The sequence below is a fragment of the Campylobacter concisus genome, from assembly GCA_002092835.1.
In the GTDB taxonomy this organism is placed as follows: Bacteria; Campylobacterota; Campylobacteria; order Campylobacterales; family Campylobacteraceae; genus Campylobacter_A; species Campylobacter_A concisus_K.
Genome location: LVWL01000002.1, coordinates 1 through 42,279 on the forward strand (window position 1 = coordinate 1; position 42,279 = coordinate 42,279).

Genomic DNA, 42,279 nt, shown 5'->3' on the forward strand with positions numbered 1-42,279 from the left:
TTTTATAAAGTTCTACCATGCCTTTAAGAAAAGCCACTCCTACATCTTTGCCTAGTGATTTGCCATATCCTTTTAGCATATTTCTCATAGCTTCTACATCTTTTGGGTTAAACATATAAGTTTGTTTCATAAAAGCAAAGCTTCTCATGCTATTCCAGATGATACTTATGTTATAGCGACCTATTAGGAGACGAAGTTTTACAGAGTTAATAGCCTGTTTAAGTAGATTTCCTTTTGATTTCCTTAGGATTTCAACATTTGTTTTAGAATTTGTTACATGCTTTATAAATTTATCCACATTTTCAGTATTATTCATAGTAAATAGCTGTCTTACAATGTTTAATACACCAAGCTCATCAAGAAGCTCATCTGTTGCCTCTTTTTTATTTGGATCAAATATAAATGAACCAATAGAATTATAAATTTTTGATTGACCATCTTCACTAAAGTACTCTGCAAAAGGAAATAGCCCTTCTATGGCAGTTTTTACTATAAGTGCCGGAGCTTCCTTCTTCATATCTTTTTCTATGGTTTCATAAGGGATATCTTGCATTCTTAAAGTCTTTTTCAAGATAGCATCGTCTTTTTTCCAACAATCCTCTATCTCTTTTGCTTGTTTATCAAGTAGCTCTTCTATCTGCTTTTGCTCCTTTAACCCCAAGATAGAAGTGTCTATGACCTCATGTTTATTCTCATTATTTGCTTTTAAGAGTTCTTCCACACTTGCTACGTTACCTTTTTTTGAGTATTCCATATAGTCTCTTAACTCTTCAATGCAAATATATTCACCAACATTTGCATTTATACTATCTTTGTAAAAAAACAAAGCTTGCTCTTTTTCGCCAAGTCTTATTGTTGCGTTTTTATGGATAACCTTTATCTTTCTTTCTGCTATCTCTATATATTCCCCATCATTACTAACAGATTTCTTTACCAGGTCCCCTGGGTAGCTTTTAGTTATTATAAAGTAAGCCACGGCAATAGAGAGCACTTCTGTTAAAGAGTAGTGGTCTTTTGGCATACGATCGATTATTTCGCTTGTAAGTTCTTTAGCATCTTCTATATTCATTTCATCTTCGTATTTTTTCATATTAACCATATCATCTACACTAGGATAGTTTGGGTCAAAACTTCTTTCAGAAACATTTTTATTTATCTTTTCAAAAATATCTTTAAAAGTTAGAGTGACCTTATCCATATAAGCTTTTTCATTTTCTTTTATCTTCTCCATATCGTTTGGCTGCTTAGCATAAGCATTTATATGTAAAAAATTCACATTATAAAGCTCATCATTATTTGATTTATTTGGTGAAAGTCCAATAGAACTTTGATTGGCTCTACGATCACTAGCTTCTTTTTTCTCTATAATGTTATCTATATAGCTTTTTTCTATCCTTGCAAATGGAGATAAATTTAGCAAAAGAGTTGATTTGTCATTATTTTGATCTATATCTATACTATATTTGCTATAGTCTTTTACTGGATTTAGAGTCTTTATGTCACTAAATTTTTGTTTTACCAGGTTGCTACTTTTTGATCTATTTATATCATCTTTTATAGTTTGATCAAGACTTTTACTAATAACTTCCTCTCTTAATCCTGCACTTGATCTAAAAGGGGAGTTTGAAAGAACGATGTAGTTTTTATTTAAATTTGAGAAGTCTTTACTATTCATCTCATCATTTACTGAGGTATTATTTTTATCGGATTTATCTGCTATTAGATTAGCTAACTTTATAGAGTTAAAATTTGAAGCACAGATAAAATTTAAATTTGCATTTGTACTTTTTATCTCTTCTTTTAGTCTATTAAAGAGCGTATCATCACTTGAGCCAAATCCTAAGTTTTTATTTATGATATCGTAAGAGCAAACATCTTTAGTATATTCAAACACTGATACATCATCTAAATATCCATATACGCTATATCCTTCATCTGCATTGCAGTTTATCTCCTTTGCGACTGAATTAATCTGAAAAGGTACATAGTCTAAATTTAAATGTGTAAAGTCTATAAAAAATCCAGCCTTAGAATTCTTATCACTTTTGAACACCAATACATTGCAATTTGAGTTTATATTTAAGGTATTTATAATAGAAGCAAACCTAGATGTAAAAAATCTTAGTATAGGCAAAGATACTCCATAAAACGCTTTATTGTCATAATACTTATATGCTTCAGTGGAAAAATTAATAAGTTCCCAAGCAACAGTACCCCATCCTATTAATTTTTTTCCTACTGCTTTTGTACCTGACAAATCAACAAGGCTTAATATAGAAAGTATGAACTGCTTTATAATAAATTCTCCATCATCCTCATTTAGATTTTTTAAATTTTTATCTAGCTCATCAAAACACTCTTTGACGCTTCTTTCAAATTTAGTTTCGTTTAACTCCTCATTAGACATTAAAGGCTTGGCATCATTTATTAGATCGTCTTTTAAAGTACTTAAACACTCTCTTAAAACATCTTTGCTTTTGTTGTAATAAGATATTATAAATTCAAACATTTCAGCAAAATTTTCTACTGGTCTAGCTTGATATTCTCTTCCTGGACCATACTTTATTTTTTCTGTTTTAATTTTTATGGGATCGATCTTCTCCTTTAAATTTACAAAGAACTTATCAACTGCACTCTTTTTATGAACTACTTTTACTGGAATTCCTCTATATTTAAATTCCCTTGATTTATCTAGATTGTTATCTTTAAAACTCTCTTTATCTATATAAAAATCAGTAACGATAGATATTGTCCTATCTTCTTTAGAAAAAATTGCTTTCCAAGAACGAGGATTTAGAAATGTTGATAGTTCATTTCTTATTAAGGCTGCCATACTGCCAAAGTAGTTTGACTCAAGAGAATTTAAACTAGACGTATAAAGCGTCACGCTCTTTGCATCAGCCATGTACTCTTTTATCTTTTTTAAACTCTCTTCGCAAGAGTAGGTTATATTTATATCATTCATCGTTATGCCACCACTACTGTTTTAATTATATTTATATTATCGCTATATTCACTATCTAACCCACAAGCAAATTTTATACATACTGTTTTTGCCTTACTTGGCGTAATATAGATAAGATTGTTATCGTCACTCATATCATCTACAAATTGAAAAAATCCTATTCCGCTCTTAGGAAGCGTCATATCTTTATAGATAGGCTCAGTATATTTAGGGGTAATAAAAATAAAATTTTTATTCATAAGCGAGTATTTAAAGTTAAATGATGAGATACTAAATTTATCATCTCTAAATCGGGCCTTTAGATACTCTTTTAGCTTCTTATCTTTTATATCAGAGCCTTCGTCTAAATTTAGCTCCATTTCTTTAAACCCCTCTTGGTTTTTATATTCCACATCATTTAGCTTATATATACAAACGGCAAGATTATCTGTTTGATTAAGAGCTGATTTTATATGAAGCCTTATGTAGGCATTATTTAAATTTATATCTTTTATTACTTCGCTACTATCTTGCATACCAGGATTACTTAAACTATGCTCTAGTTTTAGTTTATTCTCTTTTTTTATGCACCTTAGCGAAGAGCCGGTGTTGCTTAGGCAGTTTGGCACTAGATCTTGCATTACAGCGTAGTGATCATTCATGCTTTTTAGACTAAGTGCTGATCTTGGTACATAAGCTACTATGACGCATGGAATCCTAGCCGAGCAGCCTACTATCGGCGAGTTTATAAAATCAACATCGAGTATCACGCCTTGATCGTCTGATCTTATGCTCCTGCCTGCCCTACTTTTTAAGATCACATGACCACCATGTGGGCAAATGATAGTGTCGTCTTCTATGACAGGGCATGAAGTTGCAGTGGATGAAATTTCTTTAGATTGATTATCTTTTTGTAAATTTTGCCTTTGATTTAAATTTGAAAGAGCCTCTTTAGTCTTTTTGCTCATTGGTTTTAGATCGATATTTAGACTCTTATTTAATAGTGAATAATTTAATATATTTGCTTGAGAATTTCTATAAGCAACATTTAGCCTTCCTATATCTTTATCTTCATCTCTTGGCTGATGAGTAAAATTTAGAGGTATATTCTCATCACTGTTATATTTTTCGTCTTTAAAATAAAGTGGATAATCCTCCTCTTCATTGGCTTTAGATAAAAGAGCAGAGTTTAGATATATTCTTTGATTCATATTTTTGCTATCTAGCTTAAATATCTCCTTTAATACCTCAACATCGACTATACTTTTATCTACTGCACTTACACTAAGGGTATCGTTGTTTTTATAAAAGATACTTCCTACGCTCTCATTCATAAGAGCTTTTATATCATCGGTTGCTACTTTATTATTGTAAGCTACATCATCATTATTTTGAGCGGATTTATTATTGGCTATTACTATGGCTTCATCGCTAGAGCTTATGTCCTTAGAGTCTATGCTAGCTAAAAAATTTTCATTTTCTTTTAGCTTTGCTAGATCCGCGTATTTTAGATTTATTATGCTCTTTAGCATATCTATTCTATCTTTTACAAAGATGCTAGCCTCTGCTATATCTACTCTATTATCTCGTAGTATCGTTATATTTTTATAGATATTTTTGTTATAAGAGAAGTATTTGCCAAGTTCATTTACATCTATCTTTTTTTCAAATACAAATAAATTCAAAGCACAAATAGCCACTAGCATATCTATATCGCCAGCTCTAGCATCACTTACTATCTTTGTCGCATCTAGTTTATCTATATCATCTATATCTAGTATCTTTACTAGATGTGCTTCTTTATTGCTATTTTTATCTATGTTGCTGCCTAAATTTTCTATTATATACCCGACCATATCTTGCTTAAAATTTTCATCACTAAATTTGCCATATTCATAAAAGAGATTTAAATAAGCATAAAAAATATATAAAGGCGTATCTAGCATAGAAGCATCACTTATATCATCTATATTTACATCCAAATTTAACTTCGATCTTATGCATTTTAGTTTAAATTTAAGCGACTGGATATATTCATTTAGATAATCAAGTGCTTCAGCTATATCTTTACCTTCTATTTTGGCTTCATTTTCTTTGTTTTCCAAGAGATAGCACAACATATATAAAACCAAAACACTCTCTTTTAAAAAGTGAGATCTAATTAATATATTCACCAAGTGTCTATTCTCGGTATTTTCATACTTTACTTCGCCAGTTGTATCTATGCCTAGCTTATAGCCTAGATCAGATATGACCGAAAAGGTAGGTTCTATCAAAACAGCTACATCTTTTGAAAAGCTATCTTCATCTCTATTTATACTTTGTTTAACGCTCTCTACGTGATGTATCTCTATGTCTATATCTTTTTCTTTGCTAGCTTTATTGATATTAGAGCTCACCTTTTTATCTGCAAGAGTCTTTTGAGCTTGTTCATTATTTTTAACCACATCTACGTATTCATCTACACTACTCTTATCATCTTTAAAGCCAAACATACCTTTTATCTTGTTAAAGACTGAGCCTACCATCTTTCCTATAAAGCCATCTTTGTCTATGACTCTTGCTATCCATCTTGCACCTTTTGCTATGACTTTGGCTACAAAGCTAAGAAGCCTTAAGCTCCAAGTAAAAGCTGAAGCTAATATACCACCATAAATTCCTGGAGCGTTATAAGTATAAAGTTCTTTTACTCCGCTATCTTTGAAAGTTACTGCATATATTTGAGCTAGATGACCTCCTAATGAGTGACCTGACAGGATGATGTCTTTGGCGGTGTTATCTAAGCCACTTAAGTTTTGACTATGAGAATTTATAGCTTCTTGCATAGAGGATTGAAGTGATTTTAAAGCAGATATTTGCATAAGTGCTCTTGATGTGATAGCCATAAAGGCATCATCTAAGAGATCGTTTATTTTCATCTCTGTTCCTCTAAAGCCTATGATATAGTTTGACTTAAGCGTATCATAAAATATAGTTGAGCTAAAACCCGATTTTTGATTAGGTATGTGCTTTACTAGCTCATAGCGATTAACAAAGAGTTTTGTGCGAGGAGAGAGGGATTCAGGGGTGTAGAAAATTTCTGCTTCTTGATAGCTACCGTCTTTACCTAATGGCGTATCTATAAAATTTGTAACATCATTGTCTAACTTAATAAATTTTTTACCAGTATATGGCTTTTTGATAATCTTATCAGCCATAAATCTAGCTTCAATACAAAGAGCATAAGCAGTGGGATTACCTGCTTTTTTTACCACATTTCCATCTTTATCTTGGATATCACCATTTAAAATATCACCTTTTCTTATGTTGTCTTTATATCTCCAAATAGGCTTTTTTATTTCATCTTCTCTATAAGAATTTACAATATTTTCAGGGACATTATCTTTACCAAATTTATCATAAAGCTCATCAAGTCCATTTCTTTCATTCTCAAATACATTATGAAGCATTGCATAACTTGCATCAGCTATATCAATATAGTCTTTAAAGCAATTTATTAGCTCTTTATTTGATTTTTTAGTTTGCACTTACTTGTCCTTGTTTGCTTTTATGAATTTGTTGTTTGTTAAGTAGAAAATATTATCTCCTGATTTTGTACCAAAAGACTCTTTAGTAAATGATACACCTCTACCTTCATCACCAAATAGTCCATATTTAGTTTCAATATGAGTATATGAAAGATATATTTTTATAATTCTCATCTCTTTTCCATCAAAATACATATATTTAGGATAAATTCTAGGTTCTTCTTTTAAAAAATCATCTCCTATAAATTCTTTTATCTTATTCGTATAGCTTTCAGGTACTTCTGCTTTTTTATCAGTATCTCTTTCATAATCTATCCAGCGAGTATAGTATCTTTTACCATTTGAGAGGGTTTGAGGGAATTTTTGATCCATGATTTCTAGGTCAGCTCTTTTAAAATTTCTTTTGTTATTTTTAAAGAAATCGTCCATATAATCGCTTCTTTCTTTTTCTCTTCTCTCTATCTCATCAACAAATTTTTGATTAAATATATATACTCCACCATATTGTTTAGCTAAGTTTTCTAGTTCAGAGTTGCTTATCTTTTTGTTTGCTTGATTAGCTGAGCAAGCTATTAAGAATATACTTGTTAGAAGTAGTAATATAAATGCGGTAAATTTCATAAATAAATTTTTAAAATAAATAATCAAAAATCTAAGAATTTTACATAATGAAGTCAAGGAGTTCATCTAAGGATTTTGTCCTTAGATGAAAGATTAAGATTTTTTGATCGCTCTAATAGGAATAACAAATATTGCTGCGATCACATAAAAAGCAATACAAAAAACAGCCGCCATCATAAATATCTCACCGATATCATAAAAGCTTGACTCAAGCCTAAATGTATCCACGTAATTTATCGCAAACCATAATGCTACGCCAAGAGCGATAGCAAAAACGAAAAAACCCCAAGAAAATAAGAAATTTAATATCTTAGTTCCCAATCTCTCTCCTTTTTAATTATTTTTCTAACTTAAAACCGCCACCAAAAGCTCTATAAACTTCGACTGCACTATCGACCTCATCAAGCTTTGCTGAGACGTCTTGTAATTTTGCCTGAAGCAAATTTCTCTCCGCATCAAGAAGCTCTAAATGCCCAATATAGCCAGCGTCATATTGCTCTTTGGCAAGCGAGTAAATTCTTTGTTGGGATTTTAGCAAATTTTTCACTTGTTCCAAAGAAATTTTTGCATTTTGCCTTGAAACAAGCGCATCTCTTACTTCACCAAGAGCCGATTTTACCGCTGCTTCATAATTAACAGCGGCAATTTGTTCATTTGTTTTAGCCACTGCTACATTATTTTTTGTCCTACCAAAATCAAAAATTTTCTGTGCTAAAGAGCCGCCTATGCTCCATGTATTGGCATTTCCAACAAATATATTTTCAAAATCAATACTTGAAAAGCCAAAAAGTCCAGTCAGTGAAATGCTTGGAAAATACTCAGCCCTTGCAACACCAACAAGAGCATTTGTAGCTTTTAAATCAGCCAGTGCCTTTGCCACGTCGCTTCTTCTTAGCAAAATTTCAGAGCTAATGCCAGCACTTATCTCGGGAGAAGCTGGTAAATTTTGCGAGCTAGCAACAGCTCCACCTAAAATTTCATTATTACTTTTACCAGTCAAGATAGCTAGTGAGGTGATAGCTTTTGACTTTGCATTTAATATAGAAGTAAGATTGGTCTTAGCGCTTTCTACTGCTGCCTTACTTTGCAAATAGGTCATCTCATTTATGCTTCCAAGATCAAGCTGTGTTTTGCGAAGTGCTAGCGTATCTTCATAGGTTTTTAAAGTCTCTCTTAGCACAGCTTCTTGCATATTTAATGAAACTAATGCAAAGTAGCTTTTTACAACATTTGAGCTGATACTTAGTCTCGCGCTATCGTAGTCAAATTTGGTTGCATTTAGGCTTTCTTCGGCCGCTGCTACATTATTTCTTACTCTACCCCAAAGATCGATCTCATAGTTTAATCCTAAATTTATATCTGATTTTCTATAACGAGTTTGTGGTTGTTTAGTATATGTTTCGCCGCTACTTTTTGCTTTTTCGTAGCCTACATTTAAATTTATACCAGGAAGCAAATCTGCCTCAGCTACGCCAAGGCTTGCTTTTGCTTTCTCTAAATTTAAATAAGCAACACGTAAATTTGTATTTTTCTCAAGTGCACTTTCTACTAGAGAATTTAAATTTTCATCGTGAAATTCCTTCCACCAAAGATCCCTTATATCGCTTGTCTCATAAGCGTAAGTAGATGTGAAATTTGTATCTACATTTGGCATATCTGGACGAAATGAGCAACCAGCTAAAAACGCCGCCGTTATAAGTATAAACGCCTTATTTTTCATCTTTTTTTGCTCCCTTTTTCCAGTATTTCTCATTTAAATTTTCAAGCAAATAGTAAAACATTGGCACAAAAAATATAGCTATCGTCGTAGAAGCGATCATACCACCAACCACGCCAGTTCCTAATGAGTGGCGAGATGCAGCGCCTGCGCCTGTGCTTATAACCATCGGGAAGACGCCTAGAGTAAATGCGATTGATGTCATTACAATTGGTCTAAAGCGAAGTTTGGCTGCATTTATCGCTGAGTCAAATATACTCTTACCACTATCACGCTCTTGCATTGCAAACTCTACGATCAAAATGGCATTTTTAGCCGCTAGACCAATAAGCAACAAGAGTCCGATCTCAAAGTAGATATCATTTGTTAGCCCTCTTATCCAAACAGCTAGCAACGAGCCAAATACCGCAAATGGCACGGCTGTGATGACTGCAAGCGGGATGAGCCATCTTTCGTACTGAGCTGCAAGGATCAAAAAGACAAAGATCATACCAAAGATAAAAGCAACCGTGCCCGTTCCTTGAGAATTTACCTCTTGATACGCCGTTCCCGCCCAGCTTATAGCGTAGTCTTCGCTACTTAGCGTGTCATTTACAACCTCTTGGATCGCTCTGATCGCATCGCCTGACGTGTAGCCAGGTTTTGGATCACCCATGATCTTAGCTGATGGAAAGAGGTTAAATCTATCAACGATATCAGGTCCAATCGTTCTTGTAAGTGTTGCTACTGAATTTAGTGGCACCATGCCGCCCTCATTTGAGCGGACGAAAATTTTTCTTAGATCCTCAGGGTTGTTTCTAAAGTTATCGCTCGCCCTTGCATATACACGGTACGACTTACCCGCAAGGTTGAAGTCGTTTACATAGTAAGAGCCAAAAGTAGCGCCTATCGTGCTAAAAATTTCACTCTCGCTTACACCAAATAATTTAGCTTTTTCTTTATCAACTGTTATCTTAAACTGACGATAATTTGTCTCAAGCGTGGTTCTGACATTTGTTAGTTCAGGCCTTGCATTGGCTATTGCTGATACTTTTCTAGCGTCTGCTTCTATCTCGTTGTAACTCTTGCCGCTTTTATTTTGTAGATACATCTCAAAGCCACCAGTCATTGATAGACCCATAATAGGCGGTAAATTTACAACAAATGTCATTGAGTTTTTTGAGCCCCAAAGCATACCATTAAACTGGCCAGCCAATGTATCAGCTCCGTTGTTAGCGCCTTTTCTCTCACTCCAATCTTTTAGCTTTATAAAGCTAACGGCAGAGTTTTCTCTAAGCGAGCTAGCTAGTATGTCATAACCTGCAAAAGCCATAGTGAACTCAACATTTGGATTGCTTAAAATGGCGTTGCTAATTGAGACTACTTCTTCTTTTGTCTTTAGCATATTTGTTGAAGGCGGAAGTGAGGTGATAACCATTAAAGCGCCCTTGTCTTCTGAGGGCACAAGTCCTTTTGGCACAGCATCGAATAGCTTATAAGTGGCAAATCCTAAAATACCAATTACAATAAAGCTAATAATAATATGCCTTAAAATTTTAGCCACTCCGGCCGTAAAGAGTCTGGTGCTAAAGTCAAAGAAGTCGTTAAATTTCTGAACTATCCAAAATGGCTTGCTCTCTTGTTTCTTAAGCATAACCGCACAAAGTGCTGGCGTAAGTGTAAGAGCAACAAAGCCTGAGATACAAACAGAAACAACTAGTGTTAGAGCAAACTGCTTTTGTATAACGCCAACAAAGCCCTCCATGAAAGAGACTGGCACGAAAACAGCACAAAGCACGAGTACGATAGAGATAACTGGAGTTTGCACCTCTTCCATCGCCTTAAACGTCGCGTCTTTTACGCTGATCTCTTTATCTTCATGTAAAATTCTCTCGACATTTTCTATGACGATAATAGCGTCATCTACGACGATACCGATGGCAAGAACTAAGGCAAAAAGTGTAATCAAATTTATACTAAAACCCATCACATAAAGTCCGCCAAATGTCCCTATGATAGAAACTGGCACAGCAAGCATCGGGATGATAGTAGCGCGAAAACTTTTTAAGAAAAAGTACATTACGATTAAGACGAGTACCATTGCTTCAATAAAAGTTTTTATAACCTCATCAATTGAAACATCTATAAATTCTGTTGGATTGTAAGCTATGGTGTGCTCTAGGCCAACAGGATAAGTTTTCTTTAGCTCGTTAAGCTTTTCTTTTACAGCATTTGCGGTAGCAAGAGCATTCGCATCGTTTTGTAAAAATAGCAAAAGAGGAATAGCCGGTTTGCCGTTTAACATCGCATCGTTAGCATAGCTAGCTGCTCCAAGCTCTATGGTAGCTACATCTTTTAGCTTCAAAACTGATCCATCGGAACTTTTAATTATTATATCGCCAAACTGAGCTGCATTTTTAAGACGTCCATCGGTACGAACAGAATAAACATAAGGATTGCCACCATCCGATGGCTGTTCGCCTATCTTGCCAGCAGCGTATTGTGAGTTTTGAATTTTTACTTGAGAAATGACGTCGCTTGGAGTTAGTTTAAAATGAGCTAGTCTATCTGGCTTTAGCCAAATTCTCATAGAATACTCTTTAGTACCTATCAATACTGTATCACCTATGCCACTAACCCTTTTTATCTCATCAGCAATATTTAAATTTACATAGTTATATAGCTCTATCAAATCCATATTTGGATTTGTAAAGCCAACAACTTGAAGGATCGAGCCGCTTCTTTCGCGCACTGTTACGCCCATATTTTGCACCTCTTGAGGCAACCTTGAAAGGGCAGCTTGCACGCGGTTATTTACATCGATCGTAGCTTGCTTTGATGATGAGCCGATCTTAAAATATACGCTTATATTCATAGTGCCTGCTGAGCTTGAGGTGCTTTGCATATAGAGCATATTCTCAACGCCATTTATCTGATCTTCAATGGCACTTGCTACTGAATCAGCGATAGTCTGCGCATCAGCACCGCTATATGTCGCACTTACAGAGACAGTAGGTGGAGTAAGACTTGGATACTCCTCTATTGGAAGTCCCTTGATACCCATAAAACCTGCTATAACTATAATGATAGATATAACAGTCGCAAATATCGGGCGGTTTATGAAAAATCTTGAAAACATCTATCTGCCTTTACTTGCTACTTGTAGCGTTTGCATCTTTGCCGTTTATAAATTCCGCACTTAGGTCTTTATCAGTTTCAACTGGTGCACCAACTCCGATTTTAAGGAAGTTATTAACGATTATCTTATCGCCATCTTCAAGACCTTCAGTGACTGCTACCATATTTTTTGTTTGATATCCTGTTTTTACATTTTTTTGGCTTACTTTGCCATCTTTTACTACTAAAACATAAGAGTTTGTAGCGCTTTGTTGAAGAGCAACTTGAGGGATGTTAAAGGCATTTTTTTGAACAAATCCGCTCATCTTTATATGACCGAACGCACCTGGTAAAATTTTACCCTCGCTGTTATCAAAGCTAGCCTTTGCTAAAACGCTGCCAGTTGCGGTATTTACGACATTATCTATAAAATTTACTTTACCATTAAAATTTTCGCCATTGACACTTAACACAGCGTCACTATTTAGCTGTTGCCATGAGCCGTTATCCAAATTTGTCTTTCTAGTTAGATTATCCACATCGGCAATATAAAATTCTGCTTCAATAGGATTTATTTTTGTAAGTCTTACGAGCTTTGTTTGGTTTGCTATGACAAGCGAGCCAATATCTACTTGATTATCACCCACTACGCCGTCAAATGGCGCTGTGATAGTCGTGTAGCCAAGATCTATTTTTGCATTTTTTAAATTTGCTTTTGCGCTTACTAAATTCGCATTTGCAATGTCATAGGCTGCAACTGCTGCGTCGTAGTCTTTTTGAGAGACTGCATTTTTCTTATAAAGGGCAGAAATTCTTTTAAACTCGGTCTCGGCATTTTTCAAATTTGCATTTGCAACGCCAACAGAGGCATCAAGCGAGTCAAAGCTAGCTTGATATTTTTCTGGATCTATCAAAAATAACTTATCACCTGCTTTTACTTTGCTTCCCGGCTTAAAAAACTGCTTTATGATAGTTCCGCCAACTTTTGGATAGATAATAACATCTTGACTACTTGCAACCGTTGCAGTGTAATCAAAACTAATAGGTATGTCTGTTTTTTGTGCGGTAAAAATATTCACATGAGATAGCGGCATCTGGCGACCTGCTGCCGCTTTATTCTCTTTATTTTCAAAACAACCACTTAGAAATAAAACTGCAACCGAAAGCACAAGAGCACTTTTAAAATTTGCCATAAAAACCTCTCTTAATTTTAAATTTTAATATCATATTTAGTTTTTTGTAATAATTGTTACAAAAATTTAAAGTTCTCGATTCTATTAGAAAACAAATAAAAAGTCAATTTTATTTTTTACTAACTCCATTCAAAAACAACTCAACACACAAGCCAACATGCTTTTTACGTTCTTTTTCACTAAGCTTTGGTTATTCATTTATCAAAAGCGAATCGTAGTAATAAGCTCCAATCACACTTTGTATAAAGTACTTTGCAGCAAATTTGGCTGAAAATTTTGAATCAAGCTTGGCTTTTACCTCATCTCTTTCAAAGAAATTTATAAGCACAAGATCGATCTTTTTTAAAATTTGATCCAAAAATGTCTTACCAAGTTTGCCGCCATTTTTAGAACCCTCACTCATCATTATCCTACCAAGAGAGATATGCCTTTTGCTGCAAACGATAGAAAATATTATGGTTGCAAATTTGGTTAAAAATTCCTCCAAGCTGTGGGAAATTTTAAGATCTATTTTCTCATCGATCTCTTTTATAAGGCTATCTATCTCTTGCTCAACGATCGCCTCAAAAAGCCCCTCTTTGTTCTCAAAAAATGTATAAATGCTAGAAAGCGATCCGCCACTTATCGCTACAATGTCGCTTAAGCTTGTCTTTTCGTATCCTTTTTCTAAAAATAGCTCAAGTGCTGTTTTTACGATAAGTTTGTATCTTTTTTTACCCTTTTCTGAGATCGCCATCTTGCTTCCTATTAAATTTTTGCCATTTTATCATCTTTTAGGATAGATAAAAGTACTTTGTCTTTGCACGCTGATAGCTGGCTCGTCAGTGGCGTAGGCTTTTATATTTATATGTTTTAAAAGATCTTTATCGCTTAAATTTTCATTTTTTGATTTTAACGTGACAATGACTCGTTGTTTTGCGCCAGCTTTTAATATAAATGGCTTATTTGGACGAGAAATTTCTATATTCTTATCATCTACTTCAAAGTAAAAGGCATGCTCTTTATTTTGTGTATTTTGCACCAAAAATACGTAAGAATTTTCGACTTCATTTTCGCCTAAAATTTTATAAAGCTCACTTGTTCTATTTATGTTTAAAAGCATACTTTCTTTTTTGCCACTCATTAATACCCCAGCTGTTAAGACAATGCCTAAAATGACAAGATAAGCAACCGTTCTAAAGCGTAAAATTTTGACCCTTTTTTGCTCTTTTATAGAGTTTATACTTCTCCACTCAATAAGCGAGCTTTCATCAAAATGCTTCATCACTTTAGCGCAAGCATCGCTACACTCTAGACAATTTATACATTCAAGCTGCATACCTTTTCTTATATCAATGTGCGTCGGACATATCCTCACGCATGCCTCGCAGCCAGTACACAGCGCGCCCTCTTCTTTTGGTTTTTTAAATTTTTCTTTTCCATTATAGATTACGCCGCCTCTTTTTTGGTTGTAAATAACTTGGATCGTATCGTTATCAAACATCACTGATTGCACCCTAGCGTAAGGACAAACATAAATGCAAAAATTTTCTTTTAAAATAATGACATCATAAACTAACCAAATAGCGATAACAAGCCAAAATGCAAGCAAAACTCCATGTTCGCTTGGCTCTTTTAAATAAGCAAAAAAATCAAGCGGTGGCACAAAATACCATAAAAAATTTGCCGAAATAACAAGAGCTAAAACACACCAAATTCCAACTGCTAAAGCACGCTTTAAAATTTGTCCTTTTGGCTCATTTTGCTTATTTTGGATATTTTTTCTGATCTTTAAAATTTTAGTTTGCAAAAGGTCACGAAATATCATTCTAAAAATAGTTTGCGGACAGCTCCAACCGCACCAAACGCGCCCTGCAAGTGTCGTTAGAAAAAATATGCTTAAGAATAAAATGATAAACAAAAATGGCAACAAATAAAGCTCTTGCATATCAAATTTTGTAAAAAAGAGATCAACTCTACTTTTATCAAAACTTAGCAAAAATAGCTGCGCGTCATTTATCCTGATAAATGGCAAAACAAAGACAAATAGCGTAATACAGGCGAAAAAAATGTAACGCCTCTTAGCGTAGCTAAGATGAAAATCCTTTGACATAATAGGCCTTTTTTGAAATTTTATGATTATAAAGCTTATGGCATTAAAAGAGTTTTAAAAAAAAATAGTTAAAAGCTTAAATTTATGAAAATTAAACTATACTCACGGCTTATTTTAATCTGAAAGGTGGTGAGGACGTTGCCTGGTATTAAGGTACATCCTAACGAGTCATTTGATGAGGGTTACAGAAAGTTTAAAAAACAAACTGACCGTAACTTAGTAGTAACTGAAGCAAGAGCTAGACGCTTCTTTGAGCCTAAAACTGAGATCCGCAAGAAACAAAAAATTGCAGCTCGCAAGAAAATGCTTAAACGTCTTTATATGCTTAGACGCTACGAGTCAAGACTCTAAAACCAAGACAAAGAGGGCTTTGCTCTCTTTGTTTAACTCTTCTTTTAGCCTTATTTTTTTATAATCAAAGCAAATTTTTTATTTTATTTTAAATGGAAATTCGATGCAAAAGCTAGCTATAAACGAAGCTGCAGAAATTTTAGGCATAACAAAAGAAGCAGTCTATAATAGAATCCGCCGTGGTTCGATAAATACAGTCATTGAAAATGGCACAAAATTTGTCATCCTTGATGAGAAACCAAGTAGCGAAAAAGCCACAAAATCCGCTCCAAAAAGTACAAAAACCAAATCCCAAAATGATGAGTTTGTAAATTATTTGCTAAATGAGTTAAGCGAGCTAAAGAGCTTAAATTTAAACTTACAGGCTGATAAAGATAGGCTTTTTAAAGAAAAAGAGCAGATGCTAATCGAGCGAAAAAATGAAATTTTGCAAATTTATAAAGATAGAGATGAGAAGCTCATGCAGTTTCTAAATGCTATGCAAAGGCCGCTTTTAGCACAAAAAAATGACGATATGCCAAATAATGAAGCGATAGAGGCTGAGATAGAAAATGAGTCAAAATGGATAAATTTAAGTGAATTTTTAAAGGAGCTAAATTTAAAGCCAAAAGCTACAAAAAAGATCAGTGAAAAGATAATAAAAAACATACACCACTCCAAATTTATAAAATTTAAACGAGGCGTGATACTTGTTAGAAGACATAAAAATTTAAAAGAGTTGATAGGAGAGATATGAAACACATTAAAAGGATAGCTACTTATGCTGCGGTGGGAGGTTTTGGTGCGATCGTTATGGCTGGCCTTGCAGGTTGCGGAAACGACAATGGCGGTAATGAAAATGCACTAAACGAAGTTGCGCAAAAAAACGGCGCCTTTGTCATCATCGAAGAGAGTGCACCTGGTATTTATAAAATTTTAGAAGAGTATCCAAGTACTGAAACTAGAGTTGTGCTAAAAGATATAAACGGCACTGAGCGTGTGCTAAGCAAAGACGAGATCGATAAGCTCCTAGCTCAAGCAAACGCAAATATCGACAATGGCACTTCAAATTTAACAAAAACGAGTGACGCACAGCTAAGTAGTGGCGGTCTAAGCCTTGGTGAGACGATACTTGCCTCTGCTGCTGGTGCGATACTTGGTAGCTGGATAGGTAGCAAGCTTTTTGGAAATCAAAATTTCCAAGCTACTCGTCAAAATTCTTACAAAAATCCAAGCGCATACACAAGAAGCGTTGATAGCTTTAATAAGCAAAAAGTGGCAAATTCTGCTGCAAGAAGCAGTGGTGGCAAGAGTGGATTTTTCGGTGGTGGCTCAAAATCAAGCTCTAGCTCATCAAGCTTTGGAGGCTGAAAAATGATAAATTTAAGAAAAATCACTCCGTTAAATAACGAATTTATGGAAAAAATCGGCTTTGCATGGCATACAGATAATGACAACAGCTCGTATATCGCAGATGAGATCATACAAGTGAGCGAAGAAGAGGCAAATGCCTACTACGAGGCGGCAAATGAGCTATATGATATGTATGTAAATGCCGCTCAGCACGTCATAGACAACAATCTTTTTCACGAGATAGGCATACCATTTAACCTTGTTGATATCATCAAAAATAGCTGGGAAAATGACGTTCATTGGCACCTCTACGGCAGATTTGACCTAGCGGGTGGGCTTGATGGCAAGCCTATAAAGCTCATCGAGTTTAACGCCGATACGCCAACGGCAGTCTTTGAGACAGCGATCATCCAGTGGGCGATGCTAAAGCTAAATCACATGGACGAAGCAGCCCAGTTTAACGACCTTTACGAGTCGCTAAAGCAAAATTTTAAACGCCTTATCACGCTTGGCGACGATAATGTAAATTTCGAGGATGTTTACGAGGGTTGGGGGATACTCTTTAGCTCTATCGCTGGTAGTATCGAGGATGAGCAAACCGTGAAACTACTGCAATACATCGCAAAAGAGGCTGGCTTTGAAACAGACTTTGCCTACGTTGACGAGGTCATTTTCAATGATGACGAGGGCATTTTTAAAGGCGATGAAAATTTCGAGTACTGGTTTAAGCTCGTGCCTTGGGAGAGCATAGCGATCGATGAGGGCGAGCTGGCACTCATACTCTCAAACATCGTCAAAAATCAAAAAGCTATCATCATAAATCCAGCCTACACGCTGCTTTTCCAAAGCAAGGGGATTTTAAAAATCCTTTGGGATCTATATCCTAATCACCCGCTCTTGCTTGAAACCTCAAACGAGCCGCTAAAAGGCAAAAAATATGTGAAAAAGCCGGTATTTGGCAGAGAAGGCGCAAACGTCTCGATACACGATGAAAACGGCGCACAAATAGCAAGTAATGACGGCGAATACGACTCAAACAAAGCCATCTATCAAGAATTTTACGAGTTTAATCAAGATGAGAGAGGCGAGAGCTACCAAGCTGGCGTATTTTACGCTTATGAAGCGTGCGCACTTGGATATAGAAAGGGTGGCAAAATTTTAGATAATTACTCTAAATTTGTAGGACATTTCATTAAGGATTAAAGATGAAAATCGTTTGTTTAGACGCAGCGACGCTGGGAGAGAACGTAGATCTTAGTGTTTTTAAGAAATTTGGTGAGTTTATCAGATACCAAAAAACCAAAAGCGATGAGGTCGTGCCACGTCTAAAGGGCGTTGATGTCGTCATAACAAACAAGGTTATCATCGACAAAGCCGTGATGGATGCGACAAATTTAAAGCTTATTTGCATAAGTGCAACTGGGATGAATAACGTAGATTTAGAGCACGCAAAAGCTAAAAATATAGTTGTAAAAAACGTCGCTGGCTACTCGACTGCAAGCGTCGTGCAGCACACATTTGCCTTGCTTTTTGAGCTAACAAACCGCATCAAATTTTATGATGAATACGTAAAAAGTGGCAAGTGGGTGAAAAGCGAAATTTTCACCTATCTTGGCGCGGATATCAGCGAGATCACTGGCAAAGAATTTGGCATCATCGGACTTGGCGAGATAGGTCGTGGCGTGGCGGCAGTGGCGCGTGCATTTGGCGCAAATGTGAGCTATTACTCGACAAGCGGAGCAAATAAAAATAGCGAATTTGCGCAAAAAAACTTAGAGGAGCTACTAAGAAGCAGCGACATCATCAGTATCCACGCACCGCTAAATGAAAAGACTAGAAATTTACTGGGTGCAAACGAGATAAATTTGCTAAAAGATGAGGTGATAGTGCTAAATTTAGGACGTGGCGGCATAGTAGATGAAGCTGCGATGGCAAGGGCGATAGATGAGAGAAATTTGCGCTTTGCTACGGACGTTTTGGAGAGCGAGCCAATGAGCGAAAATAGCCCATTTTTAAATGTAAAAAATAAAGAAAATCTACTCATCACGCCGCACGTAGCGTGGGGCAGCTTGGAGGCTAGAAAGACGCTCATCGCAAAGATCGTCACAAACATCGAAAATTTCATCAATGAGAGCAGATAATGGCTATGATATAAGCTATCACGCCATTAGCGAAAATGAAATTTCAAAGTGGTATTTTGAAGCACTTGAGCTTACAAGGGCTGGTAAATTTGACAAGGTTTTAGCACTTGCTAGCAAGGCTGGCGTAGAGGAATTTTACGTGCAAAAGTACAAAGATACACTAAGCGCTGCGTTACAGTATAAAGACGATGAAATTTTTAACAAAACTCACGGCTTTTGTATCGCCGTCACACAAGGATTTTTTAGAAAATATTTCTACACTCGCGGCACAGCGCTAAGCTCTTTGGCACAGCAAAATAAGAAATTTAAAAACTACATTAGCAACTGGCGAGAAATTTTACCAAGCGAGTTTTTGGATAAATTTAGTGGCGAAATTTATAATGAGATCACCGAAAACTACTGTTGTGGTGCTTATGTGAGTGCTAAAAACGTAGCTAAACTAAAGGCTGACTATGAAGCAGGTGGTGAGATAAAAGAGGCAATTGATGGCTTTTACGCTCAAAATTTACCTGCATTTTTAGATGCGCTAAACTACGCATGCGAGCTAGAAATAGGCCTGCTCGAGGCCACTGAGGTCGTGGAGCCAAATCCACTTGATCTAAACAAATCAAGCTCATATTCAAATCTCTTTAACTGCGATCCAAAGGGTGCTATTATCTACGCACAGATCGCAGTGCAGCAGATTGGCGAGGCGATAAATCAAGAAGAGACTGGCAAAAAGTCGATTTTTGAGAAGATCAAAGGGCTATTTAAATAAATTTGAAAGGATAAAAATGGCAACCGAACATAGCTTTGATATAAGTGCTGAGGTCGATATGATGGAGGTTAAAAACGCTCTTGAGACAGCGAAAAAAGAGATTGCTGCGAGGTATGACTTTAAAGGACTTGCGGCCGAGGTCGAGCTAAATGAAAAGGAGAAATTTATCACGCTTCTTAGCTCAAGCGACAACAAGATCGATGCATTAAAAGACATCGTGATCTCAAAGCTCATCAAGCGAAACATCCCACCAGTAGCGATCACAGAGACAAAAAGAGAGCCAGCAAGTGGTGGAAATTTAAAAGCTACGCTAAAACTAAACGACACGCTTGACGCTGAAAACTCAAAAAAGATAACCAAAGCGATCAAAGACTCAAAGATCAAGGTAAGCGCGCAGATCAGGGGCGAAGAGATCAGAGTGACAAGCAAAAGTATAGATGACCTGCAGGAGTGCATAAAGCTGGTTAGGGGGTTAAGTTTAGAACTTCCGATAAGCTTTAAAAATCTAAAGTAACGCACTTTTTCGCTTTATTATGCGTCGTTGATTTAAATTTTTACTCGGTCATTACCAACTCGGTAGCTCCCGTTGCAAAAATTTAAATCGCCTCGCCTAATTTTGCGAAACTGCCACTAGATTTTTCATTTAAAATTTAGCTATTCAACCTAAATTTGGCAGTTTTTTGCAAATTTGCAATTAAATTTATTTCACTAAGGACAAAAAAATGAGCTTTTTTAAGAAAATTCTCGGTAAGCAAATCGATCTTGGCAAGCAGATGCCGATCTATTTTGTAAGTAGCGACGAAGACTATATGCAGCGTGCATTTGAGCAAGCTCGTGAGAGCTTTAGATATTTTTGGCGTGAGGTTTACTGGGAACGCCACAGGATCGTACCAGCACTTGACTATGCGATGGTAAAAATTTGCTTCCTAGATGTCGTAAATGGCGAAGAAGTCGGTGAACACATGTGGATAGACGATGTAGAATTTGACGGCGAAACGATATATGGTACGCTCATAAATGAGCCTGATAGCGTGCAAAACGTGAAATTAGGCGACCAAATAAGCGCAAAGATAGACGAGATGAGTGACTGGCTCTTTTCGATAGATGGACGCGCATACGGCGGATTTAGCGTGCAGTCGATGCGCTCACGCATGCAAAAGAAAGAACTAAAAGAGCACGATAAAGAGTGGGGGCTTGATTTTGGCGATTTTAACGATATTTTGGTAGTTTACGAGCAAAAAGAACACCCTGAAAATTTGATAGAGCATCCAATGAGCAAAAATACATATGAGCAAGTAAGGCAATATATAAAAGAGCACCCAAATATGGTCACGGACGCTGATGAGTTTGGCTATACGCAGCTTCATAACGAGGCGATCACTGGAAATTTAAATCTTGTAAATCTTTTGCTAGAAAACGGCGCTGATAAAAATGCCCGCACAAAAAGTGGCAAAACGGCAGCTGATTTTGCCAAGATTTTGGGCTGGAGCGAAATCGAGAAGGTGCTTAGGTAGCAAGTTTTTATAAAATTTTAGGATTTAAATTGAGTTATCAAGATATTTTAGATGAAAGAAAAAGGCGGGCTAGTAAGACTTACCAAAAAAGTCATATTGAAATTCTTTTAAAATTTCATCCACTGATACTAACTGGTGTTAGTTTAACTAGTATGATTTGTTATTTTGTATATTTTAGTCTCTTTGTTGGATATTTTCCAGTTTTAAGTAATTCTGATATTTTTCATGTCGGAGCATTATTGTTTTTTGTTGTAGCTATTTTTACTATTTTTATTATATTGCCCATAATGCTTTATCCTGGACATATAAGATACTCCCTCAGATATAAAAATGGTAAATATTTTTCACTTTTTTTATTATCTTTATCATTTCCTCTAGCACTATTAACTACTTTTATTATAAGTATAGCTTTCTATATAGATGCAAAAGGCGTACTATTTACTTTTATGGTTTTTTTAGCATTATCATATTTGTTATCGTGTATTACAATATGGATCAAGGGAAAAATATTGGAAAGAGTATTTGCTCTTTGCATGATAATGTGGCTCGCTTATATTTTTATTTTAATATTTTTGTCTAATTTTCAAACTAATCTAATTTCTATTTTGGTGGTAAATCTATTTTTTATTTACATTACATATATCTTTTTTTGCTTAGGTATTTTGTGTTTTTGTGAAGGTATTTATAAGGATGGTACGCACAAGGAAATTTCACTTATTTTAATGTTTTTATGTCCAATAGTTATATTTTTTTATCTAGCGGATGACATCGCAAAGAAATTTGAAATCACTAACATGGAATATAAATATTTATCTATTGAAAAAAGTATAGCAGGTGCTTTGCCAGAAAAAATTTGCAAAAATGGCATATATTGTGATGATAGTAAAACTTATTATGATGAAAACGAAACAAACGGAGTTATAAAACTTTATAATGTAAAAGCCCTATCAACTCTTGGTAAATTTTATTATCTGCAGACAAAAGATGGAGTAAAATTTGAGCTTGATGCAAGCAAAATTATCTCAAGAGCCAAGGAGTAACTTCCTTAAGTTTTGGGACTAAAATTTGATCGATACGTGAAATTTGCGGATTCAAAAAATTAAAATTTATAGGCCAAATTTATCTGGCTAAGCCAAAATCTTCTTTAGCACAAGGCTAAATTTATTAAAAGTTAGTTATCCTAACACATCAATTTAAAACCAAACTTATTTAAGGCGATTAGTTATGATATTTAAAAATATTGTCGAGAATTTTGCCGTAAATTACGCTCATAATTCTATTCAAAGATCACTATATAATGAATTTAATATAGACATTTTAACCACAACCTACACCAAAACTCCAAAAAAAGGCAAAAAGTATATGCTCTATGCACATGTGCCATTTTGTCACACATTCTGCCCATATTGCTCGTTTCATAAGTACCACTATGAACAAGAACTTGCAAGAGTTTACTTTGAAAATTTACGTGAGGAGATGAGGCAGGTTAAAGAGGCTGGATTTGACTTTGATTCACTTTATGTTGGCGGTGGCACGACGCTTATAAATGAGCCTGAGCTTGAGAAAACACTTAAGCTTGCAAAAGAGCTTTTTAGTATAGATGAAATTTCAGCAGAAAGCGATCCAAATCACATCTCACCCGAGAGTTTAGCCAGATTTGATGGATTAATTGATCGACTAAGCGTGGGTGTACAAAGCTTTGATGATGAAACATTAAAAAGAGTTGGCAGATATGAAAAATTTGGCTCAGCCAAGGAGGTAAAAAGAAAACTTGAGCTCGCTCTTGGTAAGATCCCAGTCATTAGCCTGGATCTCATCTTTAACCTGCCAAATCAAACAAAAGAGCAGCTAATAAACGACATAAATACTGCAAAATCGATCTCTCCGCAACAAATTACCTTCTATCCACTTATGAAATCAGAGCTAACAAGAGAGAATATAGCTCGCTCGCTTGGCGTCTCAAACATCGATAACGAGCGCGAATTCTATGAGATAATCACTGAAGAATTTAGCAAAAGTAACTACAAACAAAGCAACGCCTGGGCGTTTTCAAATGAAAAAAGTGCTGACCTTCGCGACGAATATGTTGGCTCAAATTTGGAGTATCTTGGCGTTGGTAGCGGAGCATTTAGCTTTCTTAACGGTGAGCTTGTAATAAACGCGTTTAATCTACTTGAATACGGCAAAAGGATAAAAAATAGGCAAAGCCCAGTCATCGCAAAATGTGGTTTTAGCAAGAAAGAGAGACTTAAATACACATTTTTAACAAGGCTTTTTGATGGCGGAGTTGATATTAAAAGATACAACAATGAAAATAACACAAACATCAACAAAGCCTTATTTATGGAGCTTAGCTTACTTAAGCTTGTAAATGCAATATATGAAGAAAATGGCATTATCAAGCCGACATTTTTTGGCAAATATATCTGCATCGTGCTTATGCGTGATTTTTACGCTGGTATGGACAAAGTTCGTGCGATATTTAAGGATGACGCTAAGATAAAACAAAGCAAGGTGCTTCGTATAATGAGCGAAAACACTGAACAAAAGTATGAGCCAAATATCATTCAGCCACGAGCTGCGATGTAATGCTTGCAAATTTAATTAAAAAAAACATATATCAAATTTCTAAAATAGTGTTATTAACGCTCGTATTTAGCGGACTTGGTGTCTGGACCCTTTCATTTATAAATAATGAGCTTGTAAGTTTAAAAGAATTTGACGCCTTTATAGCGGTTAAATTTATAGTGGTTTTGCTCTTGTTTTTTATAAGCGCCATCGCCGCAAATATATCGCTTACAAATTTTGGGCATAAATTTATCTACGAGCTAAGATATCAAAGCGTAAAGCAAATTTTAGATACGCCAAATAGCGTGATAAACGAGATCGGCAAGGCAAAGATCATAGCTAGTCTAAATAATGACATAAAAACGATCACATTTGCCTTTATGAGCGCTACTGGTTTTATACAAAGTCTAGTTTTTATCGTCTGCGCTAGCATCTATCTTTGTGTAATCGCTCCAAAAATTTTTATCTTTTTATCCATTTGGATCGGTGCGACTCTTTTTATAAATACACTTTTTATGAAAAAAATTCATCTTTATTTTAAACATTCTAGAGTTCAAGATGACGCATTGCAAAAGCACTACGACGATATCGTAGAGGGGCATAGAGAGCTTAGTTTAAACAGGGCAAGGGCAAGTGTCTGCTTTGATGAGTTAAATTTTACAGGCGATAAAAAACGCCAAAATATGGTAAAGGCCGATATTTATCACGCATTAAGCGATAATTTCACAAACATTATGCTTCTTGGCTCAGTTGGTCTTTGTGTATTTTTGTGCGTGGCATTTGACTGGGCGAGCCTGCAAACTGCACTAAGCATTAGCCTAACGATACTATTTTTAAGAGGCTCATTTATGAGTATGGTTAGCTCCATACCAGCCGCACTTAGCGCAAAAGTGAGCCTAGAAAAGATCATGAGCTTAAATCTCAATAAATTTAAGGAAGGCTTTAAATTTGATGATAGCCTAAGTGACGAGTGGCGAAGCATTAGGCTAAAGGATATAAATTTCAACTACACTCACGGCAAATTTTGCCTAAAAGACGTAAATTTAGAGATCAAACGCGGTGAGATAACATTTATTATCGGTAAAAATGGCAGTGGCAAAAGTACGCTTATAAATTTACTTTGTGGCCTTATGCGCCCAAGTAGTGGTGAAATTTACCTTGATAGCACAAAGATAGATGAAGGAAATTTACAAAGCTATCAGGCAAAGATTAGCGCTATTTTTGCCGATTTTTATCTATTTTCGCAAACGCTTTCTCATAATGGCTTTGCCAGCCAAAGCGAAATAGACGAGCTTTTAGCCTTACTTGAGATCGACAAAAAAGTAAGTGTCATAGATAATAAGCTTAGCACCACGCAACTCTCAACCGGTCAGCGAAAGCGCCTAAGTCTTTTAATAGCTATTTTAGAGCACCGCTCTATCCTTATCCTAGATGAATGGGCGGCCGATCAAGATCCGCTCTTTAAACGAAAATTTTATAAAGAAATTTTGCCGTTTTTACAAAGTAAGGGCATCAGCATAATCGCTGTTAGCCACGATGATAGCTACTTTGATGTAGCAACTAGGATCATCTTGGTAAAAGATGGCTTTGTGCGTGAGCTAGACGAGAGCGAGCGAATAAGTGCCGCAAAAGATGCAGTTGAGAAGATAAAATAGGAGTAATTTTTACACAAAAGCACAATACTCACCCTACTCTTAAGCCGTTTCAAGCTCAAATAAATTTAAATTTAGTAGAATCTTAAAAATTAAAAAAGGCAAAGTATGTCACATTCAGAGCTTGAAAGTACCTATTTTGGTGCATTTATCATACTTTTACTAGCGACTTGTTCATTTTGTTTAATAACATTCTTATCTTCAAAAATAAGTAAAAAATTAGCCAACCGCAATACCCAGCGTCTAAAACTTGGCTTTTATGAGTGTGGTCCAACCACCGTAAAACAGCCAAACAAGATAAATATCCACTACTTTTTTTATGGAATTTTATTTATTTTGTTTGATGTTGAGGTCATTTTTATGTATCCGTGGGCGGTGGATTTTAGGCTACTTGGAATTTTTGGACTAATCGAAATGTTGCTTTTTGTGGCGATTTTACTTATCGGCTTTGCTTATGCTTGGCAAAAAGGAGTCTTTAAATGGCAAAGCATCAGATAAACTACGCTGCAAATGGCGGCTTGCCAGTAGTTTTAACAACCGTTGATAAGCTAGTTCAATGGGGCAGGAGCAACTCGCTTTGGGCTCTTAGCTACGGGCTTGCTTGCTGTGCGATCGAGATGATGGCAAGTGGCGCTAGCAGATATGACTTTGATAGATTTGGCACCATTTTTAGGGCAAGTCCAAGACACTCAGAGGTGATGATTATAGCTGGCACGCTAACTAAAAAACACGCTGAGTTTACAAGACGTCTTTACGACCAGATGCCTGAGCCAAAATGGGTCATCTCGATGGGTAGCTGCGCGAACACTGGCGGCATGTTTAATACCTACTCTACCGTTCAAGGCGTAGATAGGATAATACCTGTTGATATCTACATCCCAGGCTGTGCCCCACGTCCAGAGACGCTTCAATACGCACTTATGATGCTTCAAAAAAAGATAAGAAAGCAAAGTGCATTTAGGGCGCAAAAGCCAAGAAAGCTTGAGATATGAGAGAGTATAAGCCAAAGAATGATCTGCAAAAAAAGCAGTATTACAAAGAAAAATTTTATATAGAAAAGCAGACGCCAAAAGATGAGGCAAGAGGTTCTAAATTTGATGAAGAGCTAGCCATCTTAGAGCAAAACGGAGTAGAAATTTTATCTAGCTATGTGGAGTTTGATCAGCTTGTAATTTATGTAAATTCTAGTGAAAATTTTAAAGCTCTTAAGACACTAAAAAGCTTTGGTTACGAACAGCTTAGCGAGCTTGCAGCACTTGATTTCACAAGTCAAAAAGGCGGATATGAAGTTTTTTATCAATTGCTTAGTATCAGTAAAAATAGACGCGTCCGCGTAAAATGCTTTGTAAAAAAGGATGAAATGCTAAAAAGCGTTTGCGAGCTTTATAAAAGCGCGAACTGGGCTGAGCGCGAGATGTATGATTTAAGCGGCGTTCTCATTAAAGATCATCCAAATTTAAAACGTCTCATCATGCCTGATGACTGGCACTCACACCCGCTCTTAAGGAGCTATCCGCTAGTGGGCGACGAGGCTGCTAAATGGTACGAGGTGGATAAAATTTTTGGAAGCGAGTTTAGAGAGCAAATTGGCGAAGAGAACCGCGATCCAGCATATGTGGATGAGAAAGATACCTTTGGATTTTCAAGAGTATTTAGCGAAGAGTACGAGTATCAAGAAGATGGCGGCGTAAAATTTGTCAAAAAGGCTAAATTTAACCAAAGCCAGATAGTAAAGGAAAGACCTTGAGTCAGTCACCAAACCGCTTAAAACCATTTTTTGAAAATTTAGAATTTGAGCAAAATGATGGCAAGATGATACTAAATTTTGGCCCACAGCACCCAAGTGCACACGGACAGCTAAAGCTTGTGCTAGAGCTTGACGGCGAAAAGGTGGTGCGAGCGCTGCCAGAGGTTGGCTTTATGCACCGAGGCGTTGAAAAGATGGCTGAAAATATGACCTATCAGGAGTTTATCCCAGTAACTGACAGGGTGGACTACATAGCATCGAGCGCTAATAACTACGCATTTTGCGCCGCTGTGGAGAAGCTTTGCGCTATCGAAGTGCCTCGCCGTGCGCAGATCATTAGAGTTATGCTTTTGGAGCTAAATCGTATCAGCTCGCACCTTTTATTTTTAGCTACACACGCCCTTGACGTGGGGGCTATGAGCGTATTTTTATACGCATTTAGAGAGCGCGAATACGTCCTTGATCTCATAGAAAAATACTGCGGCGCAAGGCTAACTCATAGCTCGATAAGGATCGGTGGCGTGCCGCTTGATCTGCCTGATGGCTGGTGCGAGGAGCTGCTTAAATTTTGCGAGAAATTTCCAAGCGACATCACGCTTTATGAAGATCTGCTAAGTGAAAATAGAATTTGGCAAGCAAGACTTGTTGATGTGGGCGTAATTAGCAAAGAGCTAGCCCTTAGTAGCGGCTGCTCTGGCGTCATGCTAAGAGCAAGCGGGATCGCACGTGATATAAGAAAAGAAGAGTCTTATCTCATCTACGACGAGTTAGAATTTGACGTACCTTACGCCACTAAAGGCGACTGCTACGCAAGGTATCTGCTTTACATGAAAGAGATGCGTGAGTGCGTGAAAATTTTAAAGCAGTGCGTTAGCAAGTATCAGACAAGCAGCCCCGCTATCATCGCCGACGCGCCAGATTACGTGAGCGCTTCAAAAGAGCAGATAATGAGCCAAAACTACTCACTAATGCAACATTTTGTGCTAATAACTCAGGGACTAAAGCCTCCAAAAGGTGAAATTTATTTTGCTAGCGAGTCGCCAAAGGGCGAGCTTGGAATTTATATAAACTCGGACGGCAGTGCAAGCCCATACCGCCTAAAAATTCGCACGCCAAGCTTTTGGCACTGCGCTATTTACGAAGATTTATTAGTAGGTCAGTACGTTGCTGACGTCGCTACGATAATTGGTAGCACAAATATCATCTTAGGCGAGGTCGATAGATGAGAAGGGTCGATCTTAGGCACTTAAAGAGTGAGTTTTTGAGCGCTCTTGGACAGCAGATAAAGGCTGGCGAGCCTGGCGAAGTGATTATATTTTTATTTGAGATAGGCGATTTTAGTGGTGTGACAAAGGCTGTAAATTTAGCCTATAATCTAAACTGCGAAGTGATGAACTCGCTTAAATTTAACCAAGTTGATTGGGTATTAACCATAAAAAAGGGCAAGATATGAAATTTAATGATTTAATAGCAGGCAAAAGCTTAAGCATCGCAAATTTACTAAGCTTGAGCGACAAAAGTTTAGCAAAAAAGATAAAAGAGCACGAGTTTAAATACATCTCTTGCATCGAAGATAGCGAGCTTGGCGGCGAAAATTTAATCCGCTGCGAAATAGGCTCAATAAGCTATGTCTTAGCTCTTCTTTGCAAATACGCAAATTTGTCTTGCGATGAGTTTTTTAGCGAGCTTGATGATGGGCTGATAAGCGGCGAGTGCAATGTTGGTGAAGAGGAATTTGAAGAGCTAGGCGAGTGGATAAAGGATGTTAAAAACATCGTTATTGATGATTCATTTTTTACTCATCCAGATAAAGATGCGATCTTTTGGCTACTTGAAATTTTAGGCAAAAATGTTGTTTTGGCTGGTGGTTGCAGGAAAGAATTTAATGATTATCACAAAATAGACGAGCTAAAAGAGCTTGAAAATTTTGACGGAGCGGTCGTTTATCTAAACAAAAACGCAAGCGATGAGATCGTAGGCGGCGTGCAATTTGGCATCGTAGCAAAGGCAAAAGATGGCGATATACTAGAACTTAAAGCAAAAGATTTTAGCGTGAGGGCAAAATTTAAACTAGACCATTCGCTAAAAGGTACAGTTGCGATATTTGGCGCAAAAGAGTTTGATGGATACGCATTTAAACAAGTAGTAGTCAGTAAATGAAAATAAGCATAAATGATCAAATTTTAGAAGCAGATGAGGGCGAGAGCATCCTAAATATCGCAAGAGCAAATGGAATTTATATCCCAGCTCTTTGCTATCTTAGCGGCTGCTCACCAACTCTTGCTTGTAGGCTTTGCATGGTCGAGGCAAATGGCAAAGTAGTTTATAGCTGTAATGCCAAAGCAAAAGAGGATATGCAAATTTATACAAACACGCCAGAAATCGTTGCCGAGCGAAATGCGATCATGCAGACTTACTGCGTAAATCATCCGATTCAATGTGGCGTTTGTGACAAAAGTGGCGAATGCGAACTACAAAATTTAACCACGCATCTAAAAGTAAATGAACAAAAATTTGCCATCGCTGACACGCACAAACCACATAAAAAATGGGGGCTAATCAACTACGATCCAGCTCTTTGCATAGTCTGCGAAAGATGTGTCACTGTTTGCAAAGACAGGATCGGTGAGAGTGCGCTAAAGACCGTACCAAGGGGCGTTGAGGTACCAAAAGAGCTAAAAGAGAGTATGCCAAAAGATGCCTACGCAGTTTTTAGCAAGATGCAAAAAAGCTTAATAGGTCCAAGCGTGGGCGAGAGTCTTGACTGCTCATTTTGTGGCGAGTGTATCAGCGTTTGTCCTACTGGAGCACTTATTAGTTCGCATTTTCAATATAGCACAAATATCTGGGAGCTAAACCCTATCCCAGCAGCAAATCCACACCAAAGTGATTGCGAGCTAATTTACTATGACATAAAAGAAAAGAGCACTAGCGATAGAAGTAAGCAAATTTACCGCGTCAGCAATGATTTTACATTTGGCGAGATAAGTGGAGCAGCTAGGTTTGGCTATGACTTTCACAACGAGCTTGCCTGTAAGAATGAAGAGAAATTTAAAGAGATTGTTTTAAATATTAAAAATGGTGCGATCAAAAATATAAAATTTAATAGCTTCATCACGAACGAAGAGGCCCTTATTTTAGAGCGTTTAAGAGAGAAATTTGATCTAAATTTAATAAATAATGAGGCGCTAAATTATCAAAAATTTTTAAATAAATTTAGCGAAATTAGTGGGCTTAGCTCGTATAACGCAGACTATGAAGATATTAAAAATAGCGATTTTATCATCACTGCTGGTAGTTTCTTAAGGCATGAGAGTCCAGTGACAAGCTTTAAGTTAAATAATGCTTTAAAAATGAATAAGGCAGCTGGAATTTACTTTCATCACATAGCCGATGAGATCGTTAAAAAATATTCTAAAAATTTTATCTATGTAGCGCATGAAGCTGGGGAGCTGGAGCAAATTTTACTTTTTATACTTAAAAACTGGGGTGAAAATTTACCTAGCGCACTTACATCAAAACTTGAAAATTTTGATGAAAATTTTGGCTTAGATGTACCGGCTTTAAGTGAGGGCAAAAGCAAATTTACGCTCATTTTAGGAAGCGATTTTTATACGGACGAAAATGCGAATTTACTAGCCGCACTTACTGGAGTGATCTCAAGAGCTACGCCGTTTCGTGTGATGCTAATTCCACCACGCACAAACTCACTTGGCGTTGCTAAAATTTGCACTCTTGCAAGCGAGAAAAAGTCTGGTAAGACGCTTGGCTATAACGAAAATGGTGATTATAAATTTAGCATTTTTGAAGGCGACATCGATGCTAGCGCACTAAATCAGCAAGAAGGAACATTTACAAGCATAAATAACGCCCTAGTGCTAACAAATGTGGCGATACCGCACAAAGGTTATTTTCTAAACGATATCGCAAATGCACTTGGACTAATGGCTAAAGATACGATTGATTACACACCAAATTTACCAAAAGAAAAGGGTTATAAAGGCATTAAATTTGATGATTTAGAAAATTTTTACGCAAACGACGGCACAAGTCACAGAGGCTACAAGCTTGAAATTTCAAATTTTATACCAAATGATGATATAGAGCCACTTTTAAAAGATAGTAAGAGTATAAATTCAAAAGATGATGAGGCACTTATAAATCTTGCAAATCCTATAAATTTGCCATCATTTTTTGCAAACTATGCCACGCAAACAGCCAAAAGAGCGAAGCTTTATGCAAGTAGCGAATTTATGACTAAATTTGAAATTTCACAAAATGAAGCGATTATTTTAGAAAAAGATGGGCACAAGCTTGCCATTTGCGTGGAGCTTGATAGCGAACTTGGCGGAGTTGGTGCGTATTTAGGTGATTATGATGACAAACTTGATGTAAACGTTATATTTAATGGCAAAAGCTACGCCGCAGTTAAAATCACAAAGGCAAAAGATGAGTGAAACACTATTTTTTGTGCTAAGCACTATCATGAAAGCCGTGGTCATCTTAGCCGTCATGGCAAGCCTTGCAGGACTTGCGACTTATGCTGAGAGAAAGGTACTAGCCTACATGCAGCGCCGCGTTGGGCCTGATATGGTTGGACCTGCTGGGATTTTACAGATAGTAGCTGACATGATAAAACTCTTTACAAAAGAGGACATCGTGCCAGCAAATACGAATAAATTTATCTTTTTAATAGCTCCACTAATATCAGCCATCGCCGCATTTGCAGCGCTTGCACCTGTGCCGTTTTTGCCTGAGTTTGAAATTTTTGGACATACATTACGTCCGATTCTCTCAGATATAAATGTTGGTATTTTATACATCGCTGGTGTTGCTTCAGTTTGCGTCTTTTCTCCACTTGCAGCAGGTCTTGCAAGCTATAATAAATTTGCATTAATTAGCGCGGCTCGCGCGGTAGTCTCACTTCTTAGTTTCGAAATAGTAGCTGGCATGGCTCTTTTAAGCGTCGTAATGGTAACTAGCTCACTCTCACTTGTGGATATAAACAACTATCAAAAAGGAATTTTTGGCTGGCTTATATTTAAGCAGCCACTTGCCTTTTTGCTCTTTTTAATAGCAAGCTTTGTGGAGTGCAATAGAACGCCATTTTGCTTAATAGAAAACGAAACAGAAATAGTAGCAGGCTATGGCACCGAGTATAGCGGCATGAGATGGGCGATGTTTTTCATCGGCGAATACACAAATATGATCGCTGCTAGCATCATCATTACGATTTTATTTTTAGGTGGATTTAACGAATTTTTATTTATCCCAGGTGCTTTGATGATCATCTTAAAATCAAGCATTGTCTTTTTCTTTTTTATTTGGGTAAGGGCTTCATGGGCACATTTAAGAGTTGATCAGTTAAGTACATTTTGCTGGAAAATTTTGCTTCCGCTTGGAATTTTAAATATCGTAATCACTGGCTTTATGCTACTAATCTAAGGCGAAAAATGAGTGAGAAAAAATATATTTTAATAGATGAAAAGTTAAAGCCAAAGAGCGCGTTTGATAAATTTAAGCACTTCATCGTTGCCACATTTAAGCCTGATCTTTTGATCGGACTAAAAGTCACGATAAAGCAGATGCTCTTTAGCAAGTCGCATACTTTAAAATACCCTATGCAAAAGATGGAGCTAAATGCTAGATATAGGGGTATTCACAAGCTTTTAAAATTTGTTGAAAGTGAAAATGAACGTTGCATTGGGTGCGGGCTATGTGAGAAAATTTGCGTTAGCAACTGTATTTCGATGAAGACTTCACTTGGTGAAGATGGCCGCAAAAAGGTCGCAAGCTACTCAATAAATTTAAGTAGATGCGTGTATTGTGGATTTTGTGCTGATGTTTGCCCTGAGCTTGCGATAGTATGTGGCACGGAGTATGAGGTCGCAAGTGAACATAGAGCTATTTTTGGCACGAAAGATGAGTTTTTAACAAAAGATAAATTTTTAAAAGATCAAAGCGAATTTGAAGGCTATGGCGCACTTGCTAAAAATTCTGACAGCTTGGTCAAAAAGACGCCAAATGCATTTATAAGCGAGAGTGAAAATGAGACAAAAGTGGTGAGCGATATAAATTTACAAAGAGTAAAAAATGTATGAGAGCTTTGCATTTTATCTTTTAGTGCCTTGATTCTGGTGAGCTTTTCTTTTAGCGTATTTTGTAAAAACGCATTAAACGCGGTCTCAGCTTTAGCTGCTGGCATGGTCTTTATCTCGGCTATATTTTTCTTGCTTGGAGCGGAATTTTTGGGTGTAGTACAGATAATAGTCTACACAGGCGCTGTGGTCGTTTTATATGCATTTGCGATGATGTTTTTTGATAGTAGCAAAGAGTGTGAACCAAAAAGTAGTAAAAGGGCAAAGATTATTGTCTATCTTTTAAGTAGCTTTGTAGCGCTGCTTTTGATATTTATATTTTTAGCGTCTATTTATAGCGTTAAGCTTGAGAGTTTAAATCCAGTGGTTGGTGAGCTTGGCAATATCGAGGCTATTGGAATTTTACTTTTTAGTAGGTATTTGATCGCTTTTGAGATGTGTGCCGTAATGCTTCTTGTTGCGATGGTTGCTGGCATCATCTTGATACACAAAGATATGAATAGCCAAAGCAGCCTAGAGGAGATACTATGATAGGTCTTACACATTACCTCATCCTAGCAAGCCTAGTCTTTGTAATAGGGCTAATTGGCATAATGCGAAGAAGAAATTTGATCATGCTATTTTTTTCAAGTGAAATTTTACTAAACTCAGCAAACATCGCCCTGGCTGCTATTTCAAAGTATTACTTTGACCTAACAGGCCAGATAGTTGCATTTTTTATAGTGGCTATCGCTGCTAGCGAGGTCGCCGTGGGGTTAGGGCTACTCGTGCTTTGGTACAAAAAGACTGGCAGCATCAGCCTAGAGTCAATGACAAATATGAAAGGCTAAGGGATGATTTTATTTTGTATTTCGCTATTTTTTCCACTTCTTAGCTTTATCGTTTCTGGACTTTTTTCACATAGCAGTAAAAATTTACTAATTGGTGTTTTTTGTTCACTTCTCATGATTATTAGCACCACCGCTTCACTTATGCTAGCAGCCAGTCTTGGCATAGATGAACCGCTAAATTTATCACTAAAAGAATTTATAAATTTTGGTGGTCTGGATTTAAATTTTGGCTTCTATCTTGACGCCATTAGCCTTGTTATGCTTAGCACTGTGGGTGTGGTGGCCAGTGTAGTGCATATATATTCCATTGGCTACATGAAAGATGACGCAAGCTTTAACCGCTTTTTTAGCTATTTAGGACTCTTTGTATTTTGCATGAACGTCCTTGTATCAAGTGATAATTTTATAGGACTTTTCATCGGCTGGGAGGGTGTTGGACTTTGCTCGTGGCTACTCATTGGCTTTTGGTATAAAAGAGCTAGTGCAAATATCGCTGCAAACGAAGCCTTTATAATGAATAGAGTCGCTGACCTTGCGATGCTTGTTGGCATTTTTTATATATTTTATAGCTTTGGCTCACTTAAATTTAGCGAGGTTTTTACCGCTAGAAACGATTTTAGCGGGCTAAATTTAGGCATCATTGCAACACTTCTTTTTATAGGCGCCATGGGTAAAAGCGCACAGTTTCCATTTCACACCTGGCTTGCAAACGCTATGGAGGGGCCAACTCCAGTTTCTGCACTCATCCACGCAGCAACCATGGTAACAGCTGGCGTCTATCTAGTGATACGTGCAAATTTCATCTTTACAAATGTGTCAGAAGTCTCGCACTTTATAGCCTGCCTTGGCGCTTTTGTGGCGATATTTGCCGCTAGCATTGCACTAGTACATAACGACCTTAAAAAAATAGTCGCCTACTCGACGCTTTCGCAGCTTGGATATATGTTTGTAGCTGCTGGTCTTGGCGCTTATAAGATCGCGCTTTTTCACCTTGTCACGCACGCATTTTTCAAATCACTTCTATTTTTATGCGCTGGCAACGTTATGCACGCGATGAATGACGAGTTAAATATCAAAAAAATGGGTGGGCTTTATAAATTTATGAAGCCAACTGCGCTTCTTTCTATCATCGCAAGCTGCGCACTATCTGGCTTTTATCCATTTGCTGGCTTTTTCTCTAAAGATAAAATTTTAGAAGTCACCTTTAGTGAAAATAAATTTTTATGGATCATTTTGCTCTTTGGTGCCGTACTTACGGCATTTTATAGCTTTAGGCTCGTTATGCTCGTCTTTTTCACAAAGCCAAAGAGCGAGAAACACGTTCATGAAGCTAAAAACTATATGCTAGCTGGCATGGGCATGCTTGGAATTCTCTCAGTCATAAGTGGCTTTTTTTGGAGTAACTTTAGTGAGTTTTTAGAAAAAAGCTTAAAAGATTTTTCACTAAATTTATCTCACAGTAGTGAAATTTTTTTACTTATTTTAACACTTAGTCTGGTGCTAGCAAGCGCTGGCTTTGCAGTATTTGCCTATAAAAAAGAAATTTTTAAAGAGAATATTTGTGAGAATAAAGCTTACAAAATTTTGCAAAATGCCTACTTTATACCAAAATTTTATGAGAAATTTTTTATAAATGGCTACATTTTGATCTCACAAATTTGTAAAAAGATTGATGAGATGATAATCGATCATAGTGTCGATCTAGTCGCAATGGCGCTAAATAAATTTGCATTTTTAGCAAACAAAATGCAAAGTGGCGACTTAAGCATTATGCTTAGGTTTATGGTCGCAGGATTTGCCTTGCTTTTAAGCTTTATATTTTTATTAAACGGAGCCAAATAATGCTAAGTGTAATCATATTTTTCCCTGCAATAAGCGCGATACTTGGCTTTTTAATAGAAAATAAAAGCATCAAATTTTATGGAGCAAGCATCGCTCTCATAGAGCTTTTACTAGCCATTTTTATCTGCGTCAATGTTGATTTTCAGGGTTATGACTTTGTTTTAACACATCAAGTCTCACTCATACCAAGCCTAAATATCAGCTATTTTGTGGGCATCGATACCATTTCGCTAGCACTTATCGTACTTAGTGCATTTATGAGCTTCATCTCTATCGTGGCACTTAGCGATGATGGAAATTTAAAGCATCTAATTATTAGCGTGCTATTTTTAGAGAGCACGATGATGGGCGTCTTTAGCGCGCTTGATATGATCTTGTTTTACAGCTTTTGGGAGCTTAGCCTCATACCGCTACTTTACATCATCGGCGCATTTGGCAGTAAAAATAGAATTTATGCTGCGATTAAATTTTTCATCTATACATTTTTAGGCTCTGTCTTTATGCTAGTAGCGATCATCTTTATCGGCTATTTGTGCTATCAAAAAAGCGGCGTCTTTAGCTTTAGCTTGCTTGACTGGTACAAGCTTAGTATCGGGCAAAGCGCTCAAATTTGGCTATTTTTAGCGTTTTTCTTTGCCTTTGGTGTGAAAACTCCATTATTTCCATTTCATACGTGGCTACCTTACGCGCACGGACAGGCTCCGACTATCGGCTCGGTGCTGCTTGCTAGCGTGCTTTTAAAGATGGGCACTTACGGCTTTGTGAGATTTTCACTACCGCTTTTTCCAGACGCGAGCCTACTTTTAAGTGGCTTTGTCTGCGTCATAGCCATCATTATGATCATCTACGCAGCCCTCGTTGCCTACGCACAAAGCGACATAAAGCAAGTGATCGCTTATAGCTCCATTTCACACATGGGCGTCATCATGCTTGGCATTTTTTCACTAAATTTAATAGGCCTTGGTGGCTCAATATTTTTGATGATAAGCCACGGCATCGTTAGTGGTGCGCTATTTTTGTTAGTTGGCGTCATCTATGAGAGGGCTCACACCAAAGAAATTTGCGAATTTGGTGGCCTTGCCAAGGTCATGCCAAAGTACGCGCTCATATTTTTTATAGCAACGCTTGCAAGTATCGGCCTACCTCTAACGATTGGCTTTGTTGGCGAGTTTTTGAGCCTGCTTGGCGTCTTTAAGCTAAACAAGCTCTTTGCGCTACTTGGTGGCTTTAGCATCATCGTGGGCGCTGTTTATATGCTAGTGCTTTATAAAAGGGTATTTTTTGGCGAGTGTAAGGAGAAAAATTTAAGCCTAAAAGATCTAAATTTCAAAGAGCTAGCCGCTCTTGTGCCACTTTGCTTGCTTATCATCACTCTTGGTGTTGCTCCAAATTTAATACTAAAGCCGCTTGAGCCAAGCGCGCAAAATATCATAAGCAAAATGCAAACTAGAGCTGTAAATAGCGACACAAAGGATAAGATTTTATCTTTAAATGGCGGGAGCAAACTATGAACGAAATAGCCTTTTTAGACCTTAAAGAAATTTCTTTATCTTCGGTTGCTCCGATGCTTAGCATGATAATTTTTGCGCTTTTTATCTTAATCGTTGGCACCATAAAAAAAGATCTTTCAAGAAATTTCTACTGCGTATTTTGTATTATCGCAATATTTGTAAATTTAGGTCTAATACTTGATTTTAACGGTCTTAGCCTTAGCTTTTGGGATATGCTTTTAGTTGATGGCGTTTCGGTCATCTCTCAAGTCATCATCCTAATCGCCTCAGCCCTTTTTATCCCGCTCGCACTTAGCACAAAAGAGTATTTTGAGTACAAAATTTACGAGTATTACGCTCTATTTTTGTTTATGATCGCTGGATTTTTATTTATGGTGAGCTCAAGCAACCTACTCATTATATTTTTGGGCCTTGAGATCAGCTCACTTTGCCTCTACACCCTAATAGCCCTTCACAACAAGGCAAAAAGCATCGAGCTGCCATTAAATACTTTGCTATGGGCTCGCTCTCGGCTGGCTTTTTTGCGATGGCAATAGCGATGTTTTATCTAGCGACAAACTCAATAGGCATCGCTCGTATCGGCATTGTGATAAAAGATCTTAGCCTAAATCAAAATTTGATCATTTTATTAGGCTGCGTTTTCATCGCTTCAGCCATTGGCTTTAAGCTCTCACTCATACCATTTCACACATGGATCCCAGACGTTTATGAAGGCTCAAATGCCCCACTTGCTGGCTATATGTCGATCGTGCCAAAGGTGGCAGCTTTTATCGTTGCGTTAAGAATTTTTGCGATGCTTGAAGACTCACAAATTTCATGGATAAAAGATATGCTCTACATCATCGCCGTGCTTACGATGAGCCTTGCAAATATCATGGCACTAGTACAAAAGGACGTAAAAAGAATGCTCGCCTTTAGCTCCATAGCTCACGCTGGTGTCGTGCTTTGTGCACTTGTGGCAAATTCTCACGAGGCAAATGTCGCCTTGTTTTTTTACTGGATCATGTTTTTGTTTGCAAATTTGGGTGCATTTTCTATGCTCTGGGTGGCAAGGTGCGACGATGTGGTCTGCTGGGATAAGCGTTTAAGCACCCATTTGAGAAATTTTCAGGGCTTATAAAAATTTTACCAAGCTACGCAGTTATAATGGGAATTTTCATGATCGCCCTTGCTGGTATACCGCCTTTTAGCGTCTTTTGGGGCAAGATGGTACTTATCTCATCGCTCATAAAGTCTGATTACGTCGTGCTTAGCGTTATAATCATGATAAATTCTGCCATTGCGATTTATTACTATTTAAAGCTAATCGTCTTTATGTTTTTAAAAGAGCCGATCGTAAAAGATAAAAATCTCTACACTGCAAATATCTCGATGGCATTAAAAGTAATTGTTGGCATTGCGGTAGCTGGAACGGCCTTTTCGTTTTTATTTTCTGGAGCGATTTTGGAATTTATTGAGCATTTTGTCTTTGCTTCAGGATTTTAGAAAATTTAACTATAATTGCGGCATGAAAAAGCTCTTAATTATTTTATTTTTTCCGCTTTATCTAACCGCTTTTAATCTTAGCCTAAATAGCGGCGCAAATGGCGATAAACCCTATAGCGTCCTTCAGCTAAGCGATGAGCAAGAATTTGAATGCGTGGAACAAATTTTAGCTTACGATACCAAACGCTATGTCTGCATGCTAGATAATGAAATTTTGCCAAAAATTGAAGATACGACACTGCCATTAATGGATATAAAATATAAAAAGCAAGATGGCAAACTTTTTATCGTCATAATGCCAAAAGCACCGTCAAAACTACTAAATATAAAAACTGAGCTTTATAATAGCCAAAACGTACAAGATAGCCCAAAAACAACCATTTCAAAACACTTTAGCATAATCATAGATACTTCGCTCAGTGAAAATAGCAAGAGAAAGTCTGGGCTAAATTTTAAACCTGATTTTAAAGATATGCTAAATCCTAGTATCGGAGCGCTTGATCTTAATAAAGCCCCTATTGCTGGGCTTGATAGTAATGACATTGATATCTACATAAGCATAAAACGAGCTTATGAAAAGGGCGCTTATGAAAATGTAGTAAAAGATACTCAAACAGCGATAAAAAGGCATCCAAATAGCCTTTTTTCAAGTGAATTTTTACTATTTCGTCTAAGGGCTCTTGATAAAATTTTTGAGATAAAAAATGAGTTTGAAGAGATCGAGCCAAAAGATATCGTAAGTGAAGGTAGGGCTTGGATTAGAAAATTCCCATCTGATGAAAACTATCCAGAGGTGCTCTACCTAATCGCTAGAGCCTACCTAAAAGATAGCATCGCAAGTGATGCAAAATATATGCTTGATATCTTAAACGAAGAGCACGCAAACTCAAAATTTACGAAACTTGCAGCGCTTGATTATGCTGATTATCTCTACAAGATAGGCAGACAAAAAGAGGCGCTAAAAGACTATGAAAAGGTGCTTTACTCCACAAACGACATCGACCTTGCAAGTAGAGCAGCACTAAGCCTAGCTGATGCAAATATTGATAAAGAAAAATTTGATGAAGCAAAGAAATTTATACTAAAAATCGCAAATGCGAATGAAAAATTTTTTATGAATAACCCAACAAAGTCGATGAATCTTGCAACTACATTTGCAAGTAAAGATATGCCTGATGTGGCTGCTAAAATTTATGAAATTTTGATAAACAATAGCGATAGGACGAAAGATTTTTATGAAGTTGCTTTAAAAAATTTAGCACTAAATCTAGCCAAAACAAAAGATGAGAAAAAAGCATACGAATACTTAAATAAGTATGAGACAGAGTTTAAATATGGTGATTATATCGATGAAGTCACTAAAGCAAAAGATGGATTATTCTTTGAAGAAAAAGATAAAAATGCCACTGCACTTCATGCTAGATATAAAGAGCTAATTGAAAAATATGCCGGGACAAATATTAGCCAAAAGGCTCTAATAAGCGAGCTTGAGCTGGATATTAAAGAGCGCAAATTCTCCGATGCACTATCTTACAAAACCATGGCAAAAGATGGAAATTTAAGCAGGGCAATGGAGCTGATAAATGAGGCTGCACTAGAGCTTACAAAAGAGTATTTTATAAAAGATGATTGCACGGCTGTTATAAATTTACTTGAAAACTACTATATAAATAAAATCTCATTACCACAATTTAAGCTTTTTAACTGCTACTTTAGAACGGCTCGCTACAATGATGCACTTGAGCTCGCAAAAGCTCATGCAAAAGATGAAAATTTAGAAGATAGGGTCGAGTGGCTTGTAAATTTGAGCAAAATTTTATATAAAAATAAAGACTACGAGCATGCGATCATTGCCGCAAATGACGCGCTTTCACTTGGCTCATCAGTCGAATACTCAGATCCAACACCATCTCTTTTTGACAGGTTTTACTCATTGCTTGCATAAAACGCTTTACGGAGGCGATCTCAACTATTAGTGCTATCGAACAGCTAAGAGGCCAAGACTTTAAGATTATCGAAGCATATACAGCTATAAGTGACTACGCGATAAAAAGTAATGACTACGCTATCGCTACAACGTATGCTAAAAAAGCTCTTGAGCTACAAACAAAAGCCAAGATAAATACCTTTTCGCCAAAGATAAATTTTAACTATTCAGAAGCTTCACTAAAGACAGATAACCTAGGTGAGGCGCTTGACGAGGCGAAATTTATACTGAACATGAAGCTTGAGCCAGAAGACCGCTTACACGCTTTAAATTTGATAAGTGAAATTTATATAAGACAAAGGCAGTTTAAATTGGCTAGGCCTTATTTAAATGAGTGCTTTGACTCAAATTTTGTAAGCCCGTATAAAGATGCTTGCAAAGCTAAGCTTGACATGATAGGCAAAAACTAAATACAAAGAAATGGCTTACTTTGCTAGTTTTATATTTGAGCTTAAATTTTAACCTTTATTTTTGCTATTTAAGTTGAGCTTTCTTTATAATTGCGTCTTTAATATTTTTACATTGCCACTAAATGCTCTTTATATTATAAAAGAGCTATATTTTATCGTAAGCTTTAATGATTTTTAACGCACGAGCCCTGGTATGATCTTTAAATTTTAAGTACCTTTCTTTATTAACAAATGTAGGCTGCTTTGCGTTTTATAAGCTTAAAAATTAAAAATGTTTAATGATTTTTGCCCAATAGATCAAAGCAAAAACAACTTGCAACGCTCTGTAATCACGTTTCTATGATATACTTTTATTATATTTATAAAGATTTTTTAGCTTAATTGTAAAATAGCTTCTAAAATTTATCACTTACTACACACTAATTAAACAACAATATAAAAATTAATTTTTACTTTTTTTAATAGCAATTTACTAAGCAAATCAGTATACATTTTTAAGAAATTTTTCTAGAATAAAATATTCTGTTTAATAAATTAAAAAGTAATGAGGATTAGAAAAATGGTGACCCATACGAGACTCGAACTCGTGTTACCAACGTGAGAGGCTGGTGTCCTAACCGCTAGACGAATGGGCCAAAATGGATGGTGCCCCGTGTAGGCCTCGAACCTACGACCCCATCATTAAGAGTGATATGCTCTACCAACTGAGCTAACGAGGCAAGATTAAATAGTAATAATAAATCTTAAAGTGTTATCTTAGAACTTATAATCTTAAAATTTAATTTGACACTCAATAATGGGTGCTTTATGAGACATTACCTTAACCTAAGGTTTAATATATGGCGCAGCGGACGGGGCTCGAAC

30 protein-coding genes, 2 tRNA genes and 5 pseudogenes are annotated in these 42,279 nt (G+C 36.6%); 26 read left to right on the plus strand and 11 right to left on the minus strand.

The genetic code is table 11. From position 1 onward, the window contains the following. The 9 genes and pseudogenes from A3835_08680 to A3835_08720 all read right to left on the minus strand — a co-directional run bounded on the left by A3835_08680 (position 1) and on the right by A3835_08720 (position 15,190). Positions 1 to 2,965, minus strand: a pseudogene (locus tag A3835_08680) (hypothetical protein). Between the two features lie 2 nt (positions 2,966 to 2,967). Further along, positions 2,968 to 6,471, minus strand: a complete 3,504-nt coding sequence (locus A3835_08685; GenBank protein ID ORI10618.1) for a hypothetical protein — start codon at positions 6,469 to 6,471, stop codon at positions 2,968 to 2,970. Beyond that, positions 6,472 to 7,149, minus strand: coding sequence for a hypothetical protein (locus tag A3835_08690; protein ID ORI10619.1), 678 nt, complete (start codon positions 7,147 to 7,149; stop codon positions 6,472 to 6,474). Positions 7,150 to 7,185: 36 nt separating this feature from the next. Then, entirely contained in the window at positions 7,186 to 7,413 is a 228-nt protein-coding gene (locus A3835_08695) for an ATP-binding protein (GenBank protein ORI10620.1), read from the minus strand. Positions 7,414 to 7,429: 16 nt separating this feature from the next. After that, a complete protein-coding gene (locus A3835_08700) occupies positions 7,430 to 8,812 on the minus strand; it encodes an RND transporter (protein ORI10621.1) in 1,383 nt (460 codons plus the stop codon). Beyond that, positions 8,802 to 11,927 (minus strand): RND transporter, encoded by a 3,126-nt coding sequence (locus tag A3835_08705; GenBank protein ID ORI10622.1) that lies wholly within the window; start codon positions 11,925 to 11,927, stop codon positions 8,802 to 8,804. Before A3835_08705 ends, A3835_08700 begins: the two co-directional genes overlap by 11 nt. Before the next feature lie 10 nt (positions 11,928 to 11,937). Then, on the minus strand, positions 11,938 to 13,098 hold the full coding sequence (locus A3835_08710; GenBank protein ID ORI10623.1) for an efflux transporter periplasmic adaptor subunit: 1,161 nt from the start codon (positions 13,096 to 13,098) through the stop codon (positions 11,938 to 11,940). A gap of 109 nt (positions 13,099 to 13,207) precedes the next feature. Then, positions 13,208 to 13,834, minus strand: a pseudogene (locus A3835_08715) (transcriptional regulator). A gap of 30 nt (positions 13,835 to 13,864) precedes the next feature. Beyond that, positions 13,865 to 15,190, minus strand: a complete 1,326-nt coding sequence (locus A3835_08720; GenBank protein ID ORI10624.1) for a cytochrome c oxidase accessory protein CcoG — start codon at positions 15,188 to 15,190, stop codon at positions 13,865 to 13,867. A 138-nt stretch (positions 15,191 to 15,328) separates the two neighbouring features. Here A3835_08720 and A3835_08725 point away from each other — a divergent pair, with 138 nt between their 5' ends. From A3835_08725 to A3835_08850, 26 genes and pseudogenes are all read left to right on the plus strand, one after another. Further along, a complete protein-coding gene (locus A3835_08725) occupies positions 15,329 to 15,541 on the plus strand; it encodes a 30S ribosomal protein S21 (GenBank protein ORI10625.1) in 213 nt (70 codons plus the stop codon). A 103-nt stretch (positions 15,542 to 15,644) separates the two neighbouring features. After that, entirely contained in the window at positions 15,645 to 16,277 is a 633-nt protein-coding gene (locus tag A3835_08730; GenBank protein ORI10626.1) for a transcriptional regulator, read from the plus strand. Further along, a complete protein-coding gene (locus tag A3835_08735) occupies positions 16,274 to 16,891 on the plus strand; it encodes a hypothetical protein (GenBank protein ID ORI10627.1) in 618 nt (205 codons plus the stop codon). Before A3835_08730 ends, A3835_08735 begins: the two co-directional genes overlap by 4 nt. Before the next feature lie 3 nt (positions 16,892 to 16,894). Then, a complete protein-coding gene (locus A3835_08740) occupies positions 16,895 to 18,076 on the plus strand; it encodes a glutathionylspermidine synthase (protein ID ORI10628.1) in 1,182 nt (393 codons plus the stop codon). Between the two features lie 2 nt (positions 18,077 to 18,078). Further along, positions 18,079 to 19,014, plus strand: coding sequence for a hydroxyacid dehydrogenase (locus tag A3835_08745; protein ID ORI10629.1), 936 nt, complete (start codon positions 18,079 to 18,081; stop codon positions 19,012 to 19,014). Next, a complete protein-coding gene (locus A3835_08750) occupies positions 19,001 to 19,771 on the plus strand; it encodes a hypothetical protein (protein ORI10630.1) in 771 nt (256 codons plus the stop codon). The genes A3835_08745 and A3835_08750 overlap by 14 nt, the downstream gene beginning before the upstream one ends. Before the next feature lie 16 nt (positions 19,772 to 19,787). Further along, positions 19,788 to 20,285 (plus strand): YajQ family cyclic di-GMP-binding protein, encoded by a 498-nt coding sequence (locus A3835_08755; protein ID ORI10631.1) that lies wholly within the window; start codon positions 19,788 to 19,790, stop codon positions 20,283 to 20,285. A gap of 208 nt (positions 20,286 to 20,493) precedes the next feature. Further along, positions 20,494 to 21,285: a hypothetical protein gene (locus tag A3835_08760; protein ID ORI10632.1), complete on the plus strand. Its 792-nt coding sequence runs from the start codon at positions 20,494 to 20,496 to the stop codon at positions 21,283 to 21,285. Positions 21,286 to 21,314: 29 nt separating this feature from the next. Next, positions 21,315 to 22,325 carry a hypothetical protein gene (locus tag A3835_08765; GenBank protein ID ORI10633.1) on the plus strand — a complete coding sequence of 337 codons (1,011 nt, stop codon included), beginning with the start codon at positions 21,315 to 21,317 and terminating at the stop codon, positions 22,323 to 22,325. A 184-nt stretch (positions 22,326 to 22,509) separates the two neighbouring features. Continuing rightward, positions 22,510 to 23,874: a coproporphyrinogen III oxidase gene (locus A3835_08770; protein ID ORI10634.1), complete on the plus strand. Its 1,365-nt coding sequence runs from the start codon at positions 22,510 to 22,512 to the stop codon at positions 23,872 to 23,874. After that, positions 23,874 to 25,508 carry a multidrug ABC transporter permease/ATP-binding protein gene (locus tag A3835_08775; protein ORI10635.1) on the plus strand — a complete coding sequence of 545 codons (1,635 nt, stop codon included), beginning with the start codon at positions 23,874 to 23,876 and terminating at the stop codon, positions 25,506 to 25,508. The genes A3835_08770 and A3835_08775 overlap by 1 nt, the downstream gene beginning before the upstream one ends. Before the next feature lie 105 nt (positions 25,509 to 25,613). After that, entirely contained in the window at positions 25,614 to 26,003 is a 390-nt protein-coding gene (locus tag A3835_08780) for an NADH dehydrogenase (protein ORI10636.1), read from the plus strand. Continuing rightward, positions 25,985 to 26,497: an NADH dehydrogenase gene (locus tag A3835_08785; GenBank protein ID ORI10637.1), complete on the plus strand. Its 513-nt coding sequence runs from the start codon at positions 25,985 to 25,987 to the stop codon at positions 26,495 to 26,497. Before A3835_08780 ends, A3835_08785 begins: the two co-directional genes overlap by 19 nt. Further along, positions 26,494 to 27,252 (plus strand): NADH dehydrogenase, encoded by a 759-nt coding sequence (locus A3835_08790; protein ORI10638.1) that lies wholly within the window; start codon positions 26,494 to 26,496, stop codon positions 27,250 to 27,252. The genes A3835_08785 and A3835_08790 overlap by 4 nt, the downstream gene beginning before the upstream one ends. Beyond that, positions 27,249 to 28,478, plus strand: a complete 1,230-nt coding sequence (locus A3835_08795; GenBank protein ORI10639.1) for an NADH dehydrogenase — start codon at positions 27,249 to 27,251, stop codon at positions 28,476 to 28,478. The genes A3835_08790 and A3835_08795 overlap by 4 nt, the downstream gene beginning before the upstream one ends. Further along, positions 28,475 to 28,705, plus strand: coding sequence for a hypothetical protein (locus tag A3835_08800; GenBank protein ORI10640.1), 231 nt, complete (start codon positions 28,475 to 28,477; stop codon positions 28,703 to 28,705). The genes A3835_08795 and A3835_08800 overlap by 4 nt, the downstream gene beginning before the upstream one ends. Continuing rightward, on the plus strand, positions 28,702 to 29,412 hold the full coding sequence (locus A3835_08805) for an NADH dehydrogenase (protein ORI10641.1): 711 nt from the start codon (positions 28,702 to 28,704) through the stop codon (positions 29,410 to 29,412). Before A3835_08800 ends, A3835_08805 begins: the two co-directional genes overlap by 4 nt. Further along, complete coding sequence (locus tag A3835_08810) at positions 29,409 to 31,709, plus strand: NADH dehydrogenase (protein ID ORI10642.1); 2,301 nt, start codon at positions 29,409 to 29,411, stop codon at positions 31,707 to 31,709. The genes A3835_08805 and A3835_08810 overlap by 4 nt, the downstream gene beginning before the upstream one ends. Continuing rightward, a complete protein-coding gene (locus tag A3835_08815; protein ID ORI10643.1) occupies positions 31,702 to 32,697 on the plus strand; it encodes an NADH-quinone oxidoreductase in 996 nt (331 codons plus the stop codon). Before A3835_08810 ends, A3835_08815 begins: the two co-directional genes overlap by 8 nt. Positions 32,698 to 32,705: 8 nt before the next feature. After that, positions 32,706 to 33,353, plus strand: coding sequence for an NADH-quinone oxidoreductase subunit I (locus A3835_08820; protein ORI10644.1), 648 nt, complete (start codon positions 32,706 to 32,708; stop codon positions 33,351 to 33,353). After that, positions 33,346 to 33,881 (plus strand): annotated as a pseudogene (locus A3835_08825) (NADH:ubiquinone oxidoreductase subunit J). The gene A3835_08820 and the pseudogene A3835_08825 overlap by 8 nt, the downstream one beginning before the upstream one ends. Then, positions 33,878 to 34,180: an NADH-quinone oxidoreductase subunit K gene (locus A3835_08830; protein ID ORI10645.1), complete on the plus strand. Its 303-nt coding sequence runs from the start codon at positions 33,878 to 33,880 to the stop codon at positions 34,178 to 34,180. The pseudogene A3835_08825 and the gene A3835_08830 overlap by 4 nt, the downstream one beginning before the upstream one ends. A 3-nt stretch (positions 34,181 to 34,183) precedes the next feature. Further along, the gene (locus tag A3835_08835) at positions 34,184 to 36,022 is read left to right on the plus strand and encodes an NADH-quinone oxidoreductase subunit L (GenBank protein ORI10646.1); all 1,839 of its coding nucleotides are present in this window, start codon (positions 34,184 to 34,186) and stop codon (positions 36,020 to 36,022) included. Then, positions 36,022 to 37,533, plus strand: a complete 1,512-nt coding sequence (locus A3835_08840; protein ID ORI10647.1) for an NADH:ubiquinone oxidoreductase subunit M — start codon at positions 36,022 to 36,024, stop codon at positions 37,531 to 37,533. The genes A3835_08835 and A3835_08840 overlap by 1 nt, the downstream gene beginning before the upstream one ends. Next, positions 37,530 to 39,018: pseudogene (locus tag A3835_08845) on the plus strand (NADH-quinone oxidoreductase subunit N). Before A3835_08840 ends, A3835_08845 begins: the two are co-directional and overlap by 4 nt. Positions 39,019 to 39,040: 22 nt before the next feature. Then, positions 39,041 to 41,415 (plus strand): annotated as a pseudogene (locus A3835_08850) (flagellar protein). Positions 41,416 to 41,975: 560 nt separating this feature from the next. Here the strand turns inward: A3835_08850 and A3835_08855 are convergent. Together A3835_08855 and A3835_08860 are read right to left on the minus strand one after the other, a co-directional pair. Further along, positions 41,976 to 42,050: transfer RNA gene (locus A3835_08855), tRNA-Glu, on the minus strand. A gap of 8 nt (positions 42,051 to 42,058) precedes the next feature. Further along, positions 42,059 to 42,134: transfer RNA gene (locus A3835_08860), tRNA-Lys, on the minus strand. Between the last annotated feature and the right edge of the window lie 145 nt (positions 42,135 to 42,279).

What these genes read in the sequence shown, in the direction of transcription:
- A3835_08700 (ORI10621.1), bottom strand. Translation starts at nt 8,812, where the DNA reads ATGAAAAATAAGGCGTTTATACTTATAACGGCGGCGTTTTTAGCTGGT.
- A3835_08705 (ORI10622.1), bottom strand. Translation starts at nt 11,927, where the DNA reads ATGTTTTCAAGATTTTTCATAAACCGCCCGATATTTGCGACTGTTATA.
- A3835_08710 (ORI10623.1), bottom strand. Translation starts at nt 13,098, where the DNA reads ATGGCAAATTTTAAAAGTGCTCTTGTGCTTTCGGTTGCAGTTTTATTT.
- A3835_08720 (ORI10624.1), bottom strand. Translation starts at nt 15,190, where the DNA reads ATGTCAAAGGATTTTCATCTTAGCTACGCTAAGAGGCGTTACATTTTT.
- A3835_08730 (ORI10626.1), top strand. Translation starts at nt 15,645, where the DNA reads ATGCAAAAGCTAGCTATAAACGAAGCTGCAGAAATTTTAGGCATAACA.
- A3835_08735 (ORI10627.1), top strand. Translation starts at nt 16,274, where the DNA reads ATGAAACACATTAAAAGGATAGCTACTTATGCTGCGGTGGGAGGTTTT.
- A3835_08740 (ORI10628.1), top strand. Translation starts at nt 16,895, where the DNA reads ATGATAAATTTAAGAAAAATCACTCCGTTAAATAACGAATTTATGGAA.
- A3835_08745 (ORI10629.1), top strand. Translation starts at nt 18,079, where the DNA reads ATGAAAATCGTTTGTTTAGACGCAGCGACGCTGGGAGAGAACGTAGAT.
- A3835_08750 (ORI10630.1), top strand. Translation starts at nt 19,001, where the DNA reads ATGAGAGCAGATAATGGCTATGATATAAGCTATCACGCCATTAGCGAA.
- A3835_08755 (ORI10631.1), top strand. Translation starts at nt 19,788, where the DNA reads ATGGCAACCGAACATAGCTTTGATATAAGTGCTGAGGTCGATATGATG.
- A3835_08760 (ORI10632.1), top strand. Translation starts at nt 20,494, where the DNA reads ATGAGCTTTTTTAAGAAAATTCTCGGTAAGCAAATCGATCTTGGCAAG.
- A3835_08770 (ORI10634.1), top strand. Translation starts at nt 22,510, where the DNA reads ATGATATTTAAAAATATTGTCGAGAATTTTGCCGTAAATTACGCTCAT.
- A3835_08775 (ORI10635.1), top strand. Translation starts at nt 23,874, where the DNA reads ATGCTTGCAAATTTAATTAAAAAAAACATATATCAAATTTCTAAAATA.
- A3835_08780 (ORI10636.1), top strand. Translation starts at nt 25,614, where the DNA reads ATGTCACATTCAGAGCTTGAAAGTACCTATTTTGGTGCATTTATCATA.
- A3835_08785 (ORI10637.1), top strand. Translation starts at nt 25,985, where the DNA reads ATGGCAAAGCATCAGATAAACTACGCTGCAAATGGCGGCTTGCCAGTA.
- A3835_08790 (ORI10638.1), top strand. Translation starts at nt 26,494, where the DNA reads ATGAGAGAGTATAAGCCAAAGAATGATCTGCAAAAAAAGCAGTATTAC.
- A3835_08800 (ORI10640.1), top strand. Translation starts at nt 28,475, where the DNA reads ATGAGAAGGGTCGATCTTAGGCACTTAAAGAGTGAGTTTTTGAGCGCT.
- A3835_08805 (ORI10641.1), top strand. Translation starts at nt 28,702, where the DNA reads ATGAAATTTAATGATTTAATAGCAGGCAAAAGCTTAAGCATCGCAAAT.
- A3835_08810 (ORI10642.1), top strand. Translation starts at nt 29,409, where the DNA reads ATGAAAATAAGCATAAATGATCAAATTTTAGAAGCAGATGAGGGCGAG.
- A3835_08815 (ORI10643.1), top strand. Translation starts at nt 31,702, where the DNA reads ATGAGTGAAACACTATTTTTTGTGCTAAGCACTATCATGAAAGCCGTG.
- A3835_08820 (ORI10644.1), top strand. Translation starts at nt 32,706, where the DNA reads ATGAGTGAGAAAAAATATATTTTAATAGATGAAAAGTTAAAGCCAAAG.
- A3835_08830 (ORI10645.1), top strand. Translation starts at nt 33,878, where the DNA reads ATGATAGGTCTTACACATTACCTCATCCTAGCAAGCCTAGTCTTTGTA.
- A3835_08835 (ORI10646.1), top strand. Translation starts at nt 34,184, where the DNA reads ATGATTTTATTTTGTATTTCGCTATTTTTTCCACTTCTTAGCTTTATC.
- A3835_08840 (ORI10647.1), top strand. Translation starts at nt 36,022, where the DNA reads ATGCTAAGTGTAATCATATTTTTCCCTGCAATAAGCGCGATACTTGGC.